The sequence below is a fragment of the Acidobacteriota bacterium genome, from assembly GCA_026393675.1.
GTDB lineage: Bacteria > Acidobacteriota > Vicinamibacteria > Vicinamibacterales > JAKQTR01 > JBAXOX01.
Window position 1 is genome coordinate 57,672 of the sequence record JAPKZQ010000003.1, and the last position, 57,671, is coordinate 115,342.

At 64.9% G+C, this 57,671-nt stretch carries 45 protein-coding genes and 1 riboswitch (2 of these 46 cut by a window edge); of the genes, 28 read left to right on the forward strand and 17 right to left on the reverse strand.

What is annotated here, in order from left to right; translation table 11 throughout:
• The 3 genes in view from secD to tgt are tightly spaced (at most 4 nt apart) and all read right to left on the reverse strand, a layout consistent with a single transcriptional unit that may run on beyond the window.
• Positions 1-292, reverse strand: partial view of a protein translocase subunit SecD gene (gene secD / locus NT151_00760; GenBank protein MCX6537453.1) — the start only. 1,292 nt of this gene lie to the left of the window's left edge; only the first 292 of its 1,584 coding nucleotides appear in the window; the start codon lies at positions 290-292; the stop codon falls past the left edge of the window.
• A 4-nt stretch (positions 293-296) separates the two neighbouring features.
• Positions 297-653, reverse strand: coding sequence for a preprotein translocase subunit YajC (gene yajC / locus NT151_00765; protein ID MCX6537454.1), 357 nt, complete (start codon positions 651-653; stop codon positions 297-299).
• Positions 650-1,825, reverse strand: coding sequence for a tRNA guanosine(34) transglycosylase Tgt (tgt, locus tag NT151_00770; protein ID MCX6537455.1), 1,176 nt, complete (start codon positions 1,823-1,825; stop codon positions 650-652). Before tgt ends, yajC begins: the two co-directional genes overlap by 4 nt.
• A 49-nt stretch (positions 1,826-1,874) precedes the next feature.
• Here tgt and NT151_00775 point away from each other — a divergent pair, with 49 nt between their 5' ends.
• From NT151_00775 to NT151_00785, 3 genes are all read left to right on the forward strand, one after another.
• On the forward strand, positions 1,875-3,053 hold the full coding sequence (locus NT151_00775; protein ID MCX6537456.1) for a D-alanine--D-alanine ligase: 1,179 nt from the start codon (positions 1,875-1,877) through the stop codon (positions 3,051-3,053).
• 2 nt (positions 3,054-3,055) lie between these two features.
• Positions 3,056-4,600: a tetratricopeptide repeat protein gene (locus tag NT151_00780; GenBank protein ID MCX6537457.1), complete on the forward strand. Its 1,545-nt coding sequence runs from the start codon at positions 3,056-3,058 to the stop codon at positions 4,598-4,600.
• A 563-nt stretch (positions 4,601-5,163) separates the two neighbouring features.
• The gene (locus tag NT151_00785; GenBank protein MCX6537458.1) at positions 5,164-6,249 is read left to right on the forward strand and encodes a GGDEF domain-containing protein; all 1,086 of its coding nucleotides are present in this window, start codon (positions 5,164-5,166) and stop codon (positions 6,247-6,249) included.
• Here the strand turns inward: NT151_00785 and NT151_00790 are convergent, their stop codons facing one another.
• Both NT151_00790 and menC read right to left on the reverse strand, forming a co-directional pair.
• Entirely contained in the window at positions 6,250-8,442 is a 2,193-nt protein-coding gene (locus NT151_00790) for a HEAT repeat domain-containing protein (protein MCX6537459.1), read from the reverse strand.
• The gene (menC, locus tag NT151_00795) at positions 8,439-9,548 is read right to left on the reverse strand and encodes an o-succinylbenzoate synthase (protein ID MCX6537460.1); all 1,110 of its coding nucleotides are present in this window, start codon (positions 9,546-9,548) and stop codon (positions 8,439-8,441) included. Before menC ends, NT151_00790 begins: the two co-directional genes overlap by 4 nt.
• Before the next feature lie 9 nt (positions 9,549-9,557).
• On the opposite strand from menC, the gene NT151_00800 reads away from it, so the two are divergent.
• From NT151_00800 to NT151_00835, 8 genes are all read left to right on the forward strand, one after another.
• Positions 9,558-10,250 carry a deoxynucleoside kinase gene (locus NT151_00800; protein MCX6537461.1) on the forward strand — a complete coding sequence of 231 codons (693 nt, stop codon included), beginning with the start codon at positions 9,558-9,560 and terminating at the stop codon, positions 10,248-10,250.
• 285 nt (positions 10,251-10,535) lie between these two features.
• On the forward strand, positions 10,536-11,411 hold the full coding sequence (gene accD, locus NT151_00805; protein ID MCX6537462.1) for an acetyl-CoA carboxylase, carboxyltransferase subunit beta: 876 nt from the start codon (positions 10,536-10,538) through the stop codon (positions 11,409-11,411).
• Positions 11,412-11,456: 45 nt separating this feature from the next.
• Positions 11,457-12,755, forward strand: a complete 1,299-nt coding sequence (locus NT151_00810) for a bifunctional folylpolyglutamate synthase/dihydrofolate synthase (protein MCX6537463.1) — start codon at positions 11,457-11,459, stop codon at positions 12,753-12,755.
• Between the two features lie 125 nt (positions 12,756-12,880).
• Positions 12,881-13,909 (forward strand): Gfo/Idh/MocA family oxidoreductase, encoded by a 1,029-nt coding sequence (locus tag NT151_00815; protein ID MCX6537464.1) that lies wholly within the window; start codon positions 12,881-12,883, stop codon positions 13,907-13,909.
• Between the two features lie 39 nt (positions 13,910-13,948).
• Positions 13,949-14,548: an acyltransferase gene (locus NT151_00820; protein MCX6537465.1), complete on the forward strand. Its 600-nt coding sequence runs from the start codon at positions 13,949-13,951 to the stop codon at positions 14,546-14,548.
• Positions 14,545-15,276 carry a glycosyltransferase family 2 protein gene (locus NT151_00825; protein MCX6537466.1) on the forward strand — a complete coding sequence of 244 codons (732 nt, stop codon included), beginning with the start codon at positions 14,545-14,547 and terminating at the stop codon, positions 15,274-15,276. The genes NT151_00820 and NT151_00825 overlap by 4 nt, the downstream gene beginning before the upstream one ends.
• A 9-nt stretch (positions 15,277-15,285) precedes the next feature.
• Positions 15,286-16,389 carry a DegT/DnrJ/EryC1/StrS family aminotransferase gene (locus NT151_00830; GenBank protein ID MCX6537467.1) on the forward strand — a complete coding sequence of 368 codons (1,104 nt, stop codon included), beginning with the start codon at positions 15,286-15,288 and terminating at the stop codon, positions 16,387-16,389.
• A 57-nt stretch (positions 16,390-16,446) separates the two neighbouring features.
• A complete protein-coding gene (locus tag NT151_00835; GenBank protein ID MCX6537468.1) occupies positions 16,447-18,417 on the forward strand; it encodes a hypothetical protein in 1,971 nt (656 codons plus the stop codon).
• An 80-nt stretch (positions 18,418-18,497) separates the two neighbouring features.
• Here the strand turns inward: NT151_00835 and NT151_00840 are convergent, their stop codons facing one another.
• Entirely contained in the window at positions 18,498-19,712 is a 1,215-nt protein-coding gene (locus NT151_00840; GenBank protein ID MCX6537469.1) for a hypothetical protein, read from the reverse strand.
• Positions 19,713-19,817: 105 nt separating this feature from the next.
• On the reverse strand, positions 19,818-21,032 hold the full coding sequence (locus NT151_00845) for a hypothetical protein (GenBank protein ID MCX6537470.1): 1,215 nt from the start codon (positions 21,030-21,032) through the stop codon (positions 19,818-19,820).
• A 145-nt stretch (positions 21,033-21,177) separates the two neighbouring features.
• Between NT151_00845 and NT151_00850 the strand changes: the two genes are divergently transcribed.
• The 5 genes from NT151_00850 (at position 21,178) to NT151_00870 (ending at position 28,023) form a co-directional block, all read left to right on the forward strand.
• The gene (locus NT151_00850; GenBank protein MCX6537471.1) at positions 21,178-22,623 is read left to right on the forward strand and encodes a radical SAM protein; all 1,446 of its coding nucleotides are present in this window, start codon (positions 21,178-21,180) and stop codon (positions 22,621-22,623) included.
• 243 nt (positions 22,624-22,866) lie between these two features.
• On the forward strand, positions 22,867-23,721 hold the full coding sequence (locus tag NT151_00855) for an MBL fold metallo-hydrolase (protein ID MCX6537472.1): 855 nt from the start codon (positions 22,867-22,869) through the stop codon (positions 23,719-23,721).
• Positions 23,722-24,120: 399 nt separating this feature from the next.
• Positions 24,121-24,513, forward strand: coding sequence for a hypothetical protein (locus NT151_00860; protein MCX6537473.1), 393 nt, complete (start codon positions 24,121-24,123; stop codon positions 24,511-24,513).
• Between the two features lie 532 nt (positions 24,514-25,045).
• Positions 25,046-26,485 (forward strand): pitrilysin family protein, encoded by a 1,440-nt coding sequence (locus tag NT151_00865; protein MCX6537474.1) that lies wholly within the window; start codon positions 25,046-25,048, stop codon positions 26,483-26,485.
• Positions 26,482-28,023: a pitrilysin family protein gene (locus NT151_00870; protein ID MCX6537475.1), complete on the forward strand. Its 1,542-nt coding sequence runs from the start codon at positions 26,482-26,484 to the stop codon at positions 28,021-28,023. Before NT151_00865 ends, NT151_00870 begins: the two co-directional genes overlap by 4 nt.
• Positions 28,024-28,186: 163 nt before the next feature.
• Here NT151_00870 and NT151_00875 read toward each other — a convergent pair whose 3' ends face one another.
• Together NT151_00875 and NT151_00880 are read right to left on the reverse strand one after the other, a co-directional pair.
• Positions 28,187-29,008: an arsenite methyltransferase gene (locus NT151_00875; GenBank protein MCX6537476.1), complete on the reverse strand. Its 822-nt coding sequence runs from the start codon at positions 29,006-29,008 to the stop codon at positions 28,187-28,189.
• A 168-nt stretch (positions 29,009-29,176) separates the two neighbouring features.
• Positions 29,177-29,530 (reverse strand): metalloregulator ArsR/SmtB family transcription factor, encoded by a 354-nt coding sequence (locus NT151_00880; protein MCX6537477.1) that lies wholly within the window; start codon positions 29,528-29,530, stop codon positions 29,177-29,179.
• A gap of 131 nt (positions 29,531-29,661) precedes the next feature.
• Between NT151_00880 and NT151_00885 the strand changes: the two genes are divergently transcribed.
• The 7 genes from NT151_00885 to NT151_00915 are packed head-to-tail and all read left to right on the forward strand — an operon-like array spanning position 29,662 to position 37,832.
• Complete coding sequence (locus NT151_00885; GenBank protein ID MCX6537478.1) at positions 29,662-32,049, forward strand: hypothetical protein; 2,388 nt, start codon at positions 29,662-29,664, stop codon at positions 32,047-32,049.
• Between the two features lie 43 nt (positions 32,050-32,092).
• Positions 32,093-32,590, forward strand: coding sequence for a dTDP-4-dehydrorhamnose 3,5-epimerase family protein (locus NT151_00890; protein ID MCX6537479.1), 498 nt, complete (start codon positions 32,093-32,095; stop codon positions 32,588-32,590).
• Between the two features lie 2 nt (positions 32,591-32,592).
• Positions 32,593-33,612 (forward strand): dTDP-glucose 4,6-dehydratase, encoded by a 1,020-nt coding sequence (rfbB, locus tag NT151_00895; GenBank protein MCX6537480.1) that lies wholly within the window; start codon positions 32,593-32,595, stop codon positions 33,610-33,612.
• A 38-nt stretch (positions 33,613-33,650) separates the two neighbouring features.
• Positions 33,651-34,601 (forward strand): GDP-mannose 4,6-dehydratase, encoded by a 951-nt coding sequence (locus NT151_00900; protein ID MCX6537481.1) that lies wholly within the window; start codon positions 33,651-33,653, stop codon positions 34,599-34,601.
• An 8-nt stretch (positions 34,602-34,609) separates the two neighbouring features.
• Positions 34,610-35,578 (forward strand): NAD-dependent epimerase/dehydratase family protein, encoded by a 969-nt coding sequence (locus NT151_00905; protein MCX6537482.1) that lies wholly within the window; start codon positions 34,610-34,612, stop codon positions 35,576-35,578.
• Positions 35,530-36,918: a DUF92 domain-containing protein gene (locus NT151_00910; protein ID MCX6537483.1), complete on the forward strand. Its 1,389-nt coding sequence runs from the start codon at positions 35,530-35,532 to the stop codon at positions 36,916-36,918. The genes NT151_00905 and NT151_00910 overlap by 49 nt, the downstream gene beginning before the upstream one ends.
• On the forward strand, positions 36,918-37,832 hold the full coding sequence (locus NT151_00915) for a UbiA family prenyltransferase (GenBank protein MCX6537484.1): 915 nt from the start codon (positions 36,918-36,920) through the stop codon (positions 37,830-37,832). The genes NT151_00910 and NT151_00915 overlap by 1 nt, the downstream gene beginning before the upstream one ends.
• A 32-nt stretch (positions 37,833-37,864) precedes the next feature.
• Here the strand turns inward: NT151_00915 and htpX are convergent, their stop codons facing one another.
• Both htpX and NT151_00925 read right to left on the reverse strand, forming a co-directional pair.
• Positions 37,865-38,701: a zinc metalloprotease HtpX gene (htpX, locus tag NT151_00920; GenBank protein MCX6537485.1), complete on the reverse strand. Its 837-nt coding sequence runs from the start codon at positions 38,699-38,701 to the stop codon at positions 37,865-37,867.
• 113 nt (positions 38,702-38,814) lie between these two features.
• A complete protein-coding gene (locus NT151_00925) occupies positions 38,815-39,957 on the reverse strand; it encodes a M20 family metallopeptidase (GenBank protein MCX6537486.1) in 1,143 nt (380 codons plus the stop codon).
• 30 nt (positions 39,958-39,987) lie between these two features.
• Here NT151_00925 and NT151_00930 point away from each other — a divergent pair, with 30 nt between their 5' ends.
• Positions 39,988-40,599: a hypothetical protein gene (locus NT151_00930; protein ID MCX6537487.1), complete on the forward strand. Its 612-nt coding sequence runs from the start codon at positions 39,988-39,990 to the stop codon at positions 40,597-40,599.
• A 23-nt stretch (positions 40,600-40,622) separates the two neighbouring features.
• Here NT151_00930 and thiC read toward each other — a convergent pair whose 3' ends face one another.
• From thiC to NT151_00950, 4 genes are all read right to left on the reverse strand, one after another.
• Positions 40,623-42,365, reverse strand: a complete 1,743-nt coding sequence (gene thiC / locus NT151_00935) for a phosphomethylpyrimidine synthase ThiC (GenBank protein MCX6537488.1) — start codon at positions 42,363-42,365, stop codon at positions 40,623-40,625.
• Positions 42,366-42,449: 84 nt separating this feature from the next.
• Positions 42,450-42,543: riboswitch (TPP riboswitch) on the reverse strand.
• Between the two features lie 109 nt (positions 42,544-42,652).
• The gene (locus NT151_00940) at positions 42,653-45,781 is read right to left on the reverse strand and encodes a DEAD/DEAH box helicase family protein (GenBank protein MCX6537489.1); all 3,129 of its coding nucleotides are present in this window, start codon (positions 45,779-45,781) and stop codon (positions 42,653-42,655) included.
• Positions 45,778-47,415, reverse strand: a complete 1,638-nt coding sequence (locus NT151_00945) for an AAA family ATPase (protein MCX6537490.1) — start codon at positions 47,413-47,415, stop codon at positions 45,778-45,780. The genes NT151_00940 and NT151_00945 overlap by 4 nt, the downstream gene beginning before the upstream one ends.
• Entirely contained in the window at positions 47,412-50,087 is a 2,676-nt protein-coding gene (locus NT151_00950; GenBank protein ID MCX6537491.1) for a site-specific DNA-methyltransferase, read from the reverse strand. Before NT151_00950 ends, NT151_00945 begins: the two co-directional genes overlap by 4 nt.
• 246 nt (positions 50,088-50,333) lie before the next feature.
• Here NT151_00950 and NT151_00955 point away from each other — a divergent pair, with 246 nt between their 5' ends.
• Together NT151_00955 and NT151_00960 are read left to right on the forward strand one after the other, a co-directional pair.
• The gene (locus NT151_00955) at positions 50,334-51,782 is read left to right on the forward strand and encodes an SEC-C domain-containing protein (GenBank protein MCX6537492.1); all 1,449 of its coding nucleotides are present in this window, start codon (positions 50,334-50,336) and stop codon (positions 51,780-51,782) included.
• A 652-nt stretch (positions 51,783-52,434) separates the two neighbouring features.
• A complete protein-coding gene (locus tag NT151_00960) occupies positions 52,435-53,967 on the forward strand; it encodes an oligosaccharide flippase family protein (protein ID MCX6537493.1) in 1,533 nt (510 codons plus the stop codon).
• A gap of 380 nt (positions 53,968-54,347) precedes the next feature.
• On the opposite strand, the gene NT151_00965 is transcribed toward NT151_00960, so the two are convergent.
• Together NT151_00965 and NT151_00970 are read right to left on the reverse strand one after the other, a co-directional pair.
• A complete protein-coding gene (locus NT151_00965; protein MCX6537494.1) occupies positions 54,348-54,959 on the reverse strand; it encodes a DUF4337 domain-containing protein in 612 nt (203 codons plus the stop codon).
• A gap of 5 nt (positions 54,960-54,964) precedes the next feature.
• Complete coding sequence (locus NT151_00970) at positions 54,965-56,140, reverse strand: class I SAM-dependent rRNA methyltransferase (GenBank protein ID MCX6537495.1); 1,176 nt, start codon at positions 56,138-56,140, stop codon at positions 54,965-54,967.
• Between the two features lie 91 nt (positions 56,141-56,231).
• On the opposite strand from NT151_00970, the gene rpiB reads away from it, so the two are divergent.
• Positions 56,232-56,681: a ribose 5-phosphate isomerase B gene (gene rpiB, locus NT151_00975; protein MCX6537496.1), complete on the forward strand. Its 450-nt coding sequence runs from the start codon at positions 56,232-56,234 to the stop codon at positions 56,679-56,681.
• 3 nt (positions 56,682-56,684) lie between these two features.
• Positions 56,685-57,671 carry the 5' portion of a serine hydroxymethyltransferase gene (locus NT151_00980; protein MCX6537497.1) on the forward strand. 291 nt of this gene lie beyond the right edge of the window, so the window shows 987 of its 1,278 coding nt (coding positions 1-987); its start codon is at positions 56,685-56,687; its stop codon lies off the right edge, out of view.

Below are 57,671 nucleotides of genomic sequence, written 5' to 3' on the forward strand. Positions count from 1 at the left end.
TCTGCGGGATGCCCTCGACCTTGAACTGCGTCGGGCTCACCCCCGAGAAGACCGCGCCGGAAATCCCCTTGCCGTCCACGGCCTCCCGCAGTTGCTCCATCGTGGTCTCGGTGTCGAGACGCAGCGCGTCGTCGGTATTGACGCGGAGCACCAGGTGGACGCCACCTTTGAGGTCAAGCCCCAGCTTCAGCCTGATTCCTTCGAAGGGATACGGGTAAAGAGGATAAAAAAACCAGCCCGCGGTCACGAGCACCACGAGCGAGATCACCACCCTCATGCGCAAGTTCTTCATGGGTCTACTGATTCACTGATTCGGGCGCGACCGGGTCCTGGCCCTGGTACCCAGCCACCGCCGCCTTGCTGATGTCAATCCGGACCTTGTCCGCGATCTGGACCTGGACGCTTTTGTCGGAGATCTTCGTGATCTGGCCGTAAATCCCGCTTGAGGTCACGATCCGATCGCCGACCTTGAGTGCGTTGAGGAATTGCTGGACCTTCTTCTGTTTCCGCTGCATGGGCAGCAGAATCAGGAAGTAGAAGATGGCCAGGACCAGGGCGAACGGGATGAGTTGCACCCAGGGGTTGGCGCCGCTATCGGCCGGTGCGGCCATCGCCAGCACTAGACCCTGAGGCAGAAGTCCTGTTTCGGTCATGAGTCACACAACGGGCGGGAAAAGGTTGAGCGCAGTGACTGTTGCAAACTTCCCAACGCGCCAAAAAATATAGCCTCTCTGATCCGCGCCATTGTGTCAAGGTAGAAGCGCAAATTATGAACAGTGTTGAGGATGGCGCCGGTCATCTCTCCAACCAGAAACAGGTGCCTCAGGTACGCCCTCGAGAAGTTCGCGCAGGTGTAGCAGGCGCAATTCGCGTCGAGCGGTCTGGCGTCTTCGGCGTACTTGGCGTTCTTGATGGTCAACCGCCCTTCGCTGGTGAACAACTGGCCGTTTCTGGCGTTTCGCGTGGGCATGACGCAGTCGAACAGATCGATGCCCCTGGCCACGGCCTCGACCAGATCCAGCGGGGTGCCCACCCCCATCAGGTAGCGGGGCCGGTCGGCCGGCAACTGAGGAGCCGTGTGCTCGACGACAGAGTACATAGTGTCGGTGGGCTCGCCCACGCTCAGCCCCCCGATGGCATAGGCCTCGAATCCCACGGCCAGCGTGCGTTCGACACTCAAGGTCCGCAGCGACGGGTCCGTGCCACCCTGGATGATGCCGAATTGGGCCTGACCGGGGTTGGTGATGATGGGAAAATGAGGTCCGACCCCATTTTCCCCGTCTTGCAGCTGGAGGAACCGCTCCCGGCAGCGCTGCGCCCAGCGAGCCGTCCGCTCGGTCGATTCGCGCACGGCGTCGAACGACGCCGGCTGCGCGAGGCACTCGTCGAGCACCATTGCGATATCCGACCCAAGCTGCGCCTGACTATCAGTGGCCCCTTCCGGGGTCAACAGGTGTTCCGACCCATCGAGGTGCGAGCGAAAGTGAATGCCCTCCTCTTTGATACGTCGGCGCTCGCCAAGGCTGAACGCCTGGAATCCCCCGCTGTCGGTGAGAATCGGCCGATTCCAGCCGATGAATCGGTGCAGACCGCCTTGCCTCGCGATCAACCCGTCTCCCGGTCTCAGCCAGAGGTGATACGTGTTGCCGAGAATAATCTCGGCTCCCTCACCCACGAGGTCGCGCGGCGTCAGCCCCTTGACGGCACCCCGCGTGCCGACCGCCATGAACGCTGGCGTCTGGACGACGCCGTGGGCCGTCGTCATCTCTCCCCTCCGGGCGGCGCCGTCGGTCGTCAGCACGCGGAAGGAGAAGACAGGTGGCATAGACACTCGAGCACCAAGAATACGGGACCGTAGGATATATTAGACTTCTGTGAAAAAAATCCGCGTCGGTATTGTATTCGGAGGCCGCTCGAGCGAACATCTCGTCTCGATCCGATCGGCCACGTCCGTTTTTGCCAACCTGGCTCGCGACCGATACGACCCGGTGGCGCTCTACGTCCTCCCTCAGGGCCGGTGGATCGTGCCCGATCGGCCGCCGGCGGCTCTTTCCGAGGCCGATGCCAAAGACTACGTGCGCGATCAGGAGGCGCGGCAGGCGCGAACCTCTCGGGAAGCACACCTGGTCGCATACCCCAACGACGACCAGGCGTTGCTGACCATCGAACGGCGGGGTCCGGATAACGAGGCGGGCCACGACACCGCGCTTGATTCGGCCGTGGTCCACGGCATGCATCTCGATGTCGTGTTCCCGGTCCTGCACGGACCGTGCGGCGAGGACGGCACGGTGCAGGGCCTGCTCGAACTCGCCAACCTGCCGTACGTGGGTGCCGGTGTGCTGGCCTCGTCGGTGGGCATGGACAAGGCCGTGATGAAGACGCTCTTCACGGCACGAGGGTTGCCGATCCCGGCGCACGTGGTGGTCAAGCGGCGCGACTGGCTGGCCGACCGCGCGCGGGTGCTCGCCGATCTGATGACGAGATTCAAGCTGCCGGTCTTCGTCAAGCCGGCCAATCTCGGATCGAGCGTCGGGATCAGCAAGGCGAAGGACCGTGCCGGGCTGGAGCAGGCCCTCGATCTGGCCGCGCAGTACGACCGCAAGCTGGTGGTCGAGGCGGCCGTGCCCAACGCCAGGGAGATTGAGGTGGCGGTCGTCGGAAACGACCAGCCTGAGGCATCGGTGCCCGGTGAGATCATCCCGTCGCGGGAGTTCTACGACTACGAGGCCAAGTACCTGGACGACGGATCGAAGCTCGAGATCCCCGCGTCGCTGACCCCGGCGCAGACCGCGGAGGTGCGGCGGCTGGCCGTCGAGGCGTTCCTCGCGGTCGACGCAGCCGGCATGGGGCGTATCGACTTCCTGCTCGATGGGAAGTCGGGTCAGTGGTTCGTCAACGAGATCAACACGATCCCCGGGTTCACCACGATCAGTATGTATCCGAAGCTCTGGGGCGCCACCGGGCTGGCGTACGCGGCGCTCCTCGACCGTTTGATCGAACTGGCGATCGAACGACACGCCGACAAACAGGATCTCCGCACGACCGTGTCGTGATCATGCGCAGCCAGGCCCGATGGGTCGTCGTGGCCGTCGCGCTGGTGGTGGCGTCGATGGCAAGCGGCCATGCCGCCATGGCGCCGATCAAGGGGCTCACGAACGCGCAAGGTTTGAAGCGCGCCTACGATCTGGTTTACGACGCCGATTTTGCGGCGGCCGATGCCGAACTGGCGCATGCCTGCGGACCGGCGCCGAGCGAAGCCTGCGAGGTGATTCGCTCAGCATCGCTCTGGTGGCAGGTGTATTTCGATCTGGACAGTCACAGCCTGGATCAGGCCTTCCTCACGCGCATCGGCGAGACCATCAATCGGTGCGACCAGTGGACCTCGCGTGAGCCCGAACGGGCGGAGGCGTGGTTCTATCTGGGTGCCGCCTATGGCTCGCGCGTGCAGTATCACGCCCAGCGCAGCGAGTATCTGGCCGCCGCGCGCGACGGCAAGCGCATCAAAAACGCGCTCGAGAAGGCGCTGTCGCTCGATAACCAGATCCAGGACGCCAATTTCGGGATCGGCATGTACGAGTACTACGCCGACACCGCCCCCGCCGTACTCAAGGTCCTCCGGTGGCTGCTCTTGCTGCCCGGGGGCGACAAGGCCAAGGGCCTGCGACAGATGATCCAGACCAGAAACCAGGGCGTTCTGCTAAAGAGCGACGCGGCCTACCAGCTTCACTTCATTTACCTCTGGTACGAAAAGAACCCGGACGGCGCCCTGGCGCTGCTCGAGGAGTTGAGGGCCCGCTACCCGCACAACCCGGTGTTCCTGCTGAATATCGCGCAGGTGCACGAGATCTACCGGAACGACCGGCCCGCCGCGCTGGCGGCGTATCGGTCGCTGGTGGATGCCGCACGCAGCGGCAATCTCCGGGAGGCTGAGCTGAGCGAGACATGGGGCCACCTCGGCGCCGCCGATCAGTTGGACGCGCTGGGCGAATCCGATCGGGCCCTTGACGAACTCCGCCTCATCGTCGAGCGGCGGCCCGTGAAGCCGTTCGGCGCGGTCGCCAGAGCGCACCTGGGACTAGGCCGCGCGTACGATCGACTGGGACGGCGCGACAAGGCCGTGGCCGAGTTTCAGGCCGCCCAGGCCAGCGCGCCCCTCGGCGATCCGCGCGAGATCCGCAAGGCGGCGCTCGACGGATTGTCGAGGGAGCCGGATGCGCGTACGACCGAGGCGTACCGGCTCTCGCTCGAAGGCTGGCGCGCCTTCGAGCGGGGCGCGACCAGTGAGGCCGCCCAGCAACTCGATCGGGCGATTGCACTCAGACCTGATGACGGCGTGCATCGGTTTCGGCGGGGACGCGTGCTGGAAGCCACAGGCAATCGCGCCCGCGCGCTGGTCGATTTCGAACGGGCCCTGCAGGCGCGGCCGGCGCCACCGCCGCCGTTTGTTGCCGGCTCGTTTGTCGCGTGTGGCCGGCTGTACGAAGCCGCCGGCGATCGCACGCGCGCCATCTCGAACTACGAGTGGGCCGCGCGCGTTGCTGGTGCCGACGCGCCGACACACGATGCCGCCACGCAAGCGCTGGCGCGCCTCCGCCGCTGATCATCCGCCCGCACGCGTGTCGCATTCGGTCGACAATCGACGCCTCACATCACTCACCGGGCTCGAGGCGTCTGGAGAAATCACTCATCGTACGTCACTTTGTGCTTGACATCGCTTTTTTCTCACCGATAATCTACATATTGTATGAGCCTGGATTGCTCAGCCCAGTGCTTGTGATCGTTTGAAGACGGTAACCAGCTGGGCAGCTACAATCCTAGGAGGACAAATGGCGAAGAAGACTGCGAAGAAGGCCACCAAGAAGGCGGCCAAGAAGCGCTAAGCGCTTCACATCATCTGCGGGGGTGGCGTCACCCCCGTTTTTTTGCGCGCACCTCCCGGCAGACGGGAGTTTTCACTCACACTGAACACGCCGAAAGGGGGGATTACGATGGCGAAGAAGACTGCAAAGAAAGCGACGAAGAAGGCCGCGAAGAAGCGTTAGGCCTTGTTGAGTCGTGAACGCGAGGGGGCGGCAGTCGCCCCCTTTGTTTTTTCCGCCCTGATTCAAGCCCCGGCCCGGAATGCCGATTAATCCTGCAGGTCGTTGCATCCGAGGCTGAACCGTGCCAAACGAGATTATCGAACTCGCCCTGAACCAGAAATCCAACGACGACCGGGTGCCCGTGCTGCTCACACTGGCGGACCAGCTGCTGGTGATGATCGGGAAGTACGTGCCCGACTCGTCCTCCCGTCGCGCGCCTGCCGTACGGAACCATGTCGCCGAGTGGCGCTCGCGGCTGCGCGTGGAGCCCGGCCCCGACGCGCTGTCGGCCGTGGCCGATCAGGTGGTCGCCGACTGCGAGACGTTGCTCGAGAAGGTCCGAATCGACCGGGCCGACCGCGAAGCCGAGCTGACCGATCTCATGCGGGTGCTCCGCGAGGTCGTCAATACCTTGCGTGGAGATGCCAGAAAGTTCGAAGCCGAACTGCAGCGGTCGACCACCGTGATGGAAAGCATGGTCGAGATCCAGGACATCCGCGAACTGAAACGCCAGTTGTCGCGGGAGATCGTCACGCTCAAACAGACCGTTGCCCGTCGCGAGGAAACCGACGCCAGGCAGTGCGAACTCCTGTCGTCCCGCGTCGAAGCGCTCCAGCAGAGTCTCAAGTCGGCACGAGCCGAGGCGGCCACCGACCCGCTGACGAGCCTGCCGAACCGCGGGGCGCTCGACGTCGCGCTTCGCGAGTGGATTGCCAGGGCCGCCCGGACCTCCACACCGTTTACAGTCGCGATGATCGACCTCGACGATTTCAAGCGGATCAACGACAAGCACGGCCACCAGGTCGGGGACCGGGTCATCGTCGCCGCGTCGCAGATTCTCGCTGCCTGTCTCGAAGGCGGCGACATCGCGGCGCGCTGGGGTGGCGAGGAATTCGCGCTGCTGTTCCAGACCGGGTCGACCGCGAGGGCGCGGGAGCGGCTTACCGCGTCGCTCGGCCGCATCTCGCCGTCCTACGAGTACGATCTGGGCGGCGAGCGACGGTTCGTCACGTTCACGTTCAGCGGTGGGGTCACGGCGTGGGCCGAAGGGGACACGCCGGAAGCGATGATCAAGCGGGCGGACAAGGCGCTCTACTCGGCGAAGCGCGCCGGCAAGAAGCGAATCGAGACGCGCTCACGCTCGTTCCTGCACGCGCTGGTCAGCTGACTACTTGACGGTCAATTCGACGCCGTCCCACGTCCGCACCCGGCGGATCATGTCCCACTGCTGCAGCCGATCCACACACTCCATGCCGGCCACCACGTGGCCGAACACGGTGTAGCGTCCATCCAGATGCGGCTGTGGCGAGTGCGTGATGAAGAACTGGCTGCCACCGGTATCCTGCCAATCGAGCGCCATACCCACGGTTCCGCGCAGGAACGGGCGCTCGTTCAGTTCGTCGCGAATCGTGTAGCCCGGGCTCCCCTCGCCATCGCCGCGCGTGTCGCCGTCCTGCACGACGAAGTTCGGGACGACGCGATGGATGGCCACGCCGGAAAAGGCCCCGCTGCGCGCAAGCGCGAGGAAGTTCGCCGCCGTCAACGGTGCGTCGAGTACGGCCAGTTCGATTTCGATGGTGCCCTTGTCGGTCTCGATGTACACGTGGGGCGACACCGCTGGCGACACCAGCAATGGCGACGCGTAGCGGTCGGCCGCGGAGCCGGGAGCCGGGCGGATGGCCGCGCTGAAGTCGGTGGCCGGATCGAGATCGCGTGCGAGCGCAAGCGCTTTCACCCGCACGGCCCAGTCGCCATCGGTCAGGGCCTGCTTCAGAACCGGCATGGCGGGTCCGGATCCATACTTGGCGAGCGCGCCGAGTGCGGCCGCTCTGGCCTGGTACATGCCGTCACGCTCGCCCGCGCGGTAGGCCTCGGCCAGGGCGGCTTCCCCTCCGGGGAGCTTCACCTCACCGATGGCGGTCGCCGCCGCCGCCCGGACAATCACATCGTCGTGCTTGAGCAGGCGAAGGAGGGCCGACCCGATGTCGGGCGGCCGGAACCTGGCGAGGGCCTCGACGGCAGCCGGGATCACCCGCTCGTCCCGGTCGCCGAGCATCGCGGTCAGGCGCGGCACCGCGACGGCAGGATCCAACGTCCCGACAATCGAGGCCAGGGCGGCCCGGACACTCCAGTGTGGGTCCGCATCGAGGCCAGACAACACCATGAGGAACGTGTCGGGGTCGACCTGCCGCAGCGCGCGCAAGGCGGCCGCGCGCATGGCCGGCCAGGGATCGGCCGCCAGATCGATCAAGCGATCGATCGACCCGGCGTCACCGAGCGCGCCGAGCGCCGCGACGATCTCGAGTCGAAGGCCGGGGTCGAGGAGGCGTGATTGAAGGAGTCCGCGAACGACCGAAGCGGCTTCTGGCATGCCCAACTGCCCGAGAGCACGAATCGAAGCGACGGCGGCCCGGGGATCGTCCTGCCAGCCTTGGGCCCGCAGAATCAGCGCGCCCACGGCACTGCCGTCCTTGATTGTCTGCAAGCCTCGCGCGGCGAACGCGCGCGTCAGACTGCCGCTGCCGCCGACCAGCGTCATCAACGCTGGCACGAAGCGCTTGTCGTCGGTGCGCGACAGCGCGTACGCGACCGGCCACCACCGGGCCCGCGGCTGCCCTGCCTGGTCGAGAACGACCGACGCGAGTGCGTCGTACGACTTCAGCCGCGCCAGGGCATAGATACCCAGCCGAAACGCTTCGACGCCAGTCGACTGGGGGTACCTGAGGTCGTCCGGATCGAACGTCGCGACGTTGCTGGCAGAAAGATGCCTGGTCGCCATGGCGGCGACGGCCGACGCGGACGCGGCATCCCCGACGAGACCCAGTGCCTCAGCGGCACGTCCCTGCACAAGCGGAGACGAATCGTTCAGCGCCGTCCGAAGGGGCTCGATGGCAGCTCGCTGACCGATCAGGCCGAGCGCAAAGGCCGCCATCTGCCTGACTTCAGGCTCGGCATCGGCGGCAAGAATCTTGGCCAGCGGCTCGATGCCTTCCGCGAGCCCGACGTGGCCGATGGCCAACGCGGCGCGCCGGCGTACGCGCCCCTCGCCATCGCCGAGCAATCGCACCAGATCTGGCGACGCGACGACCACTGGCGCTGCGCTGCGCGTCCTCCCGGATGCGCGCGTGGCCGCGGAGGGCGTGGTCGACACAGGTGGTGGCAGGTCGCGAAGGATCCGCTGATCTTCGAGCCTCAGCATCCACGCGAGTTTCTGCTCGTAGGTTGGTAGCGCCAGCGGCCCAGCCGGCTGGGCGGAAGCCAGCGCGGCAGCCCCAGCCCACGACATCGCCAGGAAACCGACGCACGTGATGCGGAACCCAAGACGAACGCGGAAAGACGCCCCGCCGGTTCGGGCGCTCACCGCGTGAACTCCGCGCGGCGGAGCGTGGCCTGCTCGAGCCGATCGTCGACAACGTGGACGCCAATGCCGGGACCATCGGGAACCCGGATCATCCCGTCTGGTTGAACCTCGATACCCGGCTCGATCAGATCAGGCTGGTAGTACCGGCGGCTGGCCGCCACGTCTCCCGGCAGCGAGAAGTTCGGCAAGGTCGACAGGTGGAGATTGTGCGCGCGCCCGATGCCCGACTCGAGCATCCCGCCGTGCCAGACAGGCACGTGCCTCGCGGCACACAGATCGTGGAGCCGGATCGACTCGGCGTGGCCGCCGACGCGTCCTGGCTTGATGTTGATGATGCGGCAGGCGTTCGCATCGAGTGCGTCGCGCCCAGCCCGGACAGAGTGGATCGATTCGTCCAGACAGATCGCGGTTGTCAGTTGCCGCTGGAGCGTGGCGTGATCCGCGATGTCGTCATAATCGAGGGGCTGTTCGATCATCATCAGGTCGTACTGATCCAACCTGGCCAGGTGGCCGGCGTCTTCGAGACAATAGGCCGCGTTGGCGTCCACCATCAGGGGGATCGCGCCGAAGCGTTCGCGGACCAGCGCCACGGCCTCCACGTCCCACCCGGGTTTCACTTTGATTTTGATCCGGCGGTAGCCATCGGCCAATTCGGCGGCTACGCGCTCGGCCAACTGTTCGAGCGAATCCTGGATCCCAATCGAGACGCCGGCGGCAATCTCGGTTCGTGCGCCTCCGAGCACCTGTTGCAGCGGTACACCCTGCTGCCGGGCAAACAGATCCCAGGCGGCCATCTCGATGGCGGCTTTGGCCATGTGGTGACCCCGCACGCGGTGCATCGCCGGGAACACCTCACGCGGATGCGTGAAGGTCACGCCTAGGACCAGTGGCACCAGGAACTGGCTGATCATCTGCCACGCGGTGTCGGTGGTCTCGGAACTGTAGTACGGGTTGTCGTCAGCCACGCACTCCCCGTACGCACACGCGCCCTCGCCGTCCAGTTTCGTCACCAGGAACGTCCGGTCGTAGACCCGGCCGAAGCTGGTTTCGAAAAAGCGGACCAGCGGCAACCGCACCAGTCTCAATTCGATGCGTTCGATTCTCACAACAGGTGTATGTTACCGCGCCTTGCTTCACCCGCGACGCGGTCGGTATACTCGCCCCAGTTGGACTATCGCTACCTGGCCATCGAGGGCCCCATCGGCGTCGGTAAGACCGCGCTCGCTGAACGACTTGCGGCGCGAGTGGACGCCACTGCCATCCTGGAAGACACCGAGAATCCGTTTCTCGGGGACTTCTACCAGGACCGGCCGGGCGCGGCCTTCCAGACGCAGTTGTTCTTCCTGCTGAACCGTCACCGGCAGCTCTCCGGGTTGCGTCAGACGGAACTGTTCAGCCAGGTGACGATTTGCGACTATCTGTTTGAAAAGGACCGCATCTACGCGTACCTGGATCTGAATGACAACGAGCTGTTCATCTACCAGCGGCTGTACGAACTGCTCGCGCGCGACATTCCGCGTCCCGATCTGGTGGTCTACCTGCAGGCGCCGACCGACGTGCTGGCCAAGCGCCTGAAGGAGCGCAGCCGCGACCCTGAGCAGCAGGCCTTCCGGCCCGATCCCGGCTACGTCAAGGGGTTGAACGAGGCCTATCAGCACTTCTTCTTCCACTACACGACGACCCCCCTGCTCGTCGTAGAGACCTCACAGATCGACTTCGGCCGGAGCGACGAGGCAATCGACGACCTGGTCCGGCAGATCAAGACGCTCGGCCGCGGCACGCAGTACTACGTGCCCAGGACACGGTAAAGCGCAGTCGGTAGTCGGGGTTCGGGGTTCGGGGGGACTCGGAGAGGCGACCTCCCGTCTCGTGACGTGCTTCTGCCGTTGATCGACCACTGGCTTCGGAGTGCCTGAACACCAGGCCTCCAGCGCGAAAGCTCAGGACGACAATCTCGGATTCGAGTCTTTCGTCTTTCGGCTGCCAATCCCGAATCCCCAATCCCGAACCCCGTCTGCTTACACCCCGCCCGTGGGCGCCTTGTTCGTGCGCCCTGCCCTGTCTGAGCCATCTTTTGATAAGCTGTGACCGGAATGCCCTGGTTCAAGAAGGAAAAGAAGACGCCGATTGCGACCACGAAGGACACGACCGTCCGTGTTCCCGAAGGCCTGTGGGTCAAGTGTCCGTCGTGCAGCCACATCATCTACAACAAGGATCTGCAGGCCAACGTGCATGTGTGTGGCAAGTGCGCGCACCACTTTCGCATGACCGCGGCCGAGCGCCTGCGGTCACTGTTCGATGGTGACTGGGAGGAGTACGACTCCGACCTGATGTCGACCGACCCGCTGGTGTTCACCGATACGAAACCGTACCGCGAGAGACTGGCGTCCTCAATTAAGTCTACCGGCCGGCGCGACGCCATCGTCACCGCGCGGGGCCTGCTCGATGGGATCCCTGTTCACATTGCGGCCATGGAGTACGGCTTCATCGGCGGCAGCATGGGCGTGGTCGTCGGCGAAAAAATCACGCGGGCGATCGAGCGCGCCCAGGCCGAACGCACCTCGGTCATCATCGTCTCGTGCTCGGGCGGAGCGCGCATGATGGAGGGCGCGCTGTCGCTCATGCAAATGGCCAAGGTCTCCGCCGCGCTCGCGCGGCTCGACCGGGCCAGGCTGCCGTACATCTCGGTGCTCACCGATCCGACCACCGGTGGCGTGACGGCGAGCTTCGCGATGCTCGGCGACCTGAACATCGCCGAACCCAAGGCGCTCATCGGCTTCGCGGGGCCGCGCGTGATCGAGCAGACGATCCGCCAGAAGCTGCCCGAAGGATTCCAGCGCAGCGAGTTCCTCGTCGAACATGGCATGCTCGACGTCGTGGTGGACCGGCGGGAACTCAAGGCGACCATTGCCCGCGCGCTGCGGTTCATGAGAGCCGACGAGAAGAAACCAGTAGCCAGTAGCCAATAGTCAGCAGACGGTAGATCTACTTCTTCTCGCCTCTGGCTGGATCCCATGGAATCCCTGGAATACCTCTTCGGCCTCGAGTTTCACGGCCACAAGTTCGGCCTGGAGAACATCAGGGCCTTGACCGGTGCCCTCGGACGGCCCCAGGCCGCCTACCGCACGGTCTGTGTCGCGGGGACCAACGGCAAAGGCTCGGTCTGCGCGATGGTCGCTCGGGCGTTGACCGCGGCAGGACATCGAACCGGTCTGTATACGTCTCCGCACCTGGTCACCCTTCGGGAGCGGTTCGTCGTCGACGGCGAGATGGTCACCGACGTCGAGATGGCCGCCGCGCTCGATGAGGTGCGCACCACCATCGATCGGTTGCTCGAGCATGGCGGCCTGCGCGCCCAACCCACGTTCTTCGAGGTCGTCACCTCGATGGCGTTGGTCATGTTCCGCCAACGTCGCGTGGACATCGCCGTGCTCGAAGTCGGTCTCGGCGGACGTCTGGACGCCACAACGGTGGCAACGCCAATAGCCGGCGCCATTACGACGATTGACCTCGATCATCAGGCGCATCTCGGCGGGACGATTCGAGCCATTGCCGCTGAGAAGGTGGGCATCGCCAAGCCGGGCATGGTTGTCGTGTGCGGCGAGCGAAAGCCGGAGGCCGTCGACGTGATCGATGAGGTCTGCCGCCGTCAGGGCGCATCGCTCGTTCAGGCGTGGGACGGTGTTGACGTGTCTGCCTCGTCGAGGGCCGGATTGACGACGATGGCGCTGCGGACGCCGGCGCGGTCGTACGCCCCGTGCACCCTCGCCCTCCGCGGGGTTCATCAGATCGGGAACGCCGTGGTGGCGGTGCGACTCCTCGAAGCATTGGACGCGGCTGGCGTCTCCGTTCCGCCTCCAGCGGTCGTCGACGGCCTCACGCGGGCACGATGGCCATGCCGGCTTGAGCTGGTGTCGTTCGACGATGGCCGCGAGATGCTGCTCGATGCCGCACACAACCCGGCCGGAGCCGAATGCCTCGCCGCCTACCTCCGGGATGCCTATCCAGAAGGTCTGCCACTGGTGTTCGGCGCGATGCGGGACAAGGACATCGAAGGCATGTTGCGTGTGTTGCTCCCGCACGCAACGCGAATCATGCTGACATCCCCACCGTCGCCCCGCGCGGCGCCTCCAGCCGAGCTCGGGGCCCTCATCGCGACACTCAAACCCGAACTGCCCATTCAGATCGAACCCGATCCGTCCAAGGCGGTTGCGTGCGCGTTTCAGTTCGGGCGCGCCATCTGCGTTGCCGGCTCGATTTTCCTCCTGGGAGCAATTCTGCCGACGATTCCGCAACACGGTCGAACCGACTGACGCCGTAACCCGCGCGCTCTGGCGACCCGAGATCCGGCGGCCGGAGAGTCTGTCCGCTATGCTAGGATGCTGTGTTCCCCGCCATTCGCGGCCCAATCAGGGGAACAGCAAGGAGCCGGACCCTCGTGTCTTCCGAGAATAAACGCTGGCGCATCGGCGTCATTGGCGCGGGCGAATGGGGCCCCAACCACGTCAGGAACTTCGCCGCGCTTCCAGGAGCCGACGTCGTCGGCGTCGCCGACCTTCGGCAGGAACGCCTTGCCCGGATCAAATCGATACAACCCGGCGTCGCCACCTTCTCTACCGCCTCCGAGATGATGGCCACGGCCAAGCCCGACGCGGTGGTCGTGGCCACTCCGACCATGACGCACTTCGAGGTGGTGGGCCAGGCGCTTAAAGCCGGCAAACACGTTCTCTCCGAAAAGCCCCTGTGTCTCACCGGCGCCGAGGCCGACGAACTCGTGAAGCTCGCCGCCGATCGCAATCTGCGCCTGATGGTTGGCCACGTGTTCCTGTTCAACCCCGGCATCCTCAAGATCAAGGAACTGGTGACGGCGGGACATCTGGGCCGCGTCTTTTACCTGTTCGCCCGGCGGACCAACCTCGGCCCGATCCGCAGCGACGTGAACGCGGTGCTCGACCTCGCCACTCACGACATCTCGATCTTCAACTACCTGCTCGACTCGGTGCCGGTCGAAGTCTCGGCGGTCGGCAAGGCCTTCCTCCAGCCGGGCATCCAGGATGTCGCGGTGATGACACTCCAGTACCCGGGCGACGTGGTGGCCTCGATCCACGTGAGCTGGCTCGACCCGAAGAAGGTCCGCGAAATCACGGTGGTGGGCGAATCGCGCATGGCCACGTGGGACGACATGGCGACGATGGGCCCGGTGACGGTGTTTGACAAGGGCGTGCTGAAGAAGCCGCGCGAGTACGCGGACTTCGGCGAGTTCCAGTTGCTCGCCCGCGAAGGCGATGTGACGCTGCCCAAGGTGCCGCGCGAAGAACCGCTCCGGATGCAAGCGCGCGCCTTCCTCGAAGGCCTCAACGCTCCCGAAAAACTCAGAAGCGACGGCCGGTTTGCCGCCGACGTGGTGCGCGTCGCGGCCGCCATCAACGAATCGATGTCGATGGGCGGCGCGCCGGTCAAGGTGTAGCCGGGACGTTCAGCCGAGTCCCCCGGGGAGGGACTGATCATGGGCGACTTCTTCAAGCATCCGCTCGCGCTGGTCGAAACCGACCAGATTGGCGATAAGACCAATGTCTGGGCCTACGCGCACGTGATGAAGGGTGCGGTGGTCGGCAGCCACTGCAACATCGGCGATCACGCCTTCGTCGAAAGCGGCGCGGTAGTCGGCGACGATGTGACGATCAAGAACGGCGTGGCGGTATGGCAATACGTCACGGTGAAGAACCGCGTGTTCCTCGGCCCCAATTGCTCGCTCACCAACGACAATCGGCCCCGCAGCAAGCGCGATTGGACACCGGTGGCCACCACCATCGAGGAGGGCGCCACCATCGGCGCTAACGCCACGATCGTCTGCGGCTGCCACATCGGGCGCTACGCGTTTATCGGTGCGGGCGCTGTGGTGACCAGGCCGGTGCCGGATTACGCGGTGGTCCTGGGCAACCCGGGCCGCGTGCGAGGCTACGTGTGCGAATGTTGCCAGCCGCTGATCGGGCGCGGATCGCTGCTCACGTGCAAGAAGTGCGGGCTGCGTTACAGCAAAACGAGCAAGGGCGTGACCACACTCGAGGGTGATGCGAGGCCCGCGAGGAAGACCAAGAAGCGGTGACAGCCTCCCGCCCGGCCCTTCGCGTGATGGCCGCCTCGATTGCACACAACGAGGCCGCCAAGATCGGCCGCGTCCTCGACCGCTTTCCCCCTGGTCTGGTTGATCGCATCGTCGTCGTCGACGACGCGTCCACCGACAACACTCCCAAGGTGGCGGCTGGCAAAGGCGCGGTCGTGCTGAGGCACCCGACGCGGTCGGGCGCGGGTGCTGCCATCCGCACCGCCATCAAGTACGGTCTCGCCGAGAACTTCGACGTCGTCGTCATCCTGGCCGGCAACGACAAGGACCGGCCGCCCGAAATCGAACGACTACTTGCAGCGATTGACGATGAGGGGTGCGACTTCGTGCAGGGGTCGAGGTACCTGCCGGGCGGCGATTTCGGCAACATGCCGTTCTACCGGCAGATAGCGACGCGCATCGTGCACCCGTGGCTGTTTTCGCTGATTGTGATGCGCCGCTTCACCGACACGACCAACGGCTTCCGCGCCATCCGATTGTCAGCGTTGCGCGCGTCGGGCATCGATCTTGACCAGCCGTGGCTTGACCACTACGAGCTGGAGCCGTACCTGTTCTACAAGATGGTCCGGCTTGGATACAAGGTGAAGGAAGTGCCGGTGACCAAGATTTATCCGCCGCACGAGCTCGGCTATACCAAGATGAAACCCATCACCGGGTGGTGGAGCATCCTGCGGCCTTTGATCCTGTTGGGACTCCATATAAAGAGGTGACGCGTGGACATCGTACCGTTTGTTGATCTGGCGGCTCATCATGCGCCCATCCGCGAGCAGTTGAACGAAGCGGTGGGCAAGGTGCTGACGCACGGCAAGTACATTCTCGGCCCCGAGGTGGAGGCGTTCGAACAGGGTTTCGCGAAGCTGGTTGGGGCCAGGCACGCCATCGGCGTCAGCTCAGGCCTCGACGCCCTGCGGATCGCCTTCGAGGCATTGGGCATCAAGGCCGGTGACGAAGTGATCGTGCCGGGCAACACGTTTATCGCGACGGCGCTCGCGGTGTCGGCGGTGGGTGCGGTGCCGGTGCTGGTTGATTGCGACCCCGAGACCTACAACATCAACGTCAATCTGATCGAACCCGTCATCACGAAGAAGACCAAGGCTATCTGCCCGGTGCACCTGTACGGCCAGGCGGTCGACATGGACGCGATCCTGGCGATCGCGAAAAAGCACGGTCTCAAGGTTGTCGAGGACGCATGCCAGGCGCACGGGTCGCGGTACAAGGGCAAGGGTTGCGGGTCGATGGGCGATTTCGGGACGTTCAGCTTCTACCCGGGCAAGAACCTCGGCGGGATGGGCGACGGCGGCATGGTGACCACCAACGACGACGGGCTGGCGGCGACCGTGAGGCAGTTGCGGGCGTACGGCGAGTCGAAGAAGTACCACCACGTCGTGAAGGGCACCAACGCGCGGCTCGACACGATTCAGGCGGCGATTCTCGGCGTGAAGCTGCCGCGGCTCGAGGCATGCAATGCCTTGCGGCGCAAGCACGCCCACGCGTATGACGCGGGCTTGAAGGGGATTCCAAATGTCGTGGCGCCGAAGATTCCGGCGGACGACCCGTCACACATCTACCACCTGTATGTCATCCGAACGCCGAAGCGCGAGCAGTTGCAGCACTTCCTGCACGAGAAGGGCATCCAGACCGGCATCCACTACCCGATTCCGATCCACCGCCAGCCGGCGTATGCGGAACTGGCGTCGAGCGCGAGCCGTCTGCCGGTGACCGACGGGACCGCGGACCAGATTCTGTCGCTGCCGATGTTCCCGGAGCTGACGCAGGCGCAGATCGACCGCGTGTGCGCGGCTATCCGGGAGTTCCACGCCTAGCGGGAAAGAGGTCGGGTGACTTTTTCCTTCCGGCGCCACGTGCGAGACGCTTCCAACATGCGGAAGAAATCACCCGACCCCGTTTCTTTGCCGGCCTGGGCGCAGGCGGCCGACGCGATCACGCTCCTGCTCCTGGCCGCCGCCACTGCCATCTTCCTTTACGGCGGCTACCGCGGCCGTATCGCTGGCATCAAAGTCTCCCTGCTCGATCCGTGGCGGCCGGCCATTGCGGCCGTCGTGCTCCTCGTCATCCGCCACCTCGTCGCGCGGCACCATCCGCTTCATCGGCGGCTGTGGTTCGCCGTGCTGTGGCCGTTCCGAGTGCTGACGGTCGCCGCGCGCGCCGTGACGCGCATCCCGGTCACCAACGACATCGATGAATTCGGCGCGCCGGGCGGGAGCGCGCCGTGGGCCGGGGGCGCATGGGTTCGCCCCACTGTGATGTTTTTTGTGTTCTGGGTGCTGACGCTCATCATGACGTACCCCCAGGGGACGTCGATGATGACCGTGCGCGATCCAGGCGACCCGTACTTCACCGTGTGGCGGCTCTCGTGGGTCGCGCACCAGCTGCCGCGCGACCCGCTGCATCTGTTCGACGCCAACATCTTCTACCCGGAGCGCTTCACGCTCGCCTTCTCGGACGCCATGTTGCTGCCGGGCCTGATTGGCGCGCCGTTTCTCTGGCTGGGCATGCACCAGCTGTTCCTGTCAAACCTCGCCGTGCTCGCCACCTTCGTCCTGTCGGCGATGGCCATGTTCAGCCTGGTGCGGGCGCTCACCCGAAACGACGGGGCGGCGTTTGTCGCCGCCGTCATCTTCGCGTTCTACCCGTTCCGTTTCGAACACTACTCGCATCTCGAGCTGCTGATGACGTTCTGGATGCCGCTGGCGTTGCTGTGCCTCCATCGCGTCATCGCACAACCCAGCGCGCGGCGTGGCGCCGCCACCGGCGTCGTGGTCGCGGCCCAGGCGCTGTCCTCGCTCTATTTCGGGATCTATCTCGCGACGTGGATGGTTGTGGTGTGGGGCGTGCTGGCCGCGGGCGCCCGGCGCGTGCGCGCGACGCTGGCACCGCTGGCCGTCGGTTGCGCCGTAGCCGGCGTCCTGCTGCTGCCGTTGGCGCTACCCTACCTGGCGAGCCGCGGCGTGGTGGGCGACCGCGACCTCTCAGGGATCCAGTTCTACAGCGCGCACTCCGTGAACTATCTCGGCGCCCTCGAACCCAGCATCGTCTACGGCCGGCAGTTGGCGCGGTTCCACGGCCCCGAGGCCTCGCTGTTCCCGGGCCTGACGGTCGTCGTGCTGGCCGCCGTCGCGTTGTGGCCGCCGTTCTCGCTGGTCCGGCTGGCCTACGGGGTGGGGCTGCTGTTTGCGTTTGATGCCTCGCTGGGTCTGAACGGCATCACGTATCCCCTGCTCTATCACGCGTTGTTCCCCTTCCGCGGCCTGCGCGTGCCGGCGCGCTTCTCGATGCTGGTCGGCGTGTCGCTTTCCGTGCTGGCGGGGTACGGCGTGGCGCGCATCACCGGCTGGCTGCGGCGGCCCTGGTCACGCTATATGCTGGCGGCCGCGCTGGCGGCCATCGTGCTGATGGAGAGCCGCGTGGTGCTCACCTTTGTGCCAGCACCCCGCAACCCGCCGCAGATCTACGAGTTCTTCAAGGGCCGGCCAGCCGGGGTCATCGCGGAGCTCCCGGTGCCCGACGCCGAGGCCAACTTCTGGAAGGAAGCGCGCTACGAGTACTTCTCGACGTTCCACTGGATGACGCTCGTCAACGGCAACAGCGGCTTCTTCCCGCGTTCGTACATGACGTTCCTGCGCGAGGCGCGCGCGTTCCCCGACGACCAGTCGGTCATGATGTTCCGCCAGCGGCACGTCGAGTTCATCGTTGTGCACGAGGATGGCTTTGGCGCCACGCGCTACGACGAGGTGATCGCCGCCATGGCGCGCCGCCCGGAGCTGCGCCTGGTGGCTCTTGATCCCGGCCTCAGGCGTGGCGACGAGGCCCGCATCTACCAGCTCCGCTGAAAGAGGGTCGGGCGCATTCTTGCGCAAGTCGTAAGAAGTCAGCCGCTCCATTTCCTCTCATTTGATGGTGGTGGCCGGGGCTAGAACAGCGTCGACAGCCAGGGCGTTTCGATTTCCGAGATGCCGGAGAGCACTGACAGATTGCCCACGATGACGAGCGGCCAGAACCAGCGGTGTGGCAGTTTGGCAATCTGGATGTTGAAGGCGATCGCCAATGGCAACAGCACGCGTGGGGCCGCGCCCGGGTCGCCTGTCCACACGGCGTAGCTCGTCACGACGAACAGCACGCAATAGGGCGCCGCCATTCGCCACCACGGGCTCTTCCAATCCCACCGGGTCGCCAGATACACGGCCTGCACGGTCAACCCCACGAGCACCGCCGCATTGAGGGGCGCGGCCGACGCCCAGCCGTGTACGCGGAACTCGGTCAGCGTCGCCGACCATTTCGTCAGATAGCCGGCCAGCGGATAGCTGAAGCTGGCGGGGTTCGAATACATGAAGCTCGGGTACACGGATCGGACATACATCGACCAGAGCAGGAACGGAAGGATGATGAGGGCAATCCGGCCGGCCGCGTTGAGGAGTTCGTCGCGCGTTCGTGGAATGCGATCGAAGAGCAGGAGGCTTCCGCCCATATTGGTTTCGCGCCCGAGGCCGGAAAGTCCCATGAGGCTGGCTGCCAGCCAGTGGCGCTGGCGCTCGTGGGCGAGGATGGCCAGCGTCACCACCAGCATGCTCGGTCCATCGGCCAGCGACAACCGGACCGATCCGAGCAGTCCCGTCCCGTAGAGGCAGCCGATCCACGGCAGCACGTTGCGCAGGCGCGACGGCGGCAGCCACCGCGCGAGCAGCCACGCGAGCGCGAGCCACGCCAGGATGTTCTGCAGCGCGAACGCCTTCAGGATCCACTCGGGTTGGCCCAGGCCCAGCAGGTAGGCCGTCCACGAAAACAGGATGCGTCGCGCGCGGTACGGCGGATTGTCGAGCGCGGTATCGATCTCCCGGTTGCGAAGCAGCGGCTCCACCGCCAGTTGCGCGTAGAACTGGCCGTCGTAGCCCCACGAATCCGGATACGTCGTGTGGGGAACGTTGCGGACGGCGGTCAGCGTGCGGTAGTAGAACTGGTCGCCGAAGTTGATGAGGGCGGTGAAGCCGGTCTTGCGATGATAGAAGTGCTTGATCGACACGAGGAACACGACGACGACCGCGATGTAGAGCAAGGTCGTGCCGATCGTCGCCCACTGGGCACGCGACGGTCGCGGAATGCGGGAGGACAGCGAGAATGTCAGCGCCACCAGGCCTCCGGACGCGGGGTGGGTCCCCGAGGTTCATCTACTCTCTGGTGCGCTTCGCGCTTTGTCAAGCCGGAGACGGGCAGACTCAACCGACGCTGTGGCGTGTCAGAACAGCTGCGACAGCCAGGGCGTCTCGATGGCGGCGATCCCGGAAACGACTGACAGGTTTCCCAGGATGACGAGCGCCCAGAAACTCCACCCCTCCAACCTGGCCACGAGCACATTGAAGGCGAAGGTGAGCGGCAACAGCACGCGCGGGGCCGCGCCCGGCGAACCGCCCCAGACAGCGTAGCTCGTCATCGCAAAGAGCAGGCAGTAGGGAGCCGCCATCCGCCACCATGCGCTCTTCCACTCCCACCGCAGCGCCAGGAACGCCATTTGCACCGACAGGCCGATCAGGACGGCGAAATTGAAGCGGGCATTCGAATGCCAGCCGTACTGGTAGTACTCGCCAAGCGTCGTTGACCACTTGGTCAGGTAGCCCGAGAACGGCACGGCGAAGCTGGCAGGGTTGGTGTAGGAGAAATTCGGGTAGATCGATGACACGTAGAGCGACCACAAGAAGAACGGGAGCAGGATACATGCCGCGGTCCCACACACCGTCAGGATCTCCTGGCGCGTGCGCGGCACCCGACTAACGAGCAGCCCGCTCCCGATCATGTTGGTTTCGCGGCCCAGACCGGACATCGCCATCAAGCCCGTTGCGAGCCAGCCGCGCTGACGCTCGTGCGCGAGGATGGCGAGCGTCACGACCAATATGCTCGGCCCCTCGAGCATTGACAATCGGACCGAGATGAGCAGGCCCGCGCTGTACAGACATCCGATCCACGGCAGCACGTTTCGTGCGCGCACAGGCGGAAACCAGTAGAGCAATGCGCCGGCCAGCGCGAGCCACGCGACGATGTTCTGCATCGCGTAGGCTTTCAGGATCCACTCCGGCTCTCCTCGACCGGCGAGGTAGGCCGTCCACGCGAACAAGATCCGGCGCGAGCGGTAAGGCGGGTTGTCGAGAGCGACGTCGAGTTGTCGATTGCGGAGCAGCGGCTCCACCGCCATCTGCGCATAGAACTGGCCATCGTCGCCCCAGTCGTCAAGCGAGATCGCATGCCGCGCGTAGCGGACGGCGGGCAGCGTGCGATCGTAGAACTTGCTGCCGAAGTGGATGAGTGAAGTGAATCCAGTGTTCTTCTGGTAAAAATGTCTGATTGAAATGAGGAACACGACAACGACCGCGATATAGAGCGCAATCGTCCCGATCCTCGCCCACTGGGCGCGCGCGAGGAGCGGGATGTGCAACAGCGACGGAAGAGTCAGCGCCACCGGGCCTCCGAGCGCGGGGGCGATCCCCCGAAGTTCATCTACTCTCTGGTGCGCTTCGTGCTTTGTCAAGCCGGTCGGTGTGCGTGAGCATGCGCACACTCAGCCAGGATGCGGCGAACTGTTATATCGTGTCGACGTGAGCCCATTGGCATCCGCCCTCGGCCCTCCAGCCGGCGTGTTGATTGAGATTACCAGCCGCTGCAACCTGACGTGCAGGATGTGTCCGCTCACCACCGGCCGAACGCCGTCGAGCGCGCAGCCCGGGCCCATGTCCGACCAACTGTGGCAGGCTGTCGTGCCGTTCGCGACGCAGGCCGGCCATGCGAATATCGGCGGCTACGGCGAGCCGCTGTTGAATCCCAGGTGCCTCGACTATCTGCGGGAGCTCGACCGGGAGGGCATTCACACGACGCTCACGACCAACGGCACACTGGTCACGCCGGCCATCGCCGCGGAACTCGCCGCGCTCGTACACCTCGATAGTGTCAATGTCTCGATCGACTCGCCCGACGCCGCCATCTACAAGGCCATTCGCGGGGGGCTGGTCGAGAAAGCACTGACGGGGGTGGGACATCTCGCAGCCGCGCTCAAACCGTCGCAGCGCACGGTGTCGTCCGTCATGATGCGCACCAACATTGAGAGTCTGTTCGCGTTTCCCGCCCGCCTCGCGGAGTTGGGCGTCCGGACGTACGTGCTCCAGGGACTCGTGGACTACACGCCAGGCCTCGAGCCCGAAGAGACGCGCTGGCGAGACGGTCTGGCGGCAGATGTCGCGAGGCTGCAGGAGGAGTCCGACCGCGCCGGGTTGAACCTGGTATTCGAGTTGCCGGAACGCGTGGCGGCCGAGACCCACGATCCGGCCGATCTGCTGCGCCCGCCGGCTGAAGAGCGGCGCCCATCTGAGACAGACACGAAGCAGTGCTTCGCGCCGTGGGACGTGCCCATCATCGACAAGGACGGCAAGGTTTTCCCGTGCTGCTACGCCCTTAGCAACGCGACCGCGATGATGGGCGACCTCAACGAGGCCAGCGCGAACGACATCTGGCAGGGCGAACGGTTCGAGGCGTTTCGTGCCGGCATTGTTGATGGCCGCACGATGCCCGGCATTTGCCGAAGCTGCACCGTGGTTCCCACCGGGCCGCATCCGCTGCGCCTGTACTCGATTCGCCTGCTGCCGGCGCAATCAACGCTCGAGGGCGGCGTCGAGATGTGCCTCGCCGTGCAGAACGCAGGCGCATCCACGTGGACCGCGAGCGACACGATCCTCATCGGCACAGCCAATCCGAGGGATGGTCATTCCGCGTACTACGATCCGAGCTGGATTGGGCGCAATCGGATCTGCTCGTTTGCGGAAGCCGCGGTTCCACCGGGCGGCACCGCGACATTCCGCTTCAGAATCGCGCCGTCCGAGCAGGTCGCCGAAGAATCGTTTCAGCTGGTCGTCGAACACCAGTGCTGGGTGCCTGGCACGCGGTTCCAGGTGGGCGGTCGCGTAACAGGACGCGAAGCACTCGCGGGCGGCGGCGAACCGCGAACCGAATCCACGGGCTTGCGGGCGATCGTTCGCCGGCTCGTCGGCCCCCGCACGTAGACAGCTGCTGTCGACCACATCCTGCCGAATGAAGCACGTTTCCGTCACCGCGGCGCGAAGATGGATCTCACATCGAGATCGTCATGCCGGCAGAAGCCGGGGTCCCCGACGCGGCAGCCGCGTTGGGGTGGCAGCCGGCATCCAGAGTGGTACATGACTGGATTCCGGCATTCGCCGGAATGACGGAATGGAAGGGACTCTTCCGACGCCGACAACCGGACTGCCGGGTTACTATGGTCGTCAGTGCTCACCCTCCAGGAAACCATCTCCGGCTTCTCTCGCGCCATGTACAGCAACTGGCTGTGGCACCGGCCGCTCCAGTTGCTGATTGACGCGGGCGAAGGGCTCCAGCTGGCCCTCGGCCAGAAGGTGTGGGCACCGGACATCGTCGCGATCACGCACGGGCACGCTGATCATCTGCTGGGCCTCCCGGGTTTCATCGCCTCACGTCGCTTCAGCAAGGGCGCGCAGGACAAGCCCGTCACGATTATCTATCCCGAAGGCACGGCGGGCGTCGAGACGATCCGCGATCTGGTCGGCCGCCTCTGGTCACACGAGCAGTTTCCGGTGACGTGGATCGGCGTGAAGGCCGGCGACGAGCGCCCGTGCGGTCGCACGCGCGTGTTGCAGGCGTTCGCGTCAAGGCACGGCATCTCCGAGCTGACGCTCGGGTATCGTGTCCTCGAGGTGCGCCGTCACCTGAAGGCCGAGTTCACGGGACTGCCCGAATCCGAGGTGCGCGAGCGCGTTCGCACGATGGGCCGCGACGCCATCATGGAGGAATACCGCCATGTCGTCTTTGCGCACACGGGCGACACGATGCCGATTCCGCCAGAACTGGTGACGAAGGCCGACCTGCTGGTCCACGACGCGACGTTTCTCGATGCGGACGAGCGCAAGTGGGACATTCACGCCACGGTGGGCGAGGCGCTCGAGGTCGGACGCGCGGCCGGCGTCCGCTGCCTGTTGTTGCACCATCTGTCGATCCGTTACGAGCGGGGCGACGCACTTCGCCGGCTGCGTGCGCTCGTCGCCGAATCGGGCTTCGCCGGCGATTGCTGGCTGCTCGACGATGGACGGATGATCAACCTTCGGTAGGGGTGATTCAGCGCTCACGACCGACGACGTGCTCAATTCCACGGAATGGCTTGGGCCGGACAGGCCTGATATCGCGACGAATAGCGCCTAATCTCGCCCGCGGGGCCCCTGGTCGGCCGCCTCCGCCTTCGGCTACGGCGAGCCAAGGCCGCGTGCGCCGTCTCGGGTGTTTTCCGGAGACCGCCTCCGGCGGTTACCCCTGTCAATCCCGGGCTGATGCGACCGCGCAAATCAGCACGTTCGGCCCCACAAATCCGCACTATTTCCCTGTGAATCCGGGCATTATCCCGATTGAGAAAATCGTGTCGCGGCCGTAGATTATATATAGAAGGTGAGAGTGAGAAACGGGACAGAGAACAACGGGCAACGAACTGGCACTGACATAGAAAGAAGGACATCATGGCACACGAAGGCGGCACCAAGGTCAACTACGGGTTCTACTGGAGCGCCAGGGCCTGGGACATGGCGATGATTCCGGCCGAGGGCGGTCTCCTGCCAGGCGGATCGGATCGGCGCTACACCCGGATCCCGAGCTTCCTGTTCCTGCTGATGGCTCCCTTCATGGGCGCCCTCTACGTGGTGTTCCTGCCCTTCGTGGGCTTCGCGATGGTGGCCGGTTACGCCGCCCGCGGCATCAAGCGGCTGGCGACCAACGCTTTCATGAACATCGCGGTGGCGGTGAGCCCGCACTGGGCGCCCGGCGAGGCCTACCTGGCTGGCCGGCGGAAGGCGAAGGCTGATAAGCTTGCGGCGCGCAAGACCGCGAAGCCCGGGCACGGCGGGCACGAGTAGACGGGTCGATAGGACGCGAGGACGGCACGACAAGGCCGGATCCGCGCTTCGCGAGAAGAGATTGAGCGGCTGCCCGCGTGGCAGGCTCAGCAAGAACGGGCGGTGTCGGGAGGACGGATGCCGGATGGGGGCCCGGCACCTGGACTCCTGCACCGCCCGGAGTGTTTTCCTGGCGAGAGATGGTCAGGGCGTGATGTCGGCCTCGACCTTCGCTCGGCAATCCGGGCAGATGCCGTGGCTGAAGGTGGCTTCGGTGTGATTGCGCACGTAGACTTCGATCTGCTCCCAGGAGCCGCTGTCATTTCGGACCTTCTTGCTCCACGCACAGATCGGGAGCAGCCCGTGCGGCCCGCCCTCCCGCCGTATAATCGTCCGGTACGCTCCCTCGTTTTCCTAAGTCCTTCGATTCATAAATTCGGCGACGAATTTATTCACTCAGGACTTAGTGCTGAGCGAGCATCTTTCACCGCAGTCGCCTCGCAAGAATACGCAAGCGTCCTTGCGAGTCGAAGCACTAAGGAGAACAGCAACCGTGCTTACCACCAGTCGGCGGATCGCCGGAATCGGTCTGCTGGCCCTGGCCTGTCTCGCGGCGGCGCAGCGCCCACCCGCCCGAGACGCCGGTGCCGCGTCAGACACGATCAAAATCCCATTTGAAAGCTACACACTCGCCAATGGACTGACCGTCATCCTATCGGTCGACCATACGACACCGACCGTCGCGGTCAATGTCTGGTATCACGTCGGATCGAAGAACGAGGTGCCTGGGCGAACCGGATTTGCGCACCTGTTCGAACATGTGATGTTCACCGGGTCGGGCCACGTGCCGTACGGGCTGCAGGACAAGCTGACGGAAGGGGTAGGCGGCAGCAACAATGGGACCACGTCGAACGACCGCACGACCTATTACGAGACCGTGCCCTCCAACTACCTGGAATCGGCGTTGTGGATTGAATCCGACCGCATAGGCTTCCTGCTCGACACGCTTGATATCGCCAAGCTGAACGCGCAGCGCGACATCGTCAAGAACGAGCGCCGGCAGAGCGTGGACAATCAGCCGTACGGCCGCGTCACCGAGATCCTCGCGCAGGCCACCTACCCGGCCGGCCATCCCTATTCGTGGGACGTCATCGGCAGCATGGAAGACCTGTCGGCGGCGTCGGAAGCCGACGTGAAGGACTTCTTCCGCATCTACTACGCGCCGAACAACGCATTTCTCGCGATTGTGGGCGACTTCGACCCGGCGCAGGCGAAGGCGTGGGTGTCTAAGTACTTCACGGACATCCGGCGCGGCAAGCCCGTCACGCGGCCCGTGGTGGCGCCGGTCACGCTCACCGCCGAGAAGCGGCTTGTTTACGAGGACAAGGTGCAGGTGGCGCGCCTCTACGCGCAGTGGCCCACCGTCGGCGAGACCCACGACGATGTCTACGCGCTCGACGTGATGGGGGCCATCCTGTCGGGCCGGCGCACCGCGCGCATCACGAAGGCGCTGGTCTACGACGAGCAGGCGGCCGCCTCGGTGATGGCCGGTCAGAGCTCGAACGAGGACGTTGGCGAGTTTCAGCTCGTCATCACGCCGCGGCCCGGCCACACCCTGACCGAACTCGAGGGGGCGGCCGACGGCGTCATCGCAAAGTTGAAGCAGGATGGCCCGACGGCCGAGGAAATCCAGCGGGCCCTGGCCGGAGAGGAGTTCAGCTTCCTGGTCGGCCTCGAATCGAACCTGGGCAAGGCGATGCAGTTGTGCGACGGCGCCGGGTTCCACGGTAACGCCGGGTTCTTCAAGACGGCGTACCAGAAGTCGCAGGCCGTCACGCCGGCCGACGTGAAGCGAGTGGCCAACAAGTACCTCACCAGCGGCCGCGTGGTGCTGAGCGTGGTTCCGACAGGCAAGCTCGAGCAGGCGTCGAAGCCCGCGGAGAGCAAGAAAGTGACAGGCGACAGCCTGCCGAGCCCGGAGGTGCAGCGATGAACGCGACACTCACCCGATTCACCCGCACCTCGCTCGTCGTCGCCGCACTGGTGATGCTACCGATTGCGCTTGCGCCCGTGGCTGCGCAGCAGACAGCCGCCAAACCGGCGGCTGCGCCCGTCAAGCCGGCCGCGGCGAAACCCGCGCAGGCAGCGCCCGCCTTTGATCGCACGAAGATCCCGGGGGCGGGCAAGACGCCCGTGCTGCGCGTGCCGACATGGACGAAGACCACGTTGTCGAACGGCGCGGAGCTTATCGTGTCGGAAAAGCACGATCTCCCTCTCGTGTCGTTCTCGATGAGCTTCATGGGCGGGTCGGCCCAATTCGAGCCGGCGGGCAAGCGCGGCTTAGCCAGCATCACAGCCTCGATGATGAGCGAGGGCACGAAGACCCGCGACGGCGAGGCGCTCTCAAACGCCTTGCAGTTGCTCGGCACCGGGATCGGCGTCAGCATCGGCGCCGAATCAGGCGGCGTCGGCTTCGGCTGCACGAAGACGAAGTTCGCCCAGGCGCTCGACCTGATGGCTGACATCCTGGTCAACTCGACGTTCCCGGCCGATGCGCTCGAGCGGATTCGCGCGCAGCGGCTGGTCGGCCTCACGCAGGCCAAAGCGCAGCCGGGCTCAATTGCCGCGCGCGTCTTCCCGCGCGTGCTCTACGGCACGTCCCATCCGTACGGCGCGATGACGACGGAGGAATCGCTCAAGGCCATCACGAGAGAGGATGTCGTCGCGTTGCAGAAGGCGTACTACCAGCCCGGGCGCGCCGTCATCATCGTCACGGGCGACGTGAATGCGGCAACGGTCAAGGCGACCATCGAGAAGGCGCTGGCCGGCTGGCCCGCCGGCGGCACGAGACCGCCGTTCTCGTACCCCGCTGTGCCGGTGCGGCCGACGACGACAATTTACCTCGTCGACAAGCCTGGCGCGGCGCAGTCCACCTTCGCGATCGGCCTCCCGGGGCCGCCGCGGAGCACGGCTGACTACTATGCGCTGCAGGTGATGAACACGATGCTCGGCGGGTTCTTTCAATCGCGGCTCAACGCCAATATCCGCGAGGAAAAAGGCCTGAGCTACGGCGTCAACTCGTCGTTCTCGTACGGGCGCGGCCCGGGCGCGTTTCGCGCCGGCGGCGACATCATCTCGGCAAAATCCGACGTGGCCCTGATCGAGTTCATGAAGGAGTTGAAGGGCATCGGCGGTGCTCGGCCGGTGACCGACGAGGAACTGAAAACAGCGAAGGACGCGCTGGTGCAGCGGCTGCCGGCGACCTTCGCATCCGTCGGCAGCATCAGCGGCGCCATCACGACGCTGTGGACGCAGGGCCTGCCGGATACGTATTACCAGCAGTACGGCGGGGCGGTTGCAGCGGTGACCACGGCGGATGTCGTGCGCGTCGCGAAGCAGTACATCGATCTCGACCACCTGGCGATCGTGATCGTCGGGGATCGGGCCACCATCGAGGGGCCGCTGAAGGCGACCGGCATCGCGCCGATTGTCAACCTGGACATCGACGGCAACGTGGTGACCGTCAAGTAAGGGCGCGATTGATCCGCCTTCGCGTAAAGCTTCGGCGGACCGCCGTAGCCTTGGCGGAGGCGGTCGCGCTCGACAGGAATGGGGGCAGGCCCGATCTTCAGAGTGATCTCTGGAGAAACTGGACCTGCCCCCTTGTGTTGATGCAGGCGTTCGCCGGGGCGCTCTATGCGCCTGGTTTACGCGCGCGGATGAAGCCGCTGAAGAAGCGCTCGTCGACAAGCGGCGCAATCAGGTCGACATCGATGCCGTGACCCTCGAGGAACTCGCGCGCATCAGCCGCGCGGTAGACGCGGGTCGGTTCAATCGACACCTCGATGAAACCCGCGCGGCGCAATCTCGCCAGGTAGTCCGACTCGTCGAGCGCACCGGCCAGACAGCCAATCCACAGTTCCACGTTTCGGCGAATGGCGGCGGGGATGTCGCCGCGGACCACCACGTCGGAGACCGCGAGGCGACCGCCTGTTTTGAGCACCCGGAACGCTTCGGCGAGCACCTTGTCCTTGTCGGCGGAGAGGTTGATCACGCAGTTCGAGATGATCACGTCGACCGAGTTGTCGGGCAGCGGGATCTGCTCGATCTCCCCTTTCAGGAACTCCACGTTGGTGACGCCGGCCTTCTGCTGGTTGGCGCGGGCCAGGGCGAGCATCTCATCGGTCATGTCCAGGCCGTAGGCCTTGCCGGTCGGCCCCACGCGCCTGGCCGACAGCAGCACGTCGATGCCGCCTCCCGATCCGAGGTCGAGTACGACCTCGCCCGGGTTCAATTGCGCCAGTGCGGTCGGGTTGCCGCATCCGAGTGAGGCGAGCACGGCCTCGGCCGGCAGGCCCTCGGTTTGCTTTCCGTCGTACAGGTTGGCGGTGATGGGATCGACGGCGCCCAGCGGGGCCTGGGCGCAGCCGCAGCCGCAACTTCCGGCCTTACCGCTGACGACCCGCAGCGCCGCCTGGCCGTACTTTTCTTTCACAACATCCTTGATGCTCGACATGATGACACTCCTCACCGGGGTGGTTGGCCTCCCGCGTGTCGCTCAGCCCGGATTATTCACCAAGGCGTCAATAATCCGCCCTCCGTGGTTCGGCTTCGCTCACCACGCCCTGAGCTTGTCGAAGGGCGGGCTTCGACTTCGGCCTTGATTGATGGCCTTCGCTCAGGGCTAGCATTCGCAGGCGCGGACAATAGAGGCCGGGTTGATGACTTTGTTTCGCGTGCAGCACTCGCCGTAGAGAAACGTGACGAGGGACCGCAGGGCGTCGGCGTTCGCCGAATAGCGAAGAAACGTGCCCTCCCGCTGCACATCGACCAGTTGTTCGTGCTTCAACTTGTCGAGGTGATGCGACAGCGTAGACGCGTTGATGCCGAGGTCCTCCTGGATGTCGCCGACGACCAGGCCGTCCGGGTGGGCCGAGAGCAGCAGGCGCATGATGCGCAGCCGGGTTTCGGTGCCCATGGCGGCGAGCATGTCGGCGAACCGAGGCAGGTCGTCATAGTCCGGTGCGCTCGTCTTCATGTTTTGATATTATTGGAATTATCAATTTATGTCAAGCGGGACTCCCGGACGGGACAGACACACCGCCCCATCGCGCCCTTGGCCGCGGTCCGGTTGGCGGGGTGGGCGTGCCGTGGTAACCTTCGAAACGCATGAATCGACTCCTGTTAGCGGTCGTGTCGGCACTCGCGTTGGCCGTGTCACCGGCGCTTGCGCAGCAGGCCCAGCCGCCCGTTCCGTCGCAGCAGGCCCGGCCGCCGGTTCCGCCGTTGCAGATCCAGTTGCCGGTTCCGTCGCTGCCCGGCATCAGCTCGAACTTCCAGTGGCGCGTCGAGCGCATCGGCGAATACCACTGGAGGCTGATCGGCGATGTCGAGGTGGAAAAAGACAACCTCAAGATCTCCGCCGACGAGATGGATATCTTCACGGACAAGGACCTCCTCACCGCCAAGGGCAACGTCACGCTCACGACCCTCACTGAGCGGATATCCGCGGAATCGCTCGAGTTCAACACGCGAACCAAGCTGGGCGTCTTCCACCATGCGTCGGGCAGTTCCCAGATCGAGAACGATCCCCGGAAGCTCAAGAACCAGTTCGGGGCGCAGGAGATCGAGATCCTCTTCTACGGCGAGACGATCGAGAAGATCGGCTACAGCAAGTACCGGATCACGAACGGCGGCTTCACGACCTGCGTGCAGGCCAACCCGCGCTGGATGCTCACGTCCAAGTCGGTGGTGGTCAACGTCAACCACTATGCGATGCTGCGTAACGCGGTGGTCAAGGTCAAGGGCGTGCCGGTGCTCTACCTGCCGGTGGTCTACTACCCGATCAACAAGGAGGATCGCGCATCCGGGTTCCTGCTGCCCGCCTACGGCACCTCGTCTTTGCGGGGCCAGACGATCAGTAATGCGTTTTTCTTGACTCTCGGCCGGAGCCAGGACGCCACCTTCATGCTGGACTGGTTCTCGAAGACAGGATACGGCTTTGGCAGCGAGTATCGCCGTGTCGCCAGCGGGGGCTCAAACGCGAATCTGCGGTTGTATCGCCTCAATGAACGGCCCATCACCTACCCGAATCCCATCACAGGCGACCCCGTGTCCCAGGCAGGCCGACAGAGCTTCCAACTGACCGGATCGGCCATCCAGAACCTGCCGCTCGGTTTAAGGGCCCGGGCCAATCTCAATTACTTCTCGAGCGTCTCGGTCCAGCAGACCTACAACACCAACGTACTCAGCGCGACCTCCAACCAGCGCTTTGTCGGCGGGAGCGTCAATGGTAACTGGGGTTCCTACGGGGCGGCGGTCACCTTCGACCGGAGCGAGTACTTCTACAACAGCACGCAATCCACCGTATCGGGATCGGCCCCGCGGGCCTCGTTCTCGCGCAAGGAACAGCCGCTGTTCGGGTCGCCGGTTTACTTCAGCGTCGGCGGCGAATTCGCGGACCTGGTCCGCGAGACGGTGACCGCCGGCGCGGACGGCACGCGCACGACGACGGACACGGGAGTTCAACGCTTTGACGTGATGCCCGGGATCCGCTTTCCGTTCACAAAGTGGCCGTTTTTTACGGTCAGTTCGTCGCTGGCGTGGCGGTTCACCCGGTGGAACCAGAGCCTCAACACATCCGGTGCGCAGGTGATGGTGCCGATCGACCGCAACTACTTCAACCTGTCCGCGCAGATTGTCGGCCCGGTATTCAACCGCGTCTGGAACACGCCGGGCGGCCGGTACGCCGAGAAGATCAAGCACACGATCGAGCCGTGGTTCAACATCCAGCGGCTGACCTCGATCGACAACTTCAAACAGATCGTCATCATTGATGGCACCGACACGATTGTCGGCGGCTCCACCCAGATCCAGTTCGGGCTGAACAACCGGTTCTACGCGAAGCGGATGGTCGGTGGGGTCGCAGCCCAGAGCAAACAGATCTTCAGTGTCGGGATCCGCCAGACGTACTACACCGACCCGGCGGCCCAGCAGTACGACGCCGCGTATGCCTCGAATCTGTACACGGCAATGGCGAGGCCTCAGAAGCTGTCGCCGATCTTGCTGAACGCCAGCGTGACACCCACCGACAACCTGAGTGCGTCGTTCACGACTGAGTACAACACGTACGTCAACACGTATCTCTCGTTCGGCGCGTCGGGCACCTTCAGGTTCCGCGACTGGCTCGCCACTTCGGCCGGCTGGAACAAGCGAAACTTCGGGCCGAGCGGCATCGGGATCGAGTCCATCAGCCACTACCTCAACAGCGACACGTCGGTGAACTTCATGCAGAACCGGGTTGGCGGACACGTGTCGTTCAACTGGGACCTGGGGCACAACACGTTTCTGCAGCGCCGGTTCGTCGGCTACTACAACGCACAGTGCTGCGGATTGATTCTGGAGTACCAGACGTTCGACTTCAGCGGGCTCTACGTCGGAGGCTACACTCCCCGTGTCCTCAAGGACCACCGCTGGAATTTCGCCATCACACTGGCGGGCGTCGGCACCTTCTCGAACATCTTCGGAGCCCTCGGCGGCGGCACGACAGGCCGCTAGCCGGTGGCGCGCCCACCCGCCTCCGACCCGAAAGGAACAGACCGTGGCTGAACCCGCCAAGTACTCGGAACCGGCCGTCAAGGCACCGCGCATCGCCGGCGTCCACGTGAAGCCGCTCAAGCTCATCGCGGACGAGCGCGGCTACCTGCTTGAAATGCTGCGCGCCGACGACCCCTTCTTCACCAAGTTCGGCCAGGTCTACATCTCGGCCACCTACCCGGGTGTGGTCAAGGCGTGGCACTACCACACGGTGCAGGTGGACTACTTCGTCTGCATCACCGGCATGGTCAAGCTGGTGTTGTACGACTCGCGCACGGATTCGCCCACCCACGGCGCCATCAATGAGTTCTGCCTGGGCGAGCAGAATCGCAGCCTGGTAGTGGTGCCGAATCTGGTATACCACGGCTGGAAGTGCATCAGTCCGGAGATGTCGCTGGTGGTGAACATCCCGACCGAAGTGTACCGATACGACAATCCCGACGAATATCGCGCGGAACCGCACGGCGTGCTGCCGTACGACTGGACGCGGAAGGACGGCTAGGCATGGTTGACGTGTTGGTGACAGGCGGCGCAGGGTTCATCGGCAGCAACTTCGTCCGGTACGCGCTTCGGACGCACCCAGACTGGCGGGTGACGACGCTCGATAAGTTGACGTATTGCGGGCGGCTCGAGAATCTGCAGGACGTGATGGCCGATCCGCGACACCGATTCGTCAAGGGCGACATCGGCGACGAGGCCGTATCGGCGCCGCTCGTCAAGGCGTCGGAGATCGTCGTGCACTTCGCGGCCGAAACCCATGTGGACCGGTCGCTGCAGAATGCGGGCGAGTTTATTCACACGGACGTCTTCGGGACGTTCGTGCTGCTCGAAGCCGCACGTCAGGCGCCCGACCTGCGACGCTTCGTTCAGATTTCAACCGACGAGGTCTACGGGTCCGTGCCGACCGGCGTGTCGAGGGAAACCGACGAACTCCGGCCACGCAATCCGTATTCGGCGAGCAAAGCCGGCGCAGACCGGCTGGCGTACAGCTACTGGGCCACCTATCACGTGCCGGTTGTCATCACGCGTGCGTCGAACAACTACGGGCCCAACCAGTTTCCCGAAAAGGTCATCCCGCTGTTCATCACCAACGCCCTCGAGGATCGCGGCCTCCCGCTCTACGGCGACGGCCTGAACGTGAGGGACTGGCTCCACGTTGAGGATCACTGCCGGGGTGTCGATCTGCTGCTGGAAGAGGGCGAGCCGGGCGAGGTCTACAACATCGGCGGCGGCAACGAAATCCCCAACGTCGAGCTGACCAGGCGGATCCTGCAGTTGACGGGCAAGCCCAACACGCTCATTACGCCGGTCGCCGACCGCGTGGGCCACGATCGGCGCTACGCGCTCGACACGTCGAAGCTCAAGGCCCTCGGCTGGACGCCGCAGGTGGCCTTCGCCGACGGGCTTCGCGCCACGGTCGACTGGTATCGAGGAAATCGGTGGTGGTGGGAACCGATCAAGCACCACGACCCGGCGTTTCAGTCGTACTACAAGGCCCAGTACGAGACGCGCCGTGGAGCCTAAGTGAAGCAGGCGGCGCGCGTGACGGCGCCGGAGAATCCATGAGCCGCCACACGACGGTGCTGGTCACGGGTGCGGCCGGATTCGCAGGCAGCCACCTGCTCGACGTGCTGCTCGCGCGCGACTGCCGCGTAGTCGGGTTGCGACGGCCGGGCATCGGCGCCGAGGTGCAGGCGCGGTACCCCCAGGTTGAGTGGCTCGAAATCGAGTTGCTCGATCGCGATGTTGTGCGGCACACACTCGTAGGCATCGCGCCCAATGTGCTGTACCATCTGGCCGGCGCACCGCACGCGGGACAATCGTGGGGAAATTCCACCGACACGCTCGCCATCAACGTGCTGGCGACGCACCACGTGCTCGAGGGCATTCGCGTCGCCGGGCTGCAGACGCGAGTCATCATCCCGAGTTCGGCGTATGTCTACCGGCCAGCCAATCATGCGCTCCGCGAAGACGATCCGATCGAGCCGGTCAATCCGTACGCCATCAGCAAGATCGCCACGGAGCTGGCTGCCCGGCGGGCCACCATCCACGATGGGATCCCCGTGGTGGTTGCCAGGTCCTTCAATCATCTCGGGCCGCGTCAGGCTTCGTCGTTCTTCGGCTCCGCGGTCGCCCGACAGATCGCGCAAATCGAGGCGGGCCGCCTCGAGCCGGTGATTCGCGTCGGCAATCTCGACGCGCGCCGCGACTTTACCGACGTACGCGACACGGTGCGGGCCTATGTCGCCCTGGCTGAGCGCGGTGTGCCCGGTCGGATCTACAACGTCTGCTCCGGTCAGGCGCGAGTGGTTCGCGAATTGCTCGATGGCCTGACAGCCCTGTCGCGGGTGCCGGTCACGGTGCAGCCTGACCCGGATCGGTTCCGGCCGAATGACACGCCGCTGCTGCTGGGCAATCCGTCGCGGATCACCAGCGAGATCGGCTGGAGACCAGAAATCCCGTTCGGCCAGACGCTGCAGGATCTGCTCGACTACTGGCGCCAAGCCTTGTGAGGCGGTACGTGCAAGTCCTTGTCACCGGAAGTACCGGGTATCTTGGGCGAGCCATTGTCAGCGCCCTCCAGCGATCGGGACATGCCGTGGTCGCCTATGGCCGATCAGCCTCTACGAGCGGACTTCCGGCAACAGCTATCGATGGCGACATTCGCGACGCGGCGGCCGTGGCCCGGGCGGCCGGTGACTGCGACGCCATCATCCACGCCGCCGCACTCGTGGCGGTGTGGCGCAAACAGCCCCGAGAATTCGACGACATCAATGTCGGCGGTCTGGCCAACGTGCTCGAGGCCGCGCGCCAGCACGGAGTCCCGCGCATTGTCTATACCTCGTCATTTCTCGCACTACCACCCGACGGCTACAGGGGCATCTCGGCCTGGAACGATTACCAACGCACTAAAGCCCTGGCCTCGCAGATGGCCGACCGCGCCGTGGCCCAGGGGGCGCCGCTCATCCGTCTCTACCCTGGCGTGATCTACGGCCCCGGGCGCATGACGGACGGCAACCTCGTTGGAAGAATGATCGCGGATCACCTGGCGGGCCGGCTTCCCGGGCTCGTGGGGAGCGATCACATCTGGTCGTTTGCCTATGTGGACGATGTGGCGGCTGCGCATGTGGCGGCGCTCGAACGGGGCCAGATTGGTGGCCGCTATCTTCTGGGCGGCGAGAACGCGCCGCAGATGCGCGCCTTCGACATCGTCCGCGAAATCACGGGGCGACCGCTGCCACGCCGCCTGCCTGACTGGCTCGCGTCGTGCGCGGCGCTGGTCGACGAACTGCGGGCCACGTGGCTGGGCGCGACGCCGCAGTTGACCACGGGTACGCTCGAAATCCTCCTCCATGATTGGCCGCTCGACAGCACGCGCGCCGAACAGGAACTTGGGTACCATGTGACGCCGCTGCGGGACGGCATCGCGAACATCGTGTCGTGGCTGGCATCGGAACGCTTAGCGGTCCAGGGGGCATCGGCATCGTGACGCGCAGCTATTCGGAAACCCGGCGGAAGCTGCTGCACATCGGCATGGGCGGGTTTGCGCTGCTGCTGCGCGTGCTGACGTGGCAGCAGGCCGCGCTCGGTGCCATCGCCGCGCTCCTCTTTAATCTGTTCGTGCTGCCACGGCTTTTCGGCGCCTCGCTCAACCGGCCGGCCGACCAGTCGCGAGGGTACCCGATCGGCATCCTGCTCTATCCGCTCGCGGTGCTGCTGCTGATCCTGGCATTTCCATCGCGGCTCGACATGGTCGCCGCCGCGTGGGGCATCCTGGCGTGCGGCGACGGTGCTGCGACGGTTGCCGGGCGCGCGTGGGGACGCCATCCCGTGCCGTGGCAACCACAGAAGTCGCTGGAGGGCCTTGCCGCCTTCGTCGTCTTCGGCGGCATCGCGGGCGTGATGCTGGCCTGGTGGACCGCGCCAGCGGTCAACCCTCGCCCGCCCATCGAGTTCATCGTCGTGGCACCATTGCTCGCGGCGGTGGCCGCGGGACTGGCCGAGACGGTGCCCATCCAACTCGATGACAACCTGACGGTCCCGGCTGTCGCAGGCGCGACGCTGTGGCTGCTCGGGCTTGTCACCGCCGATGTGTGGACGGTGGCGCAAGCTGTCGTCTGGCAGCAGTTGCCCATGGCGCTGGCAGTCAATTCGGTCGCGGCTCTGGGAGGATGGCGCGTTGGGACGGTCCGCATCTCGGGCATGCTCATCGGCTGGACGATCGGCGTCGTCGTCTACAGTTGCGCCGGCCTGGGGGGATGGACGTTGCTCTTCGCGGCGTTTCTCGCGGCAGCCGTGTCGTCGAGGCTGGGCCTGAGGAAGAAGGCGCTACTCGGAATCGCCGAGGAGCGAGGTGGCCATCGCGGGGGTGGCAACGCGTTCGCAAACACGGGCCTCGCGGCGGTGGCGGCGCTGGCGGTTGTCCTCACGCCCTACCACGACGCGGCGCTACTAGTGTTTGTGGCCGTCCTGGCCACGGGCGGCAGCGATACGGTAGCCAGCGAAATCGGAAAGGCGTGGGGCGGCAAGACGTACTTGATCACGACGTTCTCGCATGTGCGACCCGGAACGCCAGGCGGGATGTCGCTCGAAGGCACGGTGGCTGGCGTGCTGGCGGCACTGGCGCTGGCCATGCTTGGCGCCTGGCTCCACTTGATCCCGGTGTCGTTGGTCTGGGCGGTCGTCGCGGGCGCCATCGCGGGGTCGCTTGTCGAGAGCGCATTGGCCGCGACGCTCGAGGCTCCCGGCATCGTCAACAACGACGTGCTCAATTTCCTCAACACCGCCACGGGCGCCATTGTGGCGCTTGTTCTGATGAGGGTGTGCTGATGCTTTCGGATCGCATGCGCACGGTGGTGGATCTGGCCCGGCCGTTCACGTTGATCGCGCCGGCCCTCGGCTTCGTGTCGGCGGCGGCCACGGCGATTGGCGCGCAACCGCGTGAGACGTGGAGTTGGTGGCTCGTGTTGCCGCCCGTCCTTGGCGCGATCATGGCGGCGGTCCTCAACATCGCATCAAACGGCCTCAACCAGATCTTCGATCTCGAGGTCGACCGCATCAACAAGCCGAAGCGGCCGTTGCCAAGTGGACGGATGGGATTAGGTGAAGCGTGGGGCATCACGTTCACGGGTTTCGCGATCGCGTTCGTGCTGGCGTGGTTCGTGGCTCCGGGCGGCCGGCACGAGTGCTTCTGGATGGTCCTGGCAGCCGCCGTCATCACGACGCTCTACTCGGTGCCCCCGTTCCGCACGAAGCGGCTGGGCATCTGGGCCAATGTGACGATTGCGATCCCTCGCGGCGTCCTGCTGAAGGTGGCGGGCTGGTCGTCGGTGAAGAGCGCTGCCGGGCTCGAGCCATGGTACCTGGGCGCGATTTTCGGTCTGTTCCTGCTTGGCGCGACCACTACGAAGGATTTCGCCGACATGGAAGGCGACGCGCGGGGCGGATGCCGGACGCTGCCCATTCAGTATGGCGTGGCGCGGGCGGCGTGGATGATCTCACCGTCGTTCGTGCTGCCGTTCCTCATGATCCCGCTAGGCGTGTGGCTGCGCATCCTCACCGGCAACCCCTTGCTGCTGCAGGGGCTGGGTGTGGTGATGACGGCGTACGGTCTGTATGTCTGCTACCTGATGCTGCGCCGGCCCGACACGCTCGCCATCGAGGAGAACCACGTGTCGTGGGCACACATGTACCGCATGATGTTCGTGGCCCAAATCGGCTTCGCGCTGGCGTACCTGCTGTAGCCGATCGTCGGGTCTGAAGACCCGGCTTCCTTCTAGGCCTGGCCGAGCAGCGCGCGGATGCGCGATTCGGTTGGCGGATGTGTGCTGAAAATGGACATCAACCCCGACACGGTGAACGGCTTGATGATGAACATGTGCGCCGTGGCCGCATTGGCATCGAGCGGGATCCGCTTCGACGCAACTTCCAGTTTCTTGAGCGCGTCCACCAGGCCGTAGGGCGAGCCGGCAATCGCGGCCCCGCCGGCGTCCGCTTCGTACTCGCGCGACCGCGAGATGGCCGACTGGATGAGGATGGCCGCCAGCGGCGCGAGGATGATCGTCGCCAACAGGGCAATGGGGTTCGATCCTTCGCGATCGTCGCTCCGGCCTCCTCCGAAAAACGCCGCCCAGCGCGCCATGTTCGCGATCATCATGATGGCGGCGGCGAGCGTCGCCGCAATCGAGCTGATCAGAATGTCGCGGTGCTTGACGTGCGACAGCTCGTGGCCGATGACACCTTCCAGTTCGCGATCGTCCAGGATGCGCAGGATGCCCTCGGTGGCCGCCACGGCCGCATGCGACGGGTCGCGCCCGGTTGCGAACGCGTTTGGCGATGGGTCCGGAATCACGTACACCTTCGGCATCGGCAGATTCGCGCGCTGCGCCAACCGCGCCACCGTCTGATAGAGCCGGTGTTCGGGCCCGACCGGCTGCGCGTTGTACATGCGCAGAACGATTTTGTCGGAGAACCAGTACGAGCCGAAGTTCATGACGACGGCGAAACCAAACGCGATGACCATGCCGTTCGCCCCGCCGAGGCTCTGACCTATCACCATCAACACACCGCTCAGAAGTCCCAACAGGAGTGTCGTTTTGACTGTGTTTCCCATGTTCTTTTCCGTATGAAGACCGCTGAACACCCAGTTTAGCCCGGGTTGTCGATGGAGGCCTTCGACAACCCGCCCTCCGGGCTTCGACTCCGGCCCTGATGGTCCGCCTCCGCTCAGGGCAGGCGCGACAGGATTCGCTCGATCAAACCGGCAATGAGCGCCGCGCGCCACGGCACCTCGGGGATATCCACGTGCTCATCAAACCCGTGCGCACCCGCGCCGATGGCGCCGAGCCCATCTATTGTTGGGACGTTCAAAGCCGCCGTGAGGTTTCCGTCGGAGCCGCCGCCGGTGGAACCTTCGCCAAGTGTTCGCCCAAGGTTCGCCGCCACCTCCTGCGCCTGGCGAAAGAGCGCCTCGACCGCCGGCGTGCGTTCGAACGGCGGCCGGTCGATGCCGCCCGTCACGCTGATCGCGGCTCCCGGGATCTGCGGCCGGAGCGCCTGCATCGCACGAGTCACCCGGTCGGCGTCGTCCGGGGTCGCCGCGCGCACGTCGATGATGGCCTCGGCCTCCGCCGGAATCACGTTGCCGCGCGTGCCGCCCCGCACGATGCCGACGCTGAGCGTGGTTCCGCGGGCGGGATCCTGCAGCGACTCGATAGCGAGAATCTGTCGGGCCAGCTCGCGGATCGCGCTGACACCGCGCTCGGGCTCTATCCCTGCGTGGGCCGGCTTGCCCGTGACGCGCAGGTGGAACTCGCCGCAGCCCTTGCGCGCGGTCTTGAGTGCGCCGCCCGGGAGCGGCGGTTCGAGGACGAGCACGGCTTCGCTCCGACGCGCCTCGTCTTCGATGATACTCCGCGACGTGGCGCTGCCGGTTTCCTCGTCGCTCGTCAGGAGCAGCATCACACGACCAGGCAGCCCCGACGCCGAATCCTGCAGCGCGCGGATCGCGAGCATTGCGAGTACGATCCCGGCCTTCATGTCGAAGACACCCGGACCGAAGAGCATGTCGCCCTCGCGCCGCAGCGGCCGCCGTTCCAGCTCGCCCACGGGCCAGACCGTGTCGATATGCCCCATCACCAGCACCTGACGTCGGCCGGACCCGAACTCGGCCAGCAGGTGGTCACCCGCGGTCTCGCCCGGCAGCACGCCGACACTGCCGCCGAGTTGGCGGAGCAACCGGGCCACTTCCCTGCCGCACGCGTCGACAGCCGCCTTGTCGCCGCTCGGCGATTCGAGGCACACGAGCGCCTCAATCGTCTCCACCGCCCACGGCAGTGCCGCTTCACAGAACGCCAGGTGAGTCCTCATGAGGTATGTCGCAACCTATATAATGACTCCATGTTCCGCCTTCAGTACGTGAGCGGCGTTCTGGCGTGTGCAGCGATTCTTGGGCTGGCCGCGCAGGCCCAGGCTCAGCCGCCCGTGGCCAAGCCGCAGCCGCCGCCACCTGTGGCGGGGACCACGCAGCCGCAGCAGCCGACCCCAGCCAAGCCCGTTGCGCCCGTGGCCAAGCCGCAGCCGCCGCTGGCGACACAGCCGAAGATCCAGCCGCCAACCGACACGGCCACTGAAGCGCCGCCGACCGATGCACAACTCGGCGTGCGAGTCTATCCTGGCGCCAGGTTCATCGGATCATACGACGCGGGGCGCGGGCAGCGCTTCTACCTGTTCGGCACACTGCAGCCGTTCGCCGAGATGGTGGCGTTCTACAAGAACGAACTCAAAGACAAGGGCGAGCTTGTGTTCGACGTGCCGCCAACGCACATGTTCGACGTCGGCAAGTTCCGCGAAGAGACGATGGCGTTTCCGCCCAGCGTGACGATCAAGGACTACACGTGGGGCGGCTCGCCGGGCTATGCGAACCCCAAGCCTGGCACAACGCCGACCGCGTTCCCGACGGTGATCCAGATCGTGGCGCCGCCAGCCGCGCCCGCCGGTCCAATCCGGTAACCCGCCCGCTAGCGCCCTCGCTTCTACCGCGACTTCACATCCTCCACCGGCACGTAGATCTCCGGGGTCTTGTGGAACGCCTCGGCGCGCTCGCGCATGCCGGCCTCGAGCGCCTCGCGCTCGGCCAGGCCGTGCGAGGCGGCGTAGTCGCGCACCTGCTGCGTGATCTCCATGCTGCAGAACTTCGGGCCGCACATCGAGCAGAAGTGCGCCACCTTCGCGCCATCGGCCGGCAGCGTCTCGTCGTGGAACGCGCGCGCCGTCACGGGGTCCATCGCCAGGTTGAACTGGTCGTTCCACCGGAACTCGAACCGCGCCTTCGACAGCGCATCGTCCCAGCCTCTGGCCCGCGGATGGCCCTTGGCCAGATCGGCCGCGTGCGCCGCGATGCGGTAGGCGATGACGCCGGTCTTGACGTCCTCCCGATTGGGCAGACCGAGGTGTTCCTTGGGCGTCACGTAGCAGAGCATCGCCGTGCCGTACCAGCCGATCATCGCCGCGCCAATCGCTGACGTGATGTGGTCGTACCCGGGCGCGACGTCGGTGGTGAGCGGCCCGAGCGTGTAGAACGGCGCCTCGTCGCACCACTCGAGCTGCTTCTCCATGTTCTCCTTGATGAGATGCATCGGCACGTGGCCCGGGCCCTCGTTCATCACCTGCACGTCGTACTCCCAGGCAATCTTCGTCAGCTCGCCCTGCGTACGCAACTCCGCGAACTGCGCCTCGTCATTGGCGTCAGCAATTGAGCCGGGCCGCAGGCCGTCGCCGAGCGAGAACGCCACGTCGTACGCCTGCATGATGTCGCAGATCTCGCGGAAGTGCGTGTACGTGAAGTTCTCCTGGTGATGCGCCAGACACCACTTCGCCATAATTGATCCGCCGCGCGACACGATTCCCGTCACGCGCCGTGCCGTCGTCGGGATGTACCGCAGCAGCACGGCAGCGTGCACGGTGAAATAGTCCACGCCCTGCTCGGCCTGCTCGATGAGCGTGTCGCGGTAGATCTCCCACGTCAGCTCTTCGGGCCTGCCGCCGACCTGCTCGAGCGCCTGGTAGATGGGCACGGTGCCGATCGGCACAGCCGAGTTGCGCAGGATCCACTCGCGCGTCTGGTGGATGTCCTTTCCCGTCGACAGGTCCATCACCGTGTCGGAACCCCAGAGCGTGGCCCAGCGCAGCTTGTCCACTTCCTCCTCGATCGACGAGCTGACGGCCGAATTGCCGATGTTCGCGTTGATCTTTACGAGAAAATTGCGGCCGATGATCATCGGCTCGATCTCGGGGTGATTCACGTTGGCCGTGATGATGGCGCGACCGCGCGCGACTTCGGACCTGACGAACTCGGCGTCAAAACCCTCGCGCAGCGCCACGAACTCCATCTCCGGGGTCACGATGTGCGTGCGCGCGTAGTGCAACTGAGTGACCGGGCCGCGACCACGCAGCGCCGTCATCGGCTGGCCCGGCTGCATGCCGGGCATCGCGGGCTCTCCCGGCTGCGGCTGGCGCGAGCGCACGACTTCGTCGACGTCCCCGCGGCCGAGGATCCACGGGCGGCGCAGCGGTGGCAGGCCCGCTTGCACGCTGACTCCCTGTGGGCCGCTGGTGTCGTAGAGCAGGACGGGCGGTTCGCCACCCGACAGGGCCACCTCGCGCATCGACACGCGCACACCGTTTGGACCCTCGATGAACACTTTGCGCGAGTTGGGATACGCGTAGGCGAAATCAGACGGGGCGGATGTGGGAGACGACGGCTTGGTGTTCGACATCGGCGTTCTCCTGACGCGCCGGCACGGGCTCCGGCACGACAATTTCAACAATCAACCTGGAACCTGGATGTGATGGAGAACGGGCAAGGCGGGATGCCGCGCTCCCTCCGCCGGTCTCAACCGGTTCAGGTTCCAAGGGTGTATCTCAATCCCAGCAGGGATACCCCTGACGGCTCTGGGGCCACTATAGCATGCGCGGGATTCGCTGCCCTTGGGACGCCGAAGCTGCCGCAGGCAGCGAAGGCGCCTTCGGCTACGGCGTGGCAAGCGGGGGTCGGGATTCGGGGTTAGGGATTGGGGGTCAGCATCTCATCCAACGTGGTCCGCACGTGCTGAAGCGATCGCACCTGGCGATACACCCACCGACCGTAACGGCCGTCCGCATTCACCGCCGACACCCATCTCGCGGCAGAAGCGGCCTTCACGTCGGCAAGCTCATCGAACCCTTTCGTCTCCAGAATCAAGTAGACCACCGGATTGGATTTCAGCCTGACGATAAAGTCGGGCTGGTAGTCGTGAGTCTGACCATTGTGCAGGTAGGGAATCGCAAACCCGAGACCCGCGTTTTTGACGAACGCCTCGACCGAAGGATAAGTGTCGAGCGCGTACGCGGCGGACTGCTCCCACATCTTCGTGTCCGCCACGACGCAGTTGACGTGGCTTCTGACTACCTCGCGCACGTCCTTGGTGGTCCAGTAGTCCACCTCTGAGGTCGATCCCGGTCCGCGGCTCGTCTCGAAGCGCGGCACTTCAGGCGCCTCGCCGTGGGCTGCGTCGGGCCGGATGGCTTCGACCAATCGCTCGATGGCCCACCCGTAGTACGGCGACAGGAACAGGTCCACCCGCTCGGCGGGCTTCACGGGAATGACCTTTTCATCGACGAATCGCTGAGCGATCCGGGCCAACTGCGGAAACAGCACATGCGTGGGAGCCGCAGCCTGCCCGCTCCCCACGTAGTCGCGCGTCAGGTCCGCCGCGAGCTCGAAGGCGAGTTCCTGCAGCCGCCGCCCGCGCCGGTAGGGATTGAGCGTGACGTCCTCGAGGCGCCCGGGACCCATGAGTGAAGGCCGGCCTGTATTGGTCGGCAACGCGGCCTTCATCTGGACTTCCGGCGGGATCTTCGTCGGGTCGAGCCAGAGTGGCGGCACCTCGTCCCAGTTGACGCACACCCGGTTACGGATGGCCTGCCGGTAACCTTCGACGCGGGGGAACGTGATCTCGAGGGAGGCGCGCGCCGGAAGTGCGTAGATGTGCCGACGCTTCGTTTGTTGATCCGGCCCTCCAGCTCCGCTGGCCTTGAATGGGATCACCTGGAACGGCACGCCAAAGACCTTGGCCACTTCCTCGGTCATCAGTTCCCTGCCGTTCACCTCTCGGACTTCGTAGCTGCGGCGGCGCAGGCCGCGGCCGACAACCTGCTCGGACAGGAGTTGCGACATGAACGGCCGCAGCCCCACGATGTGCGTGACGGTGCTGCAGTCCCAGCCCTCGGTCAGCATGCCCACCGACACGATGCATCGCACATCGCGGCCCGGAGGATGCAGCATCTCGCCCGGTCTCTGGCGGGCCAGTTCCTCGAAACCCTCCGGGTAGATCGGATTCCCCTGGCGGTCTTTCGGCCACGCCGTCTTGCCCACGGTGTCAAGCATGAACCGCATCCACTGGACATCGTCCGATTTCGCCCGACCCGAATCGGTCTCGTGCACCACGCGGGAATCGACGCGGATGGTGTTGACGCGGCCGTCGGTGTTCAAGAAACCCGGAATGCCCGCCGGCGGCACACCCATCGGGGGTCGATTCTCGCCCAGCCATTCGTGGACGACCTTCGCGATCGCCGTGTTCTTGCAGACGAGAATGAACACAGGGGGCCTGTGATCCTCTTTGGACTGCGCCCACTCCGCCCGCAGGTCTTCCCAGAGCCCGCCCAGCATCGAGATGGGCGTGTTCGCCCACTTCAGGATTGCCTCAGGCTTGGCGGAGCCCTTGCGCCCGCCGCGCTCGGCCGGCGTCAGCCGCGGCAGGATCCATCGCCAGATGTTCAGATACCCCGGGATTTCCTGACCGGTTGTGTCCCGCACCGCCAACTGCGGAATCTTGACGAGGCCAGATTCGATGGCATCAGTCAGCGAAAAGTCGCTCACCACCCACGGGAACGGCCGATTCGCGTCCACGCCGACGCGCCCGAGATAGTACGGCGTCGCTGACAGATCCACGGCGAAGTTGATGCCCCGGAGCTTGTGGATGCGGTCGAGCCCCTCCACCCACACGGTGGCCTCTTTGTAGAACGCCTCGGCCTCTTCCTCTTCTCCGTAGAGATCCAACTCGCCGGGATCCGGCTCCTCTTTGCGGATCCGGTACGCGTGGTGCGCCTCATCATTGAACACCAGGATGTTCTGCTTGCCTCCGACCTCGCGCCCGAGAACCCGGTTCACCAGGGCTGTGTCGCTCTCGACGTACCGCTCCGCTTCCACGTAGACGCGCGTGAGGCTGCCATCGTTGCCGCGCTCTTCATCGAGCACCTCCAGCAACCCCGCGTTCACCTGGCGCGTGTACTCCTCAAGCGTGAGGTAGCGCCGTCCCCTGGCGACAGTCGACTTGTCACCGATCGAAATGAACTCCCGGAGCCGCTTCCGGACACCCGCTTTCAGGACTTTCGCGCTGACGCCGCCGGTCTGAATCCCCTGGGGCTCGAACACGTGCCAGTTGGTGACGAGTACACGCCCTTTCGTCAGATCCGCCATCAGGTGGGGCGGCACCAGGTCGCGCGTCCGATAGAGGCTGGCCTCTCCGCGCTGCGGGTCGATCTCGCCGAGCCGGCTCCGGATCGTGACGTTCGGGCACACCACGAGCACGACGTCCGAGAAGCGCCCATCGGCGTGCTCGTGGACCTTGTTCAGAATGCTCCAGGCGGCGAGCATCCCCATCACCGTCGTCTTCCCTGCTCCCGTCGCCATCTTGCACGCGTAGCGGCGAAACGCCCGGTGCCCGAACTCCTCTTTCTGGCGATCGCTCGGCTCGTCGTACGGGATCTCCAGCCCGTGGAGATAATCGCGCCGGGCCTCCGTGAGAAAGACAATCGTCTCGGCCGCCTCGAGCTGGGCAAAGAACAGGCGGTGCTCGCGCCCTTCCCGACGCCAGTACTGCAACAACTCCAGCGTCGTCCCGGTCGACCCAATCCAGCCGTCGGCGCGCCACTGCTTCACGCGGGCGCGAACGAGGGTGACCGTCTTCAGTTCAATGGCGAGCCCTGTGGCTGGTCGGCCATCGTCGCTCGCGCCCGGCGGCGTGTAGTAATAGACGGACGGACGGCGACCCGCCCGGCGTTCGGGAGGCTCGCCCTCAGCAAGGTACCAGTGCTCAGGCGGCTCCTCGTATGGGCTGCTGATGATCGGTTCCGGAACTTCGAAGTCGGTCATGCCTGAAAGGCTGCGACGATGGCGTCGAGCTTCTCCGTGATTTCCGGGTGGATCTCGTCCGGCAGCATTCCGCCGGCAATCTCGTGGTATCGCGAGTACGGCAGGTTGGGCAACCCCGCCGCATTCAGCGTTGGCGGCAGGATGTCCTTCCTGGCCTTGGTCGTCACAAGATAGGGGTGCTCGTCGAGGGGGCGAGCCACTATTGCCGGAGGCAATTCACTGTTGAGGTACTCCATCATCGCGGCCACGTGCGGCGCGGCCGCGCCCTCTCCGACCATGCGTGTGACGAAGCGGGCGAGCGCGGCGGGATGTACCAGGTAGCTCTCGATCTCGTATCGCCGCCAGCGCGCGCGCTGAAACCCGCGGCCGCTGATCGTGCTGCCCTGGATCCCGGGATGACTGTCGCCGTCCACCAGTTCCAGCGCCGGAATCTCCCTGACCAGGCACAACGCGTCGTAGTGTTCCCGAGCCTTAACGCCGGGGCCGCCACCAGCCGTATCGGCCACGGTCGGCTTCCAGAAGAGCCGCGTCGTCAGCAGATCGAGTGCCGGGTGATGCAGGACCCGCGCGAACGCGCGCAGGATCTCGAGGTCGGTGTGGCCTTCGAGGTAGAGAATGCCCGGCGCTTGCATCGCTCTCATGATGTCGTCGTTTGAGAGCACCCTGAGCGACGCGATGAGCGTCTGGCGCTCGGCGTTGTCGGCGAGCATCACCGGCCTGTCCAGCAACACGCACACTTCCCGGGGATCCGCCGCGTTGATGATGACCTCGGAGTGGGTGGCCACGATCAGTTGCGCGCCTGTCCTGACGGCGGCCTGGCGAAGCTCTCCGAAGATGGCGTCTTGCAGAAACACATGCAGGTGGGCATCTGGTTCGTCGAGCAGGAGCACCGAACCGGGGCGTGTGTTGAGGAGCGCGAGCAGCATCAACACCTGCTGGAATCCGCTGCCGCCGCTTGCCACGTCGAAGCTCGGCCCGTCGGGGACGTGACGGTATTCGGCAACGATGTGCGCCCCAGTCCCATTCGGCGGCAGCAAGTGGTAGCCGAACAGCCTCCCGATCGCGTCCTGCAGATTGTCCCAGGCCGGCTGCGAACCGCTCGCCTGCAGCAACAGGTTTCGAAGCATCTCGCCGGGGCGCGCCTGGCCCAGCAACTGGTCGAGCTTCGGTCGCTGATAGACCGGCTCGTCCGTGCTCAACCCGGTCATGGGCGGAATGAGCACCGTCGTAACGGCGATCGGCCTCAGGTGGTCCGGGTCAATTGAACCGGGGCGTACGTACATCTGCTCGCTGCTGTTGGGCTTGAACTCCATCGCGAGCGACCAGTCGTCGGTCTGGAGCGTGATGCGGACATCGCGGAGGTACTCGCGGTTGCGCCACAGAAGATCGAACGACCTCAGCGGCACCGCCGAAAACGCCTGCCGTGCGATGGGCGCCTTGGTGTAGGCCCCGCCGTGGCGCTGGAAATCGTTCAGCTCCCTCCATCGCTGCAGCGCCAGGTTCCACGCCGCAATCGCCTGGAGCACCGTCGTCTTGCCCGTGTTGTTCGGGCCGGCCAGAACGATGTGGCCGGGCAGCGCGAACTCGACCCGGTCGAAGCGCTTGAAGCCCTCGATGATGACGCGTCGGATCATGGTTCGTCCTGTTGCGGAAGCCTCCGCACGACCAGCAGTTCGTTCCCCCGGTCGTCAATCACCTTGACCGCCACCTGACGCGAGGCGCCCGCTTCGAACGGTGCGCTCGTCGTGCCCGCAAGATGGTCCCACACGCTGTCGTCGTAGTCCGCTTTCAGGGCCTTGCGTAGCCCCTCCCAGGCGCTCGTTCGCGGGAAGAACGCCTGCGAGACGTGGAAGCACAGGTCGTTGTAGTCCGTGTCGAGGAGCCACGCCGGCACATCGTTGCCGTCGCGGTGTTCCGGCTTCATCGTGGTCGGGTCGAACGTGTCGAGGCCCAGCAGCTCGACCTGGTAGCGGATTGGGTCGCCCTTCTTCTCCGGCTTCACCGCGTGCAGCTTCACTTCAGGCAGGCCGCACACGCTGAAGATCTGGCTTGATCGCATCGTCTTCAGGAGGTCGCCCATCATGAGGTCTGGCGTGGCCTGGACGTAGGTGGCGGGCGGAAACCCGGCGTCGGTCGATTTCTCGACCAGTTCGCGCGCATGGGCCTGAATGGCGAATCCGATGACGTAGAGGTGGGAGTAGCGCTTGATGTCGGCTTCCTTGAGCGCGGCGTGGACCAGTTTTTCGCTGACGGCACCGTTCTCGGGGCCGAAGACAAACGCCACGGGCTTCTCATCAGCCTCGCCAGCCAGCGCCTCCGCCGACAACGACAGCGTCTTCGCAGGGCGCCGCACGTTCCAGAGCTTCACGGTCTTCCCGCCGCCGACGTGGAGCACGGGCGAGCGGCGCAGCACTTCAATCATGCGGTCGATGAAGGAACTGTAGTCATCTGACTGCTGAGCGCCCGAATCCTCAACGCCGTCCTCCTCCCAGTCCACCGGGGTGGGAATCGTGGCTTCGAGCGCAAACGGCCCGGTTACGCGCACGTACTTGTTGTCGACCTCAGGTCGATCGACCAGCACCTCTTCGTCGGGCGGCTCGTTGTTCGCGATGCTTTTCAGCGTGACGTGCGGGACGATACCGCCGACTTCCTCGCCCTTCTTGTTTTGCTTCCTCTTGTAGACAAAGCCACCTGATGGCCCGCGGCTGTTGTCCTTCAGCTCGTACCACGAAAAAGTCGCCGTCAGGAGCCGCTGCCGAGCCAGAGCGAGCGGCACGCGGCTGGTGTCAATCGTGATCCACCGCCGCCCCCACTGCTCGGCGACATACGCCGTCGTCCCCGACCCGCACGTCGGATCGAGGACGAGATCCCCGGGATCGGTCGTCATGAGGATGCAGCGCTGCACAACCCGGGTGGCAGTCTGAACGACGTACGACTTCAGTTCCCGACCTGCATAGGTTCCACCTGGCTGTGTGTCAGTCCAAAGTGCGTTGATCGAGATGAACGGGAAGTCATCAAAGTAGCGCTTGTAGAAGACGCGGTCGCCCGAAGCAATGATCCTTCCCACCTCGCCAAGTCTAGTAAGCCCTTGCAGGTGGGTTTTCCAGTAGCCACGACCCGGCAAGTAGGTCCTATCACCGTAAGGAAACTCGAAACTACCAGGTGGCCTCGATGAAGTCAGGTTGTCACGCGCGAACACCCGAGCTTGGGCTGGAAGTTCATCGTGTTCCCGCTCTCCCAGCATCTCAACCCGGCCGCCAGGTAATTCTACCCAGTCGTAGAGACCCTCGTCGACGGACCTGGATCGGTAGAGTTTGCGGAACTTCACTCGCTGCCGATCGCGCGAGTACCACAAGAGATGATCTGCCACGGCTGCCAGAACGTCGTTGGTTTGGCTACTCGTGGTCTTGAAGGCGATCTGTCCGCAGAAGTTCTCCGCCCCGAACACCTCGTCCATGAGTTCGCGAACGTGGTGGACGTTCTCGTCGCTGATCTGGACGAACACGCTTCCACTGGGCGTGAGTAACTCCCGCGCGAGCAACAACCGGTCGCGCATGTAGGTCAGGTACGAGTGCAGGCCCAGCTCCCACGTGTCGCGGTAGGCCTTCACCATCTCCGGCTCGCGTGTCAGATCCTCATCGTCGCCGTGCGACACGTCGCGCTTGCGCACGAACGGCTGGAAGTTGCTCCCGAACTTCACACCGTACGGCGGATCGATGTAGATCATCTGCACCTGGCCACCGAGGCCCTCGTAGCGCAGCAGCGAGTTCATCACCACCAGCGAGTCGCCGAGGACGAGCCGGTTGACCCACTTGTCCTGGTACTCGTAGGCCCTCAGCGTCTGATCGACGACCGAGTGCTGCGGGTCGCCGAACAGATCCCACATGTTCGACTGGGCCGATTTCATCCGGTGGCCGACCAGTGTTTCGACGATAGCTTTGGTCGACAGGCGTTCGTGGACGAAGAGCGGCAGCGTCGGGACGTCGAATGACAGACGCTCGGCCTTGCCGGCCCAGTTCAGGAACGGCCTCCCGAGACGCCTGAGCGCGTCAACCGCGTCATGCAGCGACCGCACCGTGACGAGCACGCGTCCGTCGAGCGCGCGGAACTCCTGTGGCGCATCGTACGTATGCGGCGCAGGCAGGGCGGCGCCTTTCTCGATGAGCGCCAGCAGCCACTCCCCCAGTTCGCGCGCGCCGTTCTGACCGTCCCACTCCAGCGATGGCGCCAGCGACGAGTCGTACCGCCAGGTCGTAGGCGGCTTCTTCTTGCGGAATTGCGGCTGCGTGCCAATGTCCGGCCGCATGGGGCTCGTCTCGCCCGGATGCGTGTACCGCTCGGCCGTCTTGCCGGGTTTGCCGCTGCCGGCGGATGTCTTCGACTTTGGTGTGCGCGCCACTGAATGCCCTTCAGAACCGTGCCAGCGAGCCCGGCACCAGACTCGGCGCCCGGCCGGGCACTACTGACTTCGGAATCGTGGCTGATTCTACCAGACCGCTAGCCTCGGCGTTCGGCAGGCATGGTAGTCTGAATTCTCTGCAGGAGACATTCGATGGCCACCGGCCGAAATGACCCATGCCCGTGCGGGAGCGGGCGCAAGTACAAGCAGTGCTGCCTCTCGAACAATGAGCAAGGCGAAGCCAGGTGGCGGGCCTGGCGCGAGGCCGAAAGCGCCGTGGTCACGGCGGTCATAGAGTTTGCCGGTGACACGTGGGGCGAAGCGTTCCTGAAACACGCGTTCGAGGAGTTCTACGCCGGCTCGCCGGACCCGGAAGACCCTATGACGCGCGGCCAGTGGGAACAGCTCTTCCTGCCGTGGTTCGCCTTTGATTTCATTCCCCGGCCGCCGAAGCGCGCGAAGCAGACGGCGTCGTGGCCGGTGACCACGCTGGCAGAAGCGTATCTGAGTGCGCATGGCCAACACGTCCCGGCGGCGGAAGTGCGCTTACTCCGAGCCGGGATCGAGGCGCCGCTCAGTTTCATGGTCGTCACGTCGGCAGAGGCGGGCAAGTCGGTCGATCTCAGGGACATCCTGCTGGGGGATGTCCATCACGTGGTGGAGCGGAGCGCCTCAACGAGTCTTCGCCCCGGACATGTCGTCCTGAGTCGCGTGATCGCGGATGGTGATCTCGCGATCATGTCCGGGCTGGGACCGTTCCCGCTGTTCCCGACAAGCCACCAGACGGTGATCAACTACCGCGAGAGATTCCTTCGACCGGGTGGACCCGTCACTCGGACGGCCGTGAAGGCCGCGGCGCCGGAAGTCCTCGGGCTCTACCACCGGCTGGTCCACGAGGTGCTGCACCCGGCACCGCTGCGACTCCAGAACACCGACGGCGACCCGCTAGCGCCGGCGACGCTGGAGTTCAAAGTGCGGTGCAGCGTGCGCGACGCGTTCGACCGTCTCAAGTTGCTCACACTGGCGAACGACGACGACGAATTGCTGGACGATGCGTCGTGGTCGGAGTCGGGTGAATTGACCGCCGTCGACTTGGTCTGGAGCAAGTGGGGGAACAAGCTGCACCGTGAATGGGACAACACGACGCTTGGCAACCTCTCGTTGTCGCCAGGGCAGTTGAGCGTGTCCGTGAATTCGACGAAAAGGGCCCGGAAGATCAGGCGCCTCGTCGAGAAGCATCTGGGAAGCGATGTGCTGTTCCTGCGAGAGACGATTGAATCTGTTGATGCCTTGCTCGAAGCCGCGAAGCACGGTGGCAGTCCTGGCGATGACGCTAGTGCGGGGCCAAGCTTCGAGGACACGCCGGAGGCCCGGGCCATGCTCGACGAGATGAGCCGGCGTCACTGGGAGGCCTGGTTTGACGAGGAGATTCCAGCGCTCGGCGGCGTCACCCCGCGCGAGGCCGCGAAGACCCGGCTCGGCCGCGAACGTCTGGAAGCCCTTCTGGCCGAGTACGCATGGCGAGACGAGGCCGGGCCGCGCAACCAGTTCAAACCGGAGGTGGCGTGGCTGCGGGAGCGCCTGGGCCTGCCGGGCGTGTAAGGGCGGGCCCCGGTGCCCGCCCAAGGGCAACCACGGGGCGTTGCCCCTACGACAGCAATCGCGCGAGGAAGTCCGGGTGCAGCGCCCAGCCGAACAGCCCCGCCAACCCCCATCAGCACGCCGAACGCGGTGGGTACCAGCGCCAGCCAGAACAGCCATGTCTTGTGCGTCAACGCGGTCAGGGCGAGCAGCGCGATCGCGGGCGGAGATGGAGAATCGCCTTCACTGAAATCCGCGCAAACGAAGCAACGCTGCGTCAACCGGACACGCGAGGCGTCGTCACCGCGTTTGTTCTGCCCCCGTCGTTGAATTGTCCGTTCACTGGAACCCAACCCCGCCGGAGGTGTCTCATGCGGACAATTGGTATCATCTCATTGGTCGCGTCAGTGGTGGCCGTGGCCGTCCGTCCAGTCCCCCGCAAGCTGAAGTGTCAGAAACGGATAGGTAACACCGTCTGTGGAGCGTCACGTCACAGGCATGCGGAGAATCGAATTGCTGGCAGATCTAGGCAATCAGTGGTGGCCACGGCGCGAATTGGTGCGCCTTTCGAACGTCAGGGCATGACTTTCCGCCAGAATCCCGGTCTAACTAAGCTGGTGTCGGTTGATGTCATCTACGTGACGATGCCGAGCACGGAACTTCTCAGAGCCTAATGAAACTATTGTTCAAGCCAACAGTTGTCGTATCAGCGTTCAATTTCGTGGCGCTGATCATCTCCTTTGCGTGTCAACTGATTGTCGCCGCCACCTTCGGTACCCGCGCGCAAATGGACGCGTATCTCGCGGCATCGGCGTTGCCCACCGTGATCGCGGCTACGCTGAGCGGCCCGGTGGCGTTCGTCCTCATCCCGGCCATCATGCGTCGTCGGTCGTCCGGAGGGCTGGCGGCAGGATGGCAGGTTGCCAGCGGCGTCCTGAATCTTGCCGCATTGGGGCTCGGTCTGCTCACGGTGGTGGGCATGCTCTTGCGCCGCTCCTTGATGGGAATCATCGTTCCAGGCCTCACGCCGGCGACGAGCGCACTAGCCGCCGAGCTCTCAATGATCCTCTGGCCGACGGTGCTGTTCGTAGGACTGAGTTCGATTCTCATCAGCTTGATCCAGGCCGAACAACGGTTCACCTGGCCGGCTTTTGTCCCGCTGGTTGGTTCGGGACTGCAACTGATTATCCTGCTCCAGTTCGGAAGCCAATTGGGAATAAGGGGGCTGGCCGCGGCGGTCCTGGTAAACAGCATCGCGCAACTGGTCCTGCTCTTGCCGGCAGCGTTTCGGAAGGGACGGTACAATCTCCTGGCTGGTTGGCACTCCTCTGCGGGGAGGGGGGTCATCTACACGCTCATCCCTGTGGCTGGCGGCCGCATCCTTCTGGATGCGTCGATCTTGATCGACCGGTACCTCGGGTCCGAAATGGCGTCCGGGAGTATCGCTCAACTCAATTACGCCAGCAGAATACCGACGGTGGCGCTGACTCTGTTCTCGGCAGCCTTGTCGATCACGATCTTCCCGACGTTCGCCAGAGAGGCTTCTGAAGGCGATCTGGCCGGACTTCGGCGGACGTACTGTGCTTCAATCCGGTACTCATCGTTGTTCTACTTCCCCGTCGTGGTCATCCTCTGCGTCCTTTCGAGGCCGCTGGTTGCCACGTTGTTCGAGCGCGGGGCGTTTCGACCGTCCGACACGGCGGTTATCGCCGCCATTCTGCCGTGGTACCTGGTGTCGATGGCGGCGACAACCCTGAAGAATATTTCGTGTCGAGTGATCTACGCACTGAATGAGCCGAGACTTATGGCGGCCTTGAATGCGGCGTCGGCGGTTGTGTACGGACTTGTGGCAGTGTTTCTGGTGCGCAAGTGGGGCATCTTCGGGATTCCAATCGCGGCCGCCTTCACCGGTTGGCTCTTCTACCTCGCACAGTTTGTGATTGGCTTCTTGAAGACGGGCCGCGTCCTGGAAGCCGGCTTTCTTACGGACATCGCCCGAATCACGCTCGCGGCCTTGGCTGCTGGTGCCGCCAGTTGGTCGGTGCAGCGTCTCTCGACATTGCCGGACCCGGTTCTGCTGGTCGTCAGTGGGCTGACTGGCCTCGCCGCGGATGCGGCAGTACTGCTGCTCTTGCGCGATCCAGAAATGACGACGTGCCGCCGCTATATAGAGAGTGGTTTCCGTCGGGCACTAACGTCTTGGTGATGCCACCCGACAGATGGACGGTAACGCCCGCCCGTCTTCAGCCCGTTTGTCTGTCGACTGTGGCAACCGACCCGACCTCGACAACAGAGAGTGACCCAGTAGTTCTGACGGTAGCGGGTGAAACCGCGCCAACGAAGGCCATCTCCCCGCCTTTCCCCGCCGGCCTCCTGAACGCGTCTGGTTGCAGCCAATCACTCGCCCCAGAGAAACGTCCGCCTAGTCTCGTAGCGTGCTCGGGATTGGGGGTTTGGGATTGGGGATTCGGGGTCTCGGAGTCGGGGTTCGGGAGTCGGGGTTTGGGAGGGCTGGTTGACGGGCGAATTCCCGGGACCGCCGGGCTCCGTCCCGGCCACGCTGGAGCGTGGCGATCCCGAGGACGATTAGGACAGCAATCGCGCGAGGAAGTCCGGATGCAGCGGCCAGCCGAACAGCCCCGCCAACCCCATCAGCGCGCCGAACGCGGTGGGTACGAGCGCCACCCAGAACAGCCACTTCTTGTGCGTCAGCGCGGTCAAGGCGAGCAGCGAGATCGCGAGCGCAACCAGCGCGTCCGAGAGGTCGAACTGATCGTCGCGGTAATTGAGCGCGTCGTAGGTCTTCTGATCCTGTTCGGCCTGCTTCCGCAGATCGTCTTTTTTCTGCGACTGGTCGGCAACCAGCTTCTCGTAGGTCTTGATGGCCTCGCGGTACTTGTCGAGCTGGGATGCAGGCGCGCCCTCGACGGCGAGCAACAGTTGCGCCAGCGTCGCCCTGCCAACCTCCTCGCGGATATTGCGCGCCTGGTAGAAGTTCCAGTGGTCGAGCTTGTCGGCCTGGGCCTGTTGCATCGCCTGAACGATGTTGTCGTCCTTCACCTTGCAGACGCCGAGAAACGTTGCGAGCAGCGCCACCGTGATCGCCACCCACGTGCTGAGGCGGGCCGAGTCGGCCGCCGACGCGCGGGCCTGTTCTTCGGATGCATTGGTCGCGGATTCCATGGGGTCGAGGTCCATTGCTCCTACCCTACCTTCCGGACGATGAAGCACTTGAGGTAGTAGGTCTCCGGCACGCCGAGCAGCACGGGGTGGTCGCGCGCCTGCATGCGCTTTTCGACGACGACGACGCGGGCGCGGGCGTCGATGGAGGCCTCGTAGACGATCTGGCCGAACGTGGCCTCGTCTATGTTGTACGAGCAACTGCAGGTGACAAGCGTGCCACCGGGTTTCAGGATCTTCAGGGCGCGCAGGTTGATTTCCTTGTACCCCGCGAACGCCTTTTCGACCGCGTCCTTACTCTTGGCGAACGCGGGAGGATCGAGCACCACCATGTCGTAGCGCTCACCCGCCCGTTCGAGACGCCGCAGTTCGTCGAACACGTTGACGCAGTGCGCCTCGATGTTGGTGATCTTGTTGCGTGCGGCGTTCCGCGCGATGTGGCCGACGGCTTCTTCTGACACGTCGAGCGCCGTCACCTGATCGCAGCAATCCGCCAACTGCAGGGCGAAGGCGCCGTGATAGCTGAAACAGTCGAGCAGCCGGCCGCGGGCGTATTGCCGCGCGGCAATCCGGTTTTCGCGCTGATCGAGAAAGAGCCCCGTCTTCTGCCCGTGCCACAGGTCCACGTCGTGCTCGATACCGCCCTCGCGCACCGTCACAAGCGGCGGCACCTCGCCAGCGAGCAGCGTGACGCACTGCTCGAGGCCCTCGAGTTGGCGCACGCGCACATCATGTCGCGCGAGAATGCCCGCGGGGGCCAGCGCGTCCTGCAACATCTCCACGATGCGAGGCAGCAGGCGCTCGGTCCCCTGGGAGAGCGCCTGCACGACGAGGTGGCGGTCGTATTGATCGACGACGAGCGACGGCATCAGGTCGGCCTCGCCGTGCACCAGCCTGAAGGCCGTCGCATCGATCGCGAGTTGTCGGCGAAAAGCGATGGCCGCATCAAGCCTGGCGCGCCACAGATCGGGCCCGGCCGGCGCCTCGCCAATCGTGAGCAGCCGCAGCGCAATCTGCGACTTGTCGCTGAACAGGGCGTGGCCGAGGATCCGGCCGCGCGGGTTCACGACAACCACCGTATCGCCGCCCTGTGCCCGCACATCCGCAACATCAGTGCGGTATATCCACGGATGTCCGGCGCGCGCGCGATCTTCGCCGCGGGCGGTGACGACGACTTTGGGTTCGACGGGGTTGCTCACGGTTCAGTTCTACCTGGGAAACCTGACCATCATGACAGAAAGAAAAGGGGTTTTCTCAGGGGGCCGCGCAGATCAGGTAAAATTCGGGGTTGTGCGCATTGCCATTGGCTCAGATCACGGCGGCTTCGACCTCAAGGAACACCTCTTGCACCTGCTGGACGAGTTGAACGTCCCGTACGAGGACTTCGGCACCTTCACGCCGGATCCGGCCGACTATCCCGACATCGCCGCGCCGGTGGCCCGCGGCGTCGCCGACGGCACCTTCGAACTGGGCATCCTGATCTGCGGTACCGGCATCGGTATGTCGATCGCGGCCAACAAGATCCCGGGCGTCCGGGCCGCGCTTGTCACCGACGTCGAAACCGCCCGCCTGAGCCGCGAACACAATGACGCCAACATCATGACGATTGGCGGACGCACGACGCCGGTCGATCGCGCCCGCGACATCGTTCGCACTTTTCTCCAGACCCGTTTCGACGGGGGCGGCCGCCACAGCCGCCGCGTGCAGAAGATCGCCGCGCTCGATTGCAAGGACTCATAAGCCATGGATACCAGCACTCTCATCGCGGCTCATCGCCGCTCGCTCCGCGATACCGATCCCGACATCGCACAGGCCATTCGCAACGAAGTGAACCGCCAGGCGTCCGGTCTTGAACTGATCGCCTCAGAGAACTTCGTCAGCAACGCGGTACTTGAGGCGGCCGGATCGGTGTTCACGAACAAGTACGCCGAAGGCTATCCAGGCCGCCGGTATTACGGCGGCTGCGAGTACGCCGACGTGGTCGAACGCCTCGCCATCGAACGCGCGAAGGCGCTGTTCGGAGCGGATCACGCCAACGTGCAGCCCCACTCGGGCGCGCAGGCGAACATGTCGGTGTACTTCACGCTGCTGAAGCCCGGCGATACGGTCCTCGGCATGAACCTCTCGCACGGCGGCCACCTGACGCATGGCCACCCGCTGAACTTCTCCGGCAAGCTCTACAACATCGTCGCCTACGGCGTGCGCAAGGAAGACGAGCGGCTCGACTATGACGAACTCGAGCGGCTCGCCATGGCGCACAAGCCGAAGATGATCATGGTTGGCGCGAGTGCGTATCCGCGCGTGATTGATTTTCCGCGCTTCCGGGCGATCGCCGATCGGTCAGGCGCGGTGATGGTGACCGACATGGCGCACATCGCCGGACTGGTCGCCGGCGGCGTGCACCCCAGTCCCGTGCCGCATTCGGATTTCGTGACGACTACCACACACAAGACGCTACGCGGTCCCCGCGCCGGCATGGTGTTGTGCAAGGAAAAATACGCCAAGGATCTCGACAGGAGCGTGTTTCCGGGCGTCCAGGGCGGGCCGCTCGTGCACATCATCGCGGCCAAGGCGGTGTGCTTCAAGGAAGCGGCGGAACCTGCGTTTGCCGCGTATCAGAAGCAGATTGTCGCCAACGCGGCACGCCTCGCCGCCGTCATCGCGTCTCACGGCTTCAGACTGGTATCGGGTGGCACGGACAATCACCTCATGCTAGTCGACGTGTTCTCC

What these genes read in the sequence shown, in the direction of transcription:
- yajC (MCX6537454.1), bottom strand. Translation starts at nt 653, where the DNA reads ATGACCGAAACAGGACTTCTGCCTCAGGGTCTAGTGCTGGCGATGGCC.
- tgt (MCX6537455.1), bottom strand. Translation starts at nt 1,825, where the DNA reads ATGCCACCTGTCTTCTCCTTCCGCGTGCTGACGACCGACGGCGCCGCC.
- NT151_00780 (MCX6537457.1), top strand. Translation starts at nt 3,056, where the DNA reads ATGCGCAGCCAGGCCCGATGGGTCGTCGTGGCCGTCGCGCTGGTGGTG.
- NT151_00800 (MCX6537461.1), top strand. Translation starts at nt 9,558, where the DNA reads ATGTTACCGCGCCTTGCTTCACCCGCGACGCGGTCGGTATACTCGCCC.
- accD (MCX6537462.1), top strand. Translation starts at nt 10,536, where the DNA reads ATGCCCTGGTTCAAGAAGGAAAAGAAGACGCCGATTGCGACCACGAAG.
- NT151_00810 (MCX6537463.1), top strand. Translation starts at nt 11,457, where the DNA reads ATGGAATCCCTGGAATACCTCTTCGGCCTCGAGTTTCACGGCCACAAG.
- NT151_00820 (MCX6537465.1), top strand. Translation starts at nt 13,949, where the DNA reads ATGGGCGACTTCTTCAAGCATCCGCTCGCGCTGGTCGAAACCGACCAG.
- NT151_00835 (MCX6537468.1), top strand. Translation starts at nt 16,447, where the DNA reads ATGCGGAAGAAATCACCCGACCCCGTTTCTTTGCCGGCCTGGGCGCAG.
- NT151_00860 (MCX6537473.1), top strand. Translation starts at nt 24,121, where the DNA reads ATGGCACACGAAGGCGGCACCAAGGTCAACTACGGGTTCTACTGGAGC.
- NT151_00870 (MCX6537475.1), top strand. Translation starts at nt 26,482, where the DNA reads ATGAACGCGACACTCACCCGATTCACCCGCACCTCGCTCGTCGTCGCC.
- NT151_00875 (MCX6537476.1), bottom strand. Translation starts at nt 29,008, where the DNA reads ATGTCGAGCATCAAGGATGTTGTGAAAGAAAAGTACGGCCAGGCGGCG.
- NT151_00880 (MCX6537477.1), bottom strand. Translation starts at nt 29,530, where the DNA reads ATGAAGACGAGCGCACCGGACTATGACGACCTGCCTCGGTTCGCCGAC.
- NT151_00885 (MCX6537478.1), top strand. Translation starts at nt 29,662, where the DNA reads ATGAATCGACTCCTGTTAGCGGTCGTGTCGGCACTCGCGTTGGCCGTG.
- rfbB (MCX6537480.1), top strand. Translation starts at nt 32,593, where the DNA reads ATGGTTGACGTGTTGGTGACAGGCGGCGCAGGGTTCATCGGCAGCAAC.
- NT151_00900 (MCX6537481.1), top strand. Translation starts at nt 33,651, where the DNA reads ATGAGCCGCCACACGACGGTGCTGGTCACGGGTGCGGCCGGATTCGCA.
- NT151_00915 (MCX6537484.1), top strand. Translation starts at nt 36,918, where the DNA reads ATGCTTTCGGATCGCATGCGCACGGTGGTGGATCTGGCCCGGCCGTTC.
- htpX (MCX6537485.1), bottom strand. Translation starts at nt 38,701, where the DNA reads ATGGGAAACACAGTCAAAACGACACTCCTGTTGGGACTTCTGAGCGGT.
- NT151_00925 (MCX6537486.1), bottom strand. Translation starts at nt 39,957, where the DNA reads ATGAGGACTCACCTGGCGTTCTGTGAAGCGGCACTGCCGTGGGCGGTG.
- NT151_00930 (MCX6537487.1), top strand. Translation starts at nt 39,988, where the DNA reads ATGTTCCGCCTTCAGTACGTGAGCGGCGTTCTGGCGTGTGCAGCGATT.
- thiC (MCX6537488.1), bottom strand. Translation starts at nt 42,365, where the DNA reads ATGTCGAACACCAAGCCGTCGTCTCCCACATCCGCCCCGTCTGATTTC.
- NT151_00940 (MCX6537489.1), bottom strand. Translation starts at nt 45,781, where the DNA reads ATGACCGACTTCGAAGTTCCGGAACCGATCATCAGCAGCCCATACGAG.
- NT151_00945 (MCX6537490.1), bottom strand. Translation starts at nt 47,415, where the DNA reads ATGATCCGACGCGTCATCATCGAGGGCTTCAAGCGCTTCGACCGGGTC.
- NT151_00950 (MCX6537491.1), bottom strand. Translation starts at nt 50,087, where the DNA reads ATGCGGCCGGACATTGGCACGCAGCCGCAATTCCGCAAGAAGAAGCCG.
- NT151_00955 (MCX6537492.1), top strand. Translation starts at nt 50,334, where the DNA reads ATGGCCACCGGCCGAAATGACCCATGCCCGTGCGGGAGCGGGCGCAAG.
- NT151_00960 (MCX6537493.1), top strand. Translation starts at nt 52,435, where the DNA reads ATGAAACTATTGTTCAAGCCAACAGTTGTCGTATCAGCGTTCAATTTC.
- NT151_00965 (MCX6537494.1), bottom strand. Translation starts at nt 54,959, where the DNA reads ATGGACCTCGACCCCATGGAATCCGCGACCAATGCATCCGAAGAACAG.